Here is a 57,671-nt window from a genome sequence, read left to right as displayed (position 1 = left end):
AAAATAAATTATTAATTTAAAATATATGTAATATGCAAAATATAAAAACAGCAACTAAATTAAACCTATTCATTTGTGTTTTATTTAATAGAGTAGCAAAGAAAATTATTTTAATGTTATTTCTAACATTTCCTTTTATTAATGGTTTTTCACAAACACGTTTATGCTCTGAATTTGAAGCAGACCAACGTGCAGAAATTGAAAATCCGGATGCATTAAATGCTAAAAGCGAACTCGAATTATTCACAAAACAATTTTCTCAAAATAATCAAAAATCTGAAGCAGTCTATGTCATCCCGGTAGTGTTCCATGTTTTACACTACTACGGAGCAGAAAATATTTCAAAAGTTCAGATTTTAGATGCGATAAGAATATTGAATGAAGATTATAAAAAGTTAAATGCCGACACAGCAAATATTGTCTCAGCATTTCTAGGTATAGCTGCAAATTCAAATATTGAATTTCGATTAGCTCAGATTGATCCCAATGGAAATTGTACTGATGGTATTGTTAGAACCGTAACAAGTGAAACATATAATGCGAATGATGATTCAAAGCTACTTTCGCCTTCATGGCCTAGAAATAAATATTTAAATGTTTGGACAGCTAACAATTTAGAGTCTGGTGCAGCAGGTTATTCTTATTATCCATCAAGTGTTTCTGGAGCTTGGGGTGTAAATAAAGATGGAGTGATAATATTGGCAACCTACGTTGGCAGTATAGGAACAGGTAATTATAATTACTCTAGGGCACTAACTCATGAAGTTGGGCATTATTTGAATCTTGCACATACTTGGGGAAATAGTAATGAGCCTGGACTTGCTTCTAATTGCGGAATTGATGATGGTGTTTCCGATACTCCCAATACTATAGGTCATACAAGTTGTAATTTAACAGCAAACACTTGCGGAGAATTAGACAACGTGCAGAATTATATGGATTACAGCTATTGTAGCAATATGTACACAGAAGGGCAAAAGACCAGAATGAGGGCAGCTTTAAACAGTTCGGTAAGTGGGCGAAATAATTTATGGTCAGCTTCTAATTTAATTGCTACTGGTACAAATGATGGTTATATTTCACAAATATGTATTCCTGAACCGGATTTTAAATATAACAAATCACTTAGTTGCGACAATATTACAGTTCAATTCACTGATTTAACATGGAATGTTGATACTGGATATTCTTTGCAATGGTCGTTCCCGGGAGGAACTCCAGCTGTTTCGAGTGATATAAGCCCAATTGTTTCTTATGCTTCAGCAGGAAATTATAGTGCTACCTTAACCGCATCAAATACCAGTGGAAGCAACCAAATAACAAAGACAGATATTATACAAGTGCTGAATTCTACTGTAGGTGAAAACGTCCCTTGGATAGAAAGTTTTGAGGATAGTTCATTTCCGAATTATTTAGATACTACCAAAAGTTGGCTGATAAGAGGTAATAGCACATCTAATTGGGTAAGAACAAATATTGGTTATGATGGCATGGCTTCATTAAAGGTTAATAATGCAAGTAATGTGGCTGGTCAAACCTCCGAATTATATTCACCAAATATTTTATTTGCAGGAAATAATCCTAGTAATTTCTTTACTTATTGGGTTGCTTATGCTCAAAAAACTGCAACAGATAATGATAAATTACAGATTTACATTTCTTATAATTGCGGTTCTACTTGGTTACTAAGACAAACAAAATCTGGTGCAACATTATCTACTAATGGTGGTGCATTGGTTAGTTCTTTTACTCCAAGCACAACAGAATGGAGAATGGAAAATATTTATATCCCTACTTCATTTATGAATAAAGCAAATATTAGAGTTAAATTTGTTGTAACATCAGGTAGTGGTAATGGAATTTTCATTGATAATATAAATTTAGATCAATTAACAAATGTTGAAAATTTACCACTTTCTGCAACAAATAATTTAAATCTATATCCAAATCCAATAAATAATGAGTCTGTTTTGGTAATTGATTTAAACGAAACTTCAGAAGTAGAAATATCTATTACTAATATGCTAGGTCAAAAGATTGCTAATTATAAGAAAACATTTTTTAGCGGTCCATGTGACTTACCAGTTAAAGACATTTTAAAATCTGATATTACAAGTGGAGTATATTTTCTTTCGGTTACAATTAACGGAAAGGCTGAAACATTAAAACTGATAAAGCAATGAAAGCCATAAAAGCTATAGTAAAACCATTTAAGGTTGATGATATTCTGACTAAATTACAGGAGGTAGGTTGTTCTAATATCACTGTTTCGTGGGCAGAAGGAACAGGAACCTTTTCGGATGACGAGCAAATAAACTCTACCAGTTTCCTACTCACAAATTTTAAAGTTGCAATAATTGAAATTGTTTGTAATGATTCTGAAGTTGAAAAAATTGTCAGTATTATTTCCATCAAAGGACGAACTGGAAATTCAGGTGATGGAATTATATATGTTACCGATGTCCTAAAAGCTTATCGGGTTAAAACAGGTACTAATATTTAGTATGGTATTTAGCCATTTGTTGTACAGGTTATTAAATCTGTACGACAAATGGATGTTTGATAAATAAGCAATTATGTTTGCAATTAAATGGTACAGTAAATGAAAAAGTATAAGTTAAAAAACTTAGATTGTGCTTCTTGTGCTTCAAAAATTGAACACAGCATTGCCAAACTTGACGATGTGAAATTTGTCAATGTGAATTTTGCAAATTCTACCATGATTATTGATACCGATAATATTGAAAAGGTTAAAGCACAAATTCAGAAAATTGAACCGGAAGTTGAAGTCGAAGAAAATGAGAAAATAATAGTTGCAAAAAGTGAAATTGCTGAAAATAAATGGACTATTATTAAGGCTGTTTCAGGTCTGTTTATTTTAATTGCAGGAATGTTATTCGAAAAAGAATTACATAATACCCCTTTTCAGCTTGCTGAATTTTTGGTATTTGGAGCTGGTTATCTAATTGTAGGTTGGAAAGTCATTTCAACAGCTGTAAAAAATATCTTTAGAGGAAAGTTTTTTGATGAGCAGTTTTTAATGACAATTGCTACAGTTGGAGCTTTTGCAATAGACCAAATGCCAGAAGCAATGGCAGTAATGCTTTTTTATGTTGTGGGTGAATTATTTCAGGATATATCAGTAAATCGTTCAAGGAAATCAATAAAAGCATTGCTTGAAATAAAACCAGATTACGCAAATTTGTTGTTAAATGATGAAGCAATAAAAGTTTCTCCTGAGAGCGTAAAAGTTGGAGATATAATTATTGTTAAACCAGGAGAAAAAATTCCCCTCGATGGTGAAGTTATTGAGGGGAATTCATTTGTTGATACTGCTGCGTTAACTGGCGAAAGTGTACAACGTAAGTTTAAAGAAAAGGACACTGTTTTATCTGGGATGATAAATCAAACAGGTGTGCTTACTATCAAAGTAACAAAATTATTCAGTGAATCGTCCGTATCCAAAATTCTGGAGCTGGTAGAAAACGCATCATCTAAAAAAGCTGAAACCGAGAAATTTATTACCACTTTTGCTAAATATTATACTCCAGTAGTGGTGGTTGGTGCTTTGTTAATAGCCATTATTCCACCTTTGTTATTTAGCGGGCAAACATTCAGCGATTGGATCTATCGTGCATTGGTTGTCTTGGTTATTTCTTGCCCCTGTGCATTGGTTATAAGTATTCCGTTAGGATATTTCGGCGGAATTGGCAGTGCTTCAAGAAAAGGCATACTTGTTAAAGGCTCGAACTTTCTTGATGCGTTAACTCAGGTAAAAACAGTAGTCTTCGACAAAACAGGTACACTTACAAAGGGAGAGTTTAAAGTTGTAAATATTGTTACATCGAACGATTTTCCCAAAGAACAAATATTAGAATATGCTGCATATGCTGAAACCAACTCAAATCACCCTGTTGCTACGTCAATTTCTGATGCGTATGGAAAAGACAGAGATATCAAAAGAATAAAACATGTTGAAGAAATTTCAGGGCATGGCATAAAAGCAGTAATTGACGAAAAAACCGTACTTGCCGGAAATGATAAGTTAATGCATAAAGAAAACATTGAACACCCGGTATGTAATATCGAAGGAACTGTTGTTCATATTGCCATTGATAAGGTTTATGCCGGATATATAATTATTTCGGATACATTGAAAGATGATGCCATTGAAGCAATAGAAAATTTAAGAACAAAGAATATCCAAACGGTAATGCTTACAGGTGATAACAAATTTGCAGCAGCAGCCATTGCCAAAAAATTAAACATCGACAAATACTTTTATGAATTGTTACCCGAAGATAAGGTAAAACACATAGAAACTTTGATAGAAGAATGCAAAGGAGGAAAAGTGGCTTTTGTGGGTGACGGTATAAATGATGCCCCTGTCATTGCCCGTGCGGATATCGGAATAGCAATGGGTGCTCTTGGCTCTGATGCTGCAATAGAGACCGCAGATGTTGTGCTGATGACCGATTCTCCTTCAAAAGTTGCAATAGCTATTAATGTCGCAAAAAGAACAAGAAATATTGTCTGGCAGAATATTCTTTTTGCTATGGGTGTAAAGGCAATATTTATAATACTTGGAATATTCGGTATAGCCACTATGTGGGAAGCTGTTTTTGGCGATATGGGAGTGGCTTTGATAGCTGTTTTTAATGCTATAAGGATATTGAAAAAATAATTTCTCTCAAAAAAGAAATAAAAATTAACGATAATGAAACAGATTACAATAAACTTAATTTTTATTCTCACGATGAACTTTGTTTTTGGACAAGAAATTGACAGTTTTCCTGACAAAACAAAACAGGAAGTTAGTATATTAATACAAAAGTTAACGATTTACTAAATCTTATTTTTATGTTTGAAAAAATATATATAGCAACATTTCTCGCATGGTATTTTGTTATTGTGTTTATAGTTCCTTCAGTAAGAGTAAAGCTTAAAACAGGTATTAATCCTTATGTGTTTAAAAATACTGATTCTGCACATGACTTTCTTGGTAAAGTGTCAGCACCTATTACCTCGTTAATCTTTATAGTAGCATTAGTAAACATTATTTTTCCTGATGGAATAAAATACTTTGCACCTTTTTTCTGGCTCGAAATATCAATACTTAAATATGTTGGTTTTGTTCTTATGCACTTTGCATTGTTATGGATAGTAATTGCACAGATACAAATGAGTAACTCGTGGCGTGTAGGCATTAACCATTCGGAAAAAACGGAATTGAAAACAAACGGATTATTTTCAGTCTCAAGAAACCCGATTTTTTTAGGTATGCTTATTACTCTTGTCGGCATTTTCTTTATATTACCCAATGCTATTACATTACTTACTTTAGTAACTTCTGCATTATTATTTCAAGTACAGGTTAGACTTGAAGAAGAGTATTTATATAAAGTGCATGGAGAATCATATTTGGCATATTGTGGAAAAGTGAAAAGGTGGTTTTAGTGAAAATAATTTTATTGATATTTTATAAATAAACTCTAAAATTCTCAATTATGACAACTAAAATTTTATTGCTAACGATTGTAAATTTGTTCATATTTTTACAATCCAATGGACAGGATCAAGAATCGCTTACAAATAAAAGCGGTATTTATATGACTGCAACCGATTTTTTATCGGGTAAACTTACTTACGAAATAAACTGCCTTACTACGAAACAAAAGATTAAAACAACCAACTTTTTCAATACAAAAACAGTTAAAGTTACAAACCCTGACAGCACTATTAAACTATCTAAATCAAGTATTTGGGGCTTTCGCCTGTGCGATGGAAATGAATACAGGTTTTATCAGGGCAAAGAATATTTAATTATAGATAAAGGTGCAATTACTGTTTATCAAATTATCGAGAGATCAGGCACAAGTCCAAAAAGCAACCAGTCTGTATCCAAAACCAGATACTTTTTCAGCGAAGATGCAAACAGTTCTTTAAAAGAACTTACATTGAAGAATGTAGAGACTTCGATTACAAACAATAAAAAGTTTCATGATTTAATTGATTTATATTTCAAAACGGATGTGGATTTATTAATTTACGATGATTATTATAAAATGCTTCGTTTGAACCATATTTATAACGAAAGTCTTAAGTAAAATAAATTTTACTTTCTTTTGTATTGAGCCAAACGAGGATTTAAAACATTAAAAAAGAAGAGAAATTCTGTAATACTTAAGTTGTATTTAATTAAATGCAACCTTTCGATATATGTATATGTCTACAATAAAATAATAAAAACATAGTTATATTTGCTAACTAAATTCAGAGAATGTTTAAAGGGGTAATAAATATATCTTTAGCGATTCTGTTTCTTTTCACTTCAAGTGGAGTGATTTTAAATAAACACTATTGTTGTGATAAGTTTGTTTCGGCTTCATTATATTCAACTCCTAAATCATGTTGTGGCGGACATTGTAATAAATGTCATAACGAAACTACTGTATTTAAAATTACTGATAATTACCAAAACAGCAATTTAACTGTTGATTTAACTCAACAAATTAATGATATAATTGCTCCTGTTTCATTTTTTATCATTTCTTATATTGAGCCTTCTATTTTTAATAAATTTTTTTCTGATACATCATCACCTCCCGGAAGCAAAATCCCGTCATTGCTTCAAGTTTTCCGTTTATGATTTATACTGCTGATAAAACTTTGCTTTATTAATTCCTTATAAAGCGGTTTTACAATTTTCATTTTTTCTTATTGATTTCTATTTGTTAAATTTCTTTTATTGAATTGAATATTAGCTTATTCAATCTTTTTAAAAGAGATAATAAAATAATCATGAAAGTTTTTTTAGCAGTAATTATGTTTATTAGTTTCAATAATATCCTGAATAGTCAAATAATATTGACTGTAGATGACTTGCCAAAATCTGGCGATGTTCAAGTGAGTGCAAGAATTGATAGTCTTGAGGATTTAACGTTGAGTCCCGGCAATTCAGGTGCAAATATTATTTGGGATTTCAGTACGTTACATTATTTTGTAAGCTATCTTGATAATTCATTTGATTCTACTTCTTGGCTTCAAAGTTCGGCAACTCCTGAATCATATTCTTTTCCTTTAGCTGATTTAGCACAAACTACCAACTGTTATCTAAATCATAATTGGCAAACCCATGTTGTTACGTTAGTCTGTTATCATAATTATTTAATTAAAGATGCTTTAGGGCTTCATTTGTATGGAACAACATATCCACAGTCTCACCTGTTTCAACAATACCGAAATGTATTTCCCTTAATTAAGTTTGGCGATACATCAATCAGTTTTTCAAAAGAGGTTATACAAAATTCAATAGATTCTGTTTATGTAAGATTTGTCGCTGATACTTCCATTGCAGACGGATGGGGAACTGTAATAACACCGGTTGGCAGTTATGATGCTTTAAGAGTTTTTACGTCAGAAACTGTTTTTGATAGCTTATATGTAAATGGTTTAGGACAAGAAATTCAACACCAAGCAGGAAATTATTATTATCGTTGGTTCACAAAGGATATGGGCTATCCTGTATTTCAAATATCAAAAGGTATTTTAGAAAAACAGCAAGGTTATCAGGTAACTCATTTTGCAAAGTATTTAAGAAGAGATGTAAACGTGCCCGAAAATCTTATTACTGAGCAACAAATAACTGTGGTTCCAAATCCATTCTCAATTGAAGCTAAAATATCTTTAGGAAACAATGTTTCTGGTAAATATTCAATTGTCGTTTATGATATAACTTCTAAAGAGTGCCTGAGATTAACAAATGTTAATGGAGACGAATTAACAATTAACAAAGGAAACTTAAAAAATGGGTTGTATTATTTTCAACTAATCAATGAAAAGGGCAAAGTGAATAGTGGGAAATTTATTATTAATTAAAAACTTAAAAATAAAATAATGGCAAAATTTAAAATTTTAATCGTATTTACATTTATAATGTTAGCAAGCATTTATTCTAATGCAATTCCGGCTTTTTCAAGAAAATATAAAACAAGTTGTGTTACATGTCACACAATATATCCGCAACTAAATTCTTTTGGAGAAGCATTCAGAATAAATGGATATCAGTTTCCAAATGATGATGAAGAAAATACAAAAGAAGAAACTGTTCCAATGGGAGCGGAAGCGTATAAAAGAGTTTGGCCAAAGGCTGTGTGGCCTAATTTTATGCCAGGTTCAGCACCATTTGCATTAAGAGGAAGAACTGGTTTTCAGATAACCACTGTTGATAGTTCAATGACATCAGAATTTGGCAGACCAGCTATACAGCTGTTAGGTGCAGGAACTGTAGGAAAGGATATTTCGTTATTTGTTGGTGCACATTTATTTGAAAATGGAGCTACAGGAAGTGTAGACAGGCTTTATGTAAAGTTTGATAATCTTTTAACCAAATTTTTACCTGAAAAGTTTTTATATCTCCAGATAGGTCAATTTATACCAGAACTAGTTCCTTTCGCAACAAATCACAGAGGATTAACAGAATCAGCTTATGCATTTAATACTTATGATCCTTCAATGGGAAGCAGTTTTGTTGCTGGTCACGAACATTCTGCTGGAGGAGGTCATGGTTCAGGTCCATTTGGGTTAGAACAATTTCAATTAGGTGTAGAAGCTAGTGGCGTTGTTCATAAACGATTAAGATATGTGCTAGGTGTTGTAAATGGAAGTAGTACAAATGAAGATGTAAACTCTGATCGTGATTTTTATGGAAGACTGGCTTATAAAATTGGAGGTATTGCTTATGATGGCTCATTTAAGGATAGTATAAAAAATGGAATGGAATCCTCATTTGCGTTAGGTGTTTTTGGTTATAAAGGAATTGGAACAGATACTAGCGAAATGAACTTCAACTTTTACCGAATTGGAGGAGATTTAAATTTTAATTTCCGTAAATTGAATTTAGTTGGTGGTTACATTATGGGTGAGAGTTTTAATGATATGAATGAAAAGTATAATTTATTTTTTGGCGAGATTAATTATTCCTTTTATCCATGGATAATGGCGGTGTTGCGATATGAGCAGGCTAACCCAGGTATGAGCAAAACTGCAAGGCAAGTTGTGCCGCATTTAAGTATGTTAATTGTACCTAATGTTAAATTTAAAATTGAAACCAGGTTGAACCCGGATAAACTTGGTTTTGAAAATTTATTTCTGGGATTCGATTTTGCATTTTAACAATTCACAAATATAAATTTAAAACAAAAAAATCATGAAAAAATCAATTTCAACAGTGGGAATAGTTACAGTAGTTATTCTCTTTTTAGCTTATTCAAGTATGTCTTGTAGTAAAAAAAAGGAAGAAATGCATGAAACAGCAGTAACAATGACTTATTCACCAAATCCTGCATTAAAAGATTCTCTAATTACAGTTACATTTCTTGTAAAAGATTCCGATATGCCTACCAATGTTACGAATTACACATGCTCTTATAAGCTTTCGACTGCAACAAATTCAACTCCTTTAACTCTTACTCAGGGTGCTACTGGTACATATTCTGGAACATGTACTTTTAATTCAGTCGGAATGTATAATCTATCAATGATGTATATGCATGGTAGCGATAATATGTCAAAGGATTTTACTTTAACTGTTCAATAGTTAAGATTATGTATAAAAGATTTTTTTTTACAACTGCTATAGCTTTATTTATTTTTGGCTTCTGTGCTGCTCAGATTACGGGCAAAGTAGAGACAGAGTTAACTAAAACTAAGTATAAAGCAAATACTGTTGTATATATTGAAAAAGCAGAGGGTAATTTCAAACCCTCTGCTAAGCATGCTCAGATGGATCAGAAGAATTTAACTTTCATACCCCGTGTTTTGCCCATTATGGTTGGCTCTACTGTCGACTTTCTTAATAACGATGATGTGCTCCATAATGTATTTTGTCCTGATAAATGTTCGAAATTTGACCTTGGTTCCTATGGAAAAGGAGTTGTAAAATCTTATAAATATGATAAATTAGGATGTCAGTCTGTTATTCTGTGTAATGTTCATCCCGAAATGGAGGCTTACATTATTGTACTACAGAATCCATATTTTGCTGTGACTGATAAAGAAGGTAACTTTTCTATTAAAGGTGTACCAGCTGGAAAATATACAATACAGGTTTGGAATGAAAAACTGAAATCTGCTCCGCAACAAATTACAGTTCCTGCTAGTGGTAAACTTGTAGTTAATTTTAATATGGCAAAATAACATACTGATGAAGAAAAGTGTCTGTTTAAGAATTCAAATATTTACAAAATGAAAATTAAATTGATCGCAATTGTAATTATCATAACCATCGTGGGTGGTATTGTTGGTGTGCTTGTAAGTTTAATAGTTGCAAAACCTGAAAGACGAGATTTTTTGATTAAAGCAAGGCAATATTCGTATGAACCAGATAGGATTGAAGTTAATTATAATGATACCCTTCACATAAGACTTATTTCAATGGATGTGGTGCATGGGTTTTATCTAGAAAATTATGATATCGATGCTGAAATATCTCCTAATATTAAAAGTTTCAAAGTTCGTAAACCAAGCTTGGGCTATAACTGGAAAGATACTAGCGAAATAGTTGTAATAGCAAACCAAAGAGGTAAGTTTCGTTTTCGGTGTTCTCATACTTGTGGAAATATGCACCCATTTATGCAAGGTATCTTAATTGTTAAACCAAATATGATGTTATTTACTAGTATTGGAATTATTTTAGGTTTATTAATTGGACTCTTATTAATGTTTTACTTAAGAATCAGAAATAAATAATAATGTAAATGACAAATAAAAGTTTTGAAATAGGAAATAAAATAATTATTGAGAAAACTTCAAAAAGAATTGATCTTTTTGAGAAATTTCCTATTATAAAAAGAATTGTAAAGTCAAGATATTTTCAATTTACTTTAACTTTTGCAGGATTATTTGTTTTTTTTCTTGTAATTCTGGGTGGATTGATCGGAACCCCCATAGGAAACAGAAATATTGCAATTGTTTTGATCTGGATTTTTTGGTGGTTTATGTTAATATCAATTTTGGTCCCATTCTTTGGTAGATTATGGTGTGCCATGTGCCCACTTCCTTTTTTTGGTGACTTTTTTCAAAGATTTTCATTTATTAAAGTAAGAACTGGAAAGACTGGATATTTAAGAAACAAAATGTACGGTTTAAATAAAAAGTGGCCTAAGATTTTTAATAATATTTGGATTCCTAATTTTGCATTCTTAACACTATGCACGTTTAGTGCTTTTCTTGTAACCCGTCCATTTGTATCTGCTATTGTACTTGGAGGAATGTTATTGTTAGCTACATTTCTTGCGTTTGTATACCGTTTAAGGGCATTCTGTCGCCATGTTTGTCCGGTTAGCGGTTTTATTGGCCTTTATTCAAAAGCTTCAATGATTGAATTAAGATCAAAAGATGCAGAAATTTGCCTGAAATGTAAAGAAAAAGGATGCTTGCGTGGAAATGAAAAAGGTTGGGGATGTCCTTGGTCAGAATATATGGGAACAATGGACACTAGTAATTATTGTGGGCTTTGTATGGAGTGTGTAAAAACTTGTCCTAATGATAATATTGCATTAAATCTTAGACCCTTTGCATCTGAAAGAAATATTAAAGGTTTTGACGAATCGTGGAAGGCTTTTATTGATGTAGGAACTAGTCATGCATATTCTATGATATATTTGGGAGCTAGTGGCACCTTAAAAGATTGGGTTAATGCTGCAGAAAGTGGAGATTGGAAAGGGTTTTTAATATATGCGGGTTTATTATGGTTAATCTCAATTGTAATTGTTCCATTAATTTTCTATTTGCTTTCATTATTAATAAAAAAATTATCGCAAGTAAAAACAGTTTCCATAAAAGAAATATTTTTAGCATATTCTTATGTTTTAATCCCTCTTGGGTTGATGGCGTGGATTGCATTTAGTATTCCTTTGATTTTAATAAATGGCTCTTATGTTATTTCAATATTCTCTGATCCTTTTGGATGGGGCTGGGATTTATTCGGGACTTCAAATTTTCAATGGCAGCCATTTATTCCAGATTATATAGGGTATATACAAGTAGGGTTACTTTTAATTGGTTTAGGTTATGCAATTAATAGTGGATATTTTATTGGCCAAAATCTTTTTAAATCTGCAAAAGCTGCATTTCGTGGGTTAATACCTGTTGCTATTTTTTCTACAATTATTGCATTAGCATTTATTTTATTCTTTTTAAGTTAACAATTATTAAACAAAATGAAAAATAAAGTTGGTGAAATAATTACAAGAATATTTGTTGTGTTAGTTTTAGCTGTCACAACCTTTTTAATTTTTTATTTTGCGCCGTGGAAAAACAATTCAGGGAAGAGAATTATTTTTCTTACTGCTGTTGCAAAAAATGGTGTTTGGACTGAAGAAGAGGTTAATGGAGCAAATTATTGGACAAAAGATTTTAAACAAGCTGTAATAATATTAAAAAAAGGTGAAGAAGTCATATTTCGTTTTACAAGTATGGATGTTACACATTCATTTTATTGCCCTGAATTGAATATTGGGCCAGTTGAAGTTTGGCCGGGAAAAATGTATGAAATACCATTCAAAGCAAATAAAGTAGGTAGCTTCAGGTATTATTGTACAATAGTTTGTGGAAAATGCCATTTTTATATGCAAGGGAAAATAATTATACTGGAAGATAATATACTAATTACTGATAATATGATTAGTAAAATGAAAAATGATAGTCTTATTACAAAATGTTGTATGTTAAATGATACATTAACACTGCCTGAAAATATTATAGAAAAAGGAAAACAATTATTTGTTATTAAAAACTGTGTCACTTGCCATGGAAAGGAAGGAATAGGTGGAATTAAAAATTACAACTATGCAAAGCCTACTATTCCTGACCTAATAACACTTGGCACTAAACTTAAAATTCCTGATAAAGAGGCTGCTGATACAATTATTAAACTTTTAGAAATTAATGCAGATTTTTCAAAATTAAGCGATTACCCACCATTTAGAAATTATGATCGTTTTCTTGCACAATATACTTCGATTTATAATAAAATTTTAAACGGAGCTCCCATTGTTTTAAAAGCTGATTCAACTGGTCCAAAACCACCCTTATTTATGCCCTCCTGGGAAAACAATCTGTCAAAAGAAGAAATCAGATCAATTATTTCTTATTTAATCAGTAAAAATAATTGGGAAGATGAATAAAATTAAGTGTAATGCAAATGAATATAGTAAAATAAAGTATGTTATGGAAAAGAAAAAATCTTTTAGAAATTCAGCAGATTTAACAAAAATAATTATGTTTTACAGCATAATTATTGTATCTTTATTTATTAATATTGAAACATTTTAATCTAAATAATATCATGAAACAAATCTATCTATTTTTAATCTCAATGATTTTTGGAATTACGAGTTTTGGACAAACCGCAACAAATTTCACTTGTAATGATTGTAATGGAGGTTCACACGATCTTTTTACTGAACTTGATGCCGGAAAAGTTGTTGTTTTATGCTGGGTAATGCCATGTAGTACGTGTATTCCAAATTCAAAAACATCTTATAATGTTGTAAATAGTTATCAGTCTACAAATCCAGGTCGTGTATTTTTCTATATGGTAGATGACTACGCCAATACAGTATGCAGTTCATTGAATAGTTGGGCAAATACCAATGGGATGCCACAATCAGCATTTTCCCAAAGATTTGTAAATACTTCAATCAATATGACAAACTATGGAGCGGCTGGTATGCCTAAAATCGTAGTACTTGGTGGTTCATCTCACAGTGTTTTCTTTAATAGTACTGTAAATACTTTTAATTCATCAAATTTACAAACTGCTATTAATAATGCACTAAATACAACAGGTATTGAAAATCTAGGTTTTGACTTTAATAAAATGAGCCTATTCCCTATTCCTGCTGGTAATCAAACAACTTTATCAATTGATTTGAATGAAAAATCAAATGTTAAAGTTGAACTTTATAATTTTGTTGGTAAAAAAGTTTCTGAATTAAATAAAGATCAACTTAGTTCTGGGATTAATGAAATACAAATAAATACATCCGAATTAACAAATGGAATTTATTTTATTAAAATAAGTGTAGCTGATCGCAATAAATTAATGAAGTTAATTGTTTCACATTAACATAAATATTATGTTATAACATTATTAAGGATATGAAATATAATATTGTTTTTGTTGTATTAATTTTTGTTTTAAATGTATTTGAAACATATGCACAATGCTGTGGCGGTGGTGGTGGCAGTCCGATTGCTGGTGGATCTTCTCAGGGAGTATTGTCTGAAAATCAGATGGAAGTAAATTCTAATTTCCAATTAATTAGTACAACTAAATTTTTAACCGGAGATAAACCAGATACTAATTTTTTAGATAGCTATGATAGCAAATATATTTATACAAGATTAGCCTTTGGTTTATCAAAAAAGTTGACTATATCATTAGAAACCGGATACTGGATTAATAAAACACAAGTTGGTCTTCATAAAGTTGACACAAATTCATCTTCAGGAATTGGTGATTTGATTATTTTTCCTCGTTACGATATTTTAAAAATAACCAAAAATTCTAAAACAACTGAATTAACTGTCGGGCTTGGCTTCAAAGTACCTTTGGGATCATATAATGATTCAATTAAAAAGATTGAGCCATTTTCAGGTGAGCCTTATTATATTCCCAAAACATTGGCAGTACAGACTTCTTCAGGGGCACAAGATCTGATTTTTTATTTATTCTTATTTAGAGGAAATAGTATTAAAAAACTAAACTTCTTTACTAATGCCACATACATAAAGAAAGGATGGAATCCACTAGGAGAAAAAATAGGTGATTATGCCAGCATTGGGCTTTTTGCAAGTAAAACTTTATTTAAAAAACTAACAGTTACAATTCAGTTAAAAGGAGAATGGGTTGATCAAATGAAATTGAATAATAACATTCTCATGTATGCATATCCAAATTATAATCCAGATGCAACTGGGTTTAGAAAAGTATTTTTTGTGCCACAAATATCATATAATTATAAAGGGAAGTTAACTTTTTATTTAATGTCTGAACATCCATTGTATCAATATATGTTTAACACACAAATTAGTTCACAGCATCAATTTACATTTGGAATAACTTATAGATTTTACCCAGATAAATCAAAATGCGAAGAAAATGTAGAAAAATAAAAATAGTTAGTTTTAAACCTTTGTTAATTTAAAGAGTCTAATAAATAATGAACAAATATTTATAGTTGTATAGAAAACCAAATTAATGAGAATTTTTATAAACATATTAATTTCTTTCTTACTGATTTTATCTACAACTGGCATATACGTTTCTGAGCATTACTGTAACAATCATTTAGTTTCTGTTTCATTTTATTCAAATGCAAAAAAATGTTGTGATGGAGATTGTCCATTTTGTAAGAATGTAAATCATACATATAAAGTTAAGACTAAATTTGTTCAGTCTGATAATTTAAGCTTTAACCATAGTAATAATCCAATTTCTTTATTTGCTTTACCAACTGTTAATACTACTCTGTTAAGTAGTATTTCTGTTTTTCATATAGTTAAAACCAATCCGCCTCCTGGCAAGTCATTAACGACTGTTTGTTTGTCTAAATTAAGACTATGATTTTATCTGTCTGTTGTTAAATATACAACAGCTTTAACTCATTTTATCATTTTTAAATTTTTGAGTACTGTTTTATTTAGATATTAAATAATCACAGTCATTTTAAATAATAATTATATGAAAACTTCAATTAATATTAGTCTAAAAAATAATTTATTGAGAATTAGTTTGTTTACTTTATTCTCTATAGTAATGGTTTTTAATAGTGTTGCACAAACTCATTTATGCTCAGAGTATGAAGCAGATCGTCGTGCTGAAATAGAAAATCCAGATGCATTAAATGCTAAAAGTGAACTCGAATTATTTACAAAACAATTTTCTCAAAACCAGCATAAATCTGAAGTGACCTATGTTATTCCAGTAGTATTCCATGTTTTACATTACTACGGAGCAGAAAATATTTCAAAAGCTCAGATTTTAGATGCGATAAGAATAATGAATGAAGATTTTAAAAAATTAAATGCGGATACTTCAAATATAGTTCCTGCATTTCAAGGCATTGCTGCAAATAGTAATATAGAGTTCAGATTAGCTCAGATTGATCCTAATGGCAATTGTACTGAAGGTATTGTTAGAACCGTAACAAGTGAAACATATAATGCAAATGATGATTCTAAGCTTCTTTCGCCATCATGGCCAAGAAATAAATATTTGAATATTTGGACAGCTAACAATTTAGAGTCTGGTGCAGCAGGTTATTCTTATTATCCATCAAGTGTTTCTGGTACTTGGGGTGCTAATAAAGATGGAGTGATATTATTAGCAACTTATGTTGGAAGTATAGGAACCGGTAATAATGGTACTTCTAGAGCACTTACTCATGAAGTTGGACATTATTTGAATCTTGCTCATACATGGGGAAATAGCAATGAGCCTGGACTTGCATCTAATTGCGGAATTGATGATGGTGTTTCTGACACACCAAATACAATTGGACATACAAGTTGTAATTTAACTGCAAATACTTGTGGAGAATTAGACAACGTGCAAAACTACATGGATTATAGTTACTGTAGTAATATGTACACTGAAGGACAGAAAACCAGAATGAGAGCTACTTTAAACAGTTCTATCAGTGGAAGAAATAATTTATGGTCAGCCTCAAATTTAGTTGCTACTGGCACAAATGATAGTTATATTTCACAAGTATGTATTCCTGAACCTGATTTTAGGTATAACAAAACTCTTGGTTGCGATAATCTTACAGTTCAATTCACTGATCTGACATGGAATGTTGATACTGGATATTCTTTGCAATGGTCTTTCCCTGGCGGAACACCGTCTGTTTCAAATGATGTAAGTCCAATTATTTCTTATGCTTCTGCAGGAAATTATAGTGTCTCATTAACTGCTTCAAATACTAGTGGAAGCAACCAAATAACAAAGGCAAATATTATACAGGTTCAGAATTCTACAGTAGGTGAAAACATCCCTTGGGTAGAAAGTTTTGAGGATAGTTCATTTCCAAATTATTTAGACACAACAAAAAGTTGGCTAATAAGAGGTAATAGCACATCTAACTGGGTAAGAACAACTGTTGGATATGATGGATCGTCTTCATTAAAGGTTAATAATGCAAGCAATGTGGCTGGTCAAACCTCCGAATTATATTCACCAAATATTTTATTTGCAGGAAATAATCCTAGTAATTTCTTTACTTATTGGGTTGCTTATGCTCAAAAAACTGCAACAGATAATGATAAAATTCAGGTTTATGTTTCTTATAACTGTGGAAATTCATGGTATTTAAGGCAAACAAAATTTGGTGCTACACTTGCAACTAATGGTGGTGCTCTTGTTACTTCATTTACTCCTAACAGTTCGCAGTGGAGAATGGAAACTGTTAATCTGGGTTTGTTCATGACAAGACCAAATATCAGAGTAAAGTTTTTGGTAACATCAGGTAGTGGAAATAGTATTTATATAGATAATATTAATTTGGATCAGTTAACGAATGTCGAAAATTTAACACTTTCTGTTACAAATAATTTAAATTTATATCCAAATCCAATAAATAATGAGTCTGTTTTGGTATTTGATTTAAACAAAGCTTCAGATGTTGAAATATCTCTTTCAAATATGCTCGGTCAAAGGATTTCATCTTTTAAGAAGAATTATTTAAGTGGACCTTATGACATACCTGTTAGCAGTGTTTTAAAAACAGATATTCCAAGTGGTGTATATTTTCTTTCAGTAATAATTGATGGAAAGTCAGAAACTCTAAAACTGATAAAGGAATAAATTATTTGTAAATATTAATTATGAATAATATGAAGACAAAGTTGGTTATAACAATAATTAAAAATGGAATAGCATTATTTATGTTTTTAATTATTTCATTTAATAGTTTTTCTCAAAGTTGTCATAATGGGGGCTCTAATAACGGAAGTGATAAAGGCATAGTAAAAACAGTAAATTATAAAAAGAGTACTAAAAAAACTTATTATGTGTGTAAGAAACATCCAAATATTAAATACAATTCAAAAGGAAATTGCTCTGTTTGTAATAAAAAATTGAAAAAGAAATTTGAATATTGCTATGATTAAAAGTGAGTTTATTAACTAAAATTAAATAAAATGAAAACAAAATCAATCTTTCAAAAAAATGTTTTTAAATTTTTTCTGGCTTCTTTGTTATTGGTGTTTTATGTAAACTCCAATGCACAATGTTGCGGTGGCAGTAAATCTAAATCTTGTAACCATAGTTCTACCTCTGTGGGTAATTCTAATACTTCATCTATAAAAGAAGGTTCAATAACTGAAACATTTGGAGTAAATGGAAATTGTGGAATGTGCAAAACTGCTATTGAAGGAACTTTAATAAAACAAAAAGGAATTGCTTCATCTGATTGGAATCAATCTAGCAAGACACTAACTGTATCATTTGATGAAAAAATAATTAAAATCGAAAAAATTCATCAGATTATTGCTGATGCAGGTTATGATACTGATAAAATAAAAGCATCTGATAAAGCATACAATAAGCTCCCGGGTTGCTGTAAATATGATAGAAACTAACATTTATAATCTATAATCATGAAAACAAAAATGTTCTTATTCGTTGTAGCAATTGCCGCTACTGTAACTTTTATAAGTTGCACAAAGAGCAAAGATGACACTGGCAAACTTAATCCTGAACAGCAAATATTATTAGAAAAAATGCAGGTTTCATTTAATTCTGCTAAAGTTTATAATGATTCTTTAATGCATTGTAACATAACAAATCCACACTATTTGACATTGGTAAATCAGTACGATAGTTGTTACCATGCGAATGATTCATTGTTTGCTTATTGTCATGCTAATATGATGAATAATGGTGATGGTATGATGGGAAATAACAATAACATGATGGGTAATTCTGGCGGTATGATGGGAAATAATGGAGGAATGATGAATGGTAATAATATGTGTACTACCCAAAATAGCGAATTGAATAAGGTAATGTCTGATATGACACTCTTAAGGGAGTTTCACCTTAGTTATCATCCCAAATAATTGGTTATTTTTAAAATAATAATTACTTTACATGATTATTAAATAATAATATAGACTTGTTTAATATAAATCAAAATGCTTAAGTTTTTAATAAAATATTTTCTTGAAAACAGGCTTGTAACAATACTATTATTGCTAATTTTTATAGTATGGGGCTTAGTTAGTTCTCCATTTAATTTTAATATTGGTTTTTTGCCACGAGATCCTATATCTGTGGATGCAATACCTGACATTGGCGATAATCAGCAAATTGTAGCAACTGAATGGATGGGACGTTCTCCACGTGATATTGAAGACCAGATTTCTTATCCGCTTACTTCTTCTTTGTTAGGAATCCCGGGTGTAAAGACAATCAGAAGCACTTCAATGTTTGGAATGTCTTTTATTTATATCATTTTTAAAGATAATGTAGAGTTTTACTGGAGCCGATCACGTATTCTTGAAAAACTTAATTCACTTCCATCGGGTACTTTACCTGTCGGAGTTCAACCTACGCTTGGACCTGATGCAACAGCTCTTGGGCAGATATATTGGTACACGCTTGAGGGAAGAGATACAAAAACCGGAAAACCTTCAGGTGGCTGGGATCCACAGGAATTAAGAACCATACAGGATTATTATGTAAAATATTCTTTGGCATCGGCAGAGGGAGTTTCAGAAGTTGCTTCAATTGGTGGTTATGTAAAAGAGTATCAGGTTGACATTAACCCCGATGCAATGAAATCATTTGGCGTTACTGTGATGGATGTTATGGAAGCCGTAAAGAAGAGCAATCTTGATATTGGTGCAGAAACAATAGAACTTAACAAAATAGAATATGTCATCAGAGGATTAGGATACATTAAAAATCTTGACGATTTAAGAACAGCTGTGATAACAGTCAGGGATAATGTTCCTATAAGAATTGGTGATGTTGCAAAAGTTTCTTTTGGTCCTGCTACACGTCGTGGTGGATTGGATAAAAGTGGAGCAGAAGCAGCAGGTGCTGTTATTGTTGCAAGGTATGGTTCAAATCCAATGGAAGTAATTAACAACGTTAAAGAGAAAATAAAGGAGATCGCACCGGGTTTGCCATCAAAGACTTTAGCAGATGGTTCTGTTTCAAAAGTAACTGTAGTTCCATTTTATGATCGTACCGAATTAATTAAAGAAACAATAGGTACGTTAGAATCTGCATTGTCTCACGAAATATTAATAAGTGTTCTGGTAATAATTATTTTGCTTTTTAATTTACGAGCTTCAATAATTGTTTCAGTTTTATTGCCCATTGCGGTTCTAATGACATTTATTGCAATGAAATTGTTTAATGTTGAAGCTAACATTGTAGCACTTTCGGGAATTGCTATAGCCATAGGAGTAATGGTAGATATGGGAATTGTGGATGTTGAAAATGTTATGAGGCATTTGGAGATGCCAGGAAATCATAACCTAAAGGGAAAATCGTTAATAAAACTGATTTATGATGCCAATATTGAAGTAAGAGCTGCTGTAACAGTTGCACTTGCTACAACAATAGTCAGTTTCATTCCTGTTTTTACTATGGAAGCCGCTGAAGGAAAATTATTCCATCCATTAGCTTTTACAAAAACATTTGCATTGCTTTCTTCTTTTATTCTTGGGATAGTTGTTTTACCCACATTTGCGTATTTTTTATATTCATTCCGTTTTGATCTGAGAAAATTTAATCGTGTATGGAACTTTTGTTTAATCATCTTGGGATTATTGCTGATAATTTTCTGGCATACATGGACTGCTGCTGCATTTATTTTGATTGGTGTAAATAATTTATTTGAATACAAATGGCCTGAGAACAAAAAGAAATGGACTAATTTTATTAATATAACGATTACTTCGCTAATTGTAATATATTTTCTAGCATACGAATGGCTGCCTCTTGGAGCACATAACTCAATAGTTGTAAATTATTTATTTGTTATGGGAATTGTGATGCTTATTTTAGCTCCATTGTTAATTGTTATACACTATTACGAACGAATACTTAACTGGTGTTTAAATAATAGATTGAAATTCTTTTTAATTCCGGTTTTTACTGTATTGTTTGGTGTTGTTGTATGGTTAGGATTCAATAAAAGTTTTGGATTTATTTCTACAGGATTTGAAAAAGTTGGATGGAATATTAACCAAACTTCTTTCTGGCAATCTGCTGAAAAAACTTTTCCCGGTTTAGGTAAAGAATTTATGCCGGCACTGGACGAAGGATCTTACCTTTTAATGCCAACTAGTATGCCTCATACTGGTATTGAAAAGAATATTGAATATATAAAACAACTTGACAAAAGATTAAACACTATTCCAGAAGTTGATGTTGCTGTTGGAAAATGGGGAAGGGTAAATTCAGCACTAGATCCTGCTCCAGTGCAGATGTTTGAAAATACAATTAATTATAAACCTGAATATGTTCTTGATAAAGATGGACATAAAAAACGTTTTAAGGTTGATGATAATTATAATTATGTCTTAACAAATGGCAAATTATTTAATCCAGATAAAGACGGATTTGGTAAAATTGACACTTCTCTTTTAATTCAGGATGAGGATGGCGAATATTTAAGGCAATGGCGTAAAGAAATAAAATCGCCAAATGATATATGGAATGAAATAGTAAAAGTAACAAATCTTCCGGGTTTGACTTCTGCTCCCAAATTACAACCCATCCAAACACGATTGGTGATGCTCTCCACGGGTATGCGTGCTCCAATGGGATTAAAAGTTTATGGACCAAGTCTTGAAACAATTGAAAAAGCCGGACTTCAGTTTGAGAAAATATTAAAAGAAATTCCTGATATTCAAGCCTCATCAGTATTTTATGATAGAGCAGTGGGAGCACCGTATCTTGAAATTAAATTAAATCGTGAAGCAATTGCAAGATATGGAATGAAGGTGAGTGATGTGCAAGATGTTTTGCAATCTGCTATTGGCGGAATGTCATTAACAACAACTGTTGAAGGTAGGGAACGTTTTGGTGTAAGAGTGCGTTATGCCCGAGAATTAAGAACTTCACCCGAAGATTTAAAAAGTATTTTAGTCCCTTCCATGTCAGGAATACAAGTTCCTCTGGGTGAACTTGCAGAAATTAATTATACACGTGGTCCGCAAATGATCCGTAGTGAAAATACTTTTTTAAACGGCTATGTTATTTTTGATAAACAATCAGATATTGCAGAAGTTGATGTTGTAGAAAAGGCAGATGCTTTTATTAAATCAAAAATTAGTTCTGGTGAATTAGTTTTACCTCTTGGTGTATCGTATAAATTTGCCGGGAATTATGAGCAGGAGTTACGTGCTTCAAAGCGACTTTCAATAGTAATTCCGATAAGTCTGATGATAGTGTTTTTACTTTTGTTTTTTCAATTTAAAACAGTTACTGCTTCTTCGATTCACTTTTCCGGTGTTTTTGTCGCTTTTGCAGGAGGTTTTATAATGATTTGGTTATATTCTCAACCATGGTTTTTAAATTTTTCTTTATCCGGTGTTAATATGAGAGATTTATTTCAAATACATCCGATAAATTTAAGTGTTGCTGTTTGGGTTGGATTTATTGCTCTTTTTGGGATTGCAACAAATGATGGTGTAATTATGGGTACTTATATTCATCAGGTTTTTGAGCATAATAAACCAGATACAGTGCAAGCTGTTAGGCAAGCTGTAGTAGAAGCTGGAAGGAAAAGAGTTCGCCCAGCATTAATGACTGCTGCCTGTGCTATTATTGCATTGTTGCCAGTGCTAACATCGTCAGGTAAAGGAGCGGATATTATGATTCCAATGGCAATCCCAACTTTTGGTGGAATGATAATTCAGATGATGACAATTTTTGTTGTACCTGTGTTGCAATGTGTATGGCGTGAAAGTGCAATTAAAAGACAAATCAAAAAAGAAAAACAAATGATAACTGATATTTAATAAATTATATGAACAAGTCTCTTAAAATATTATTTTCTTTAATATTCATTTTGTTTCAACAATATTCTGAAGCACAAATCAATGATTCTCTTTCTTCTTATTTGAAAATAGCAGTTGAAAACAATACAGGTTTAAAAGCAGAATTTTTAAAATATTCTGCCTCACTTGAGAAAGTTAACCAGTCAGGGTCTTTGCCAGATCCGCAATTGGATTTTGCTTATTACATTAATTCTATGGAGCAGATTTCAGGAAAACAAATTGCCGACATCAAACTCATGCAGATGTTTCCTTGGTTTGGTGCATTAAAAGCTGCGAAAGACGAAGCATCGCAAATGGCATATTCCAGTTTTCAAAATTTTCTCAGTTTTAGAAACGAATTGTTTTTTAATATTAAAACCAATTATTATAGTTTGTATCAAACTAAAAAGGAGATTGAAATAACAGAAAAGAATATTAAAATCTTAAAAACTATTGAGCAGCTTGTTTTAATTAAATACCAGACTAATTCAGGCAGTAGTTCCATAAGTACAGGGGTTGCTATGAATGCAGGTTCTGGTAGCCAGAGTTCGGGTAATTCATCAATGGGAAGCATGGGAAATTCCACTCAGCAGGGAGTAAATAATTCTTCAGGTAGCTCGACTTCTTCTATGCCTTCAACTGGTTCATCCATGTCATCTGGTGGGCAAAATCAAATGGTTAATTTGTTCCGAATTCAAATGGAAATAAACTCACTTGAGAATAATCTTGCTTTATTAAATGATAGATTAAACACTGATAAAATTAGTTTTAACAGATATCTTAACAGATTGCCGAATAGTGAAGTGTTTATTAACGATTCATTAAATGAACAGAAATTGCCCTTGAATATAATCTCTATGACTGACAGTATTTCAAATAACCCAATGGTAAAAATGTATTTGTCCGATTCAGCCGCTTATAATACCAGAATGAAAATGATAAAGAGAATGAGTTACCCAATGGTAGGTATTGGTGTAAATTATTCAATTATTAAGAAAATAGAGAACAGTACGAATATGATGAATGGTCAGGATATGATTATGCCAATGCTTACAGTTACTTTACCAATTTATCGCAAGAAATATAATTCAATGCAGCGTGAAGCTCAGTATTTACGTGATGCTGCAACATACTCATCAGCTAATGTGAAAAATGATATTTATGTTTCATTCCAGCAGGCATTGCAAAATTTAAATGATGCAGAACGAAGAATTTTACTTTACTCAAAACAAACTACATTGGCAAATAAAAGTTTGGAATTAATAATCACTTCTTTCTCTGTAAATGGTTCCGATTTCGAAGAAATACTGAGAATGGAGCAACAGTTACTCGATTTTGAATTTAAGAAAATAGAAGCCATAACAAATAAAAATACAATTATTGCTCAATTGTTATTTTTAACCGGAAATTAAGAATATTATGAAAATGAAAGCAAAAACAATATTATCGAACACTTATTTCAGAAGCTCATTGCTTTTGATTTTTGGGCTTTTTTTAGGCTGGTTGTTTTTTTATCATTCAGATAAGAACTCAACTAAAGAAGAAGTGAAAAAAGAAGAAAAATCGATTGTCTGGACATGTTCTATGCATCCTCAGATTAGGATGGATCATAAAGGGTTATGCCCGATTTGTGCAATGGATTTGATTCCTCTGGAACAGAATGTAAGCGAGATTAACGATAGTGCAATTGTTATGACTGAAGAAGCATTAAAACTTGCTGAAGTACAAACAGTAGTTGTTTCAAAGCAACAACCGATAAAAGAAGTACATTTATATGGAAAAATTCAGGCAGATGAAACATCAGTTCAATCAATACCGGCACATGTTTCCGGAAGAATTGAAAGACTGTTTGTAAAATACACAGGTGAAAAGATTAACAAGGGTCAGGTAATTGCAAGTATATATTCGCCCGAATTAATAAATGCCCAGAAAGAGTTATTGGAAGCAATTAAAATGAAGGATGTTCAGCCTTTACTTCTTGAAGCTGCTAGAGAAAAATTAAGTCAGTTTAAGCTCTCTGGTAAGCAAATTGAAGATATTGAGAAAAACGGTAAGCTAAAATCATTGGTTGATGTTATAGCTAATGCCTCAGGAGTTGTAATTACTAAAAAAGTAAATTCAGGTGATTATGTTCAAATAGGTACACCCTTGTATGAGGTTGCAGATTTAAGCTCTGTTTGGGCACAATTTGATGCTTATGAAAGTGATTTGTCTTGGCTAAAGGTTGGCTCTCAAATAACATATACTTTACTTGCTTTGCCTGGAAAAGAATTTAAAGGGAATATTACATTTATTGATCCGGTGATTGATCCTCAAACAAGGATCGCAAAAGTAAGAGTTGAATTAAATAATTCTAAAGGTGATTTTAAACCCGAAATGTTAGCTACTGGTATTGTTAAAGCTAAATTACCAAATTCTGGAAACAGTATTGTGGTTCCTCAATCTGCTGTGTTATGGACAGGAAAAAGATCGTTGGTATATGTAAAAATTCCAAATACTACCGAACCAACATTTATTATGCGTAATGTTACTCTTGGGAATTATCTGCAAAACAGTTATGAAATTATTGATGGTTTAAATGAAGGAGAAGAAATTGTAACAAATGGTACATTTAGTATTGATGCAGCTGCTCAATTGGCTGGAAAATCAAGTATGATGAATGCCGAAAGTGGAAATTCATCTGCTATGCAGGGAATGGATATGAGCGAAAGTTCAAATTCTGTAAATAATAATAAAGAAGAAATGAATGGCATGAAAATGGATGCAAATTCAGAGACTTCAACATTTAAAGTAAATGGCTTATGCGAAATGTGTAAAGACAGAATAGAATCTACTGCAAAGAAAATATCCGGAGTTAATTCAGCCGATTGGAAAACAGAAACTAAGATGCTTAAATTAACTTTTGATAAAAGCAAAACCAGTCTGGTTAATATTCAGAAAGCTATTGCTGCAGTTGGTCACGATAACGGAAAGTACAAAGCACCTGATGAAGTATATAATGGTCTTCCAGAGTGTTGTAAATATAGAACCAAGTAATTTTTATTAATATCAATTAAAATAAATTCAGTATGAAAACAAAAATGTTAAGTTTAGTATGTATGTTCCTGATTGGAACAATGACAGTTCTTGCTCAGGCTAAAACTGAGAAATTTAAAGTATATGGTAACTGTGGAATGTGTCAGACCAGAATCGAAAAAGCTGCAAAATCTGTAGTGGGTGTTTCTAAAGCAAAATGGAATAGCGATGATAAGATTTTAACGGTAACTTATGATATTGCTAAAACAAAAGTTATAGCCATTCATAAAGCAGTTGCAAAAGTTGGACATGATACAGATTTAGAAAAAGCTGACGCAATAGTGTATTCTAAATTACACGGATGCTGCCAGTATGATAGACCAACTAAGTAGGTAAATCGAAAATTCTTTTAATTGCGGATAATTTATTTTGTCCGCTAATATGTTATTTTTGAATTAATAAAAAATAATAAACTTGAACTATATGATAAATAAATTTCTCTCTATAGTATTTATGTTTATATCTGGATATTCATTTGCTCAATGTTCTGGATTAAGCAATACTGTTAATATAATTCAAGCTCCTATTGGTAGTCTTGTACCTGATGTTGTTATGGATAATAATGGCATATTGCATATGGTTTATGCTAAAAATCAAAATGCATATTATGTTAGATCAATTGATAATGGGACAACATTTTCTGTTCCTGTTAAGGTTAATTTAACTGGTAGTGTAGAATATAAAATGGGAGAGAGGGGTCCTAAGATTTCTGTAGGCAATGATGGCGTAATTCATGTTGCATGGATGGATCTTTGGTCATCAGGAGTTAATACATATGCTCGTTATACCAGAAGTACGGATGATGGTTTATCGTTTGAAGCTCCGAAAGCTGTATCCATAACAACAGGAATTGATGGAGTAACTCTTGCAGCAGATGGAAATAATAATGTAGTTGTATTTTGGCATATTATGGTGCCAGTTCAAACAACAATACCTGAAGCTACGTGGCTTCATATGTCAAGGTCTGTAAATAATGGTGTTAGTTTTATAACCGATACTAATGTCGTAATTAATAATCACAGCGGACTTGCATGTACAATGTGTATGACAAGGGCAAGGTTTGGGATTGACGGTAAAGTTTATCTTTTATTCAGATCAGCAGAAAATAATATCCGTGATTTTTATGTCCTGAAAGGTTATGCAACCCAAAATAATTTCACGGCAATAAGAGTGAATTCAGACAACTGGAATATAAATTACTGTCCAATGGTTGGTCCTGAATTGGAAATTAGTAATAGTGGACTTCAGTATTGTGCTTTCATGAGTGATAGTCATGTTTATTGGTCTGTATCGGATTCAAGCATTAGCAATTTCACACAGCATGTTGCAACACCGTTAAGTGAAACAGATGAAATTTATCCAACTGCAATTGCAAATAATTCTGGTAAGGTATTATTTGTTTGGCAAGTGGGTCCAATGTCTATTTCTGATAGCGCTACCGTTAAGTGTGCACTTTACAATTCAGATGGATCTTATACTGGTCAGGAGTGCACCATTGGAAGAACATTTTCAGGAACGAAAGCAACTGCATTTGTCGGAACAGATGATAATTTTTATGTAGTTCTAAATACAAATAACTTGGCTAATAGCATTATTGATAATAAGTTGTCAGATATTTCCATTTTGTCAAATCCTAATGAAGATTTGGTAAATATTACGGGAATTAAATGTAAAACAAGAATTAGTATTTATAATATGTTTGGCCAAATTGTTCAAGATGAAGAAGTATTAGGTAATACAATTATTAGTACAACTGAATTTATAAACGGGATTTATATAATTGAAGCAATCAGCTCTGAAAATAGTGAATGTAAAAAGCTATTGATTACAAAATTTAGGTAGTGTGAAGAATTTTTACTTGGTTACTACATCTATACTTTTTCATTTGCTGCAAATGGGTTAATTTGTATAACAAGTAAGAATAGAGTATGTACTCCATATTGCTTACAAATCTAAATTAGACATTTTTTCATATTTTGATAGGAAACTATACCTATCCTGCTTTCAAATTCTGATTAGTTTGATTAATATTCAACTGTAGTATTTTATTCTCTCCAGCGGGGTCGGTATGCAAGTCAGCATAATATTTAAGTTTTTCACCCAATTTCTTCTGATCTTCTTCTGACATATGGTCAAACAATCCGGCAAATTCCTTTAATACAGAAGGTAGCTCTGGTTTATTATTTTTTTTGGCAATAAAATATCCGGCAATAAGACCAATACCACCCGATATGACCGGTAAAAAAGGCTTAATCTGCTCCCAGAACGGCTTAGGCTCGCTTTCCTTGCGATCTTCTTGGATTTTTTTGGATTTACTTTTAGCAATACTAAGTTCCTCTTTCAACTGCTGAATTTTTTCATCTTTGTGTTTTGATTCATTTTGCAGAAGTTTCAGTTCAATGATGGATTCAGTCCCTTCAAGGGTTTTTTGTTGAAGTTTTTCTCTTTCATCCAGCACCTTACTTTTTAAGTCAAGAATTTCCATTTTTTCATTAAAAATTTCTTTTTCCTGCTCCTTTATTTCTCTTTCCTTTTCCAGTAAGGATTTATTCTTAAAAGAAAGCTGTTCTTCCCACTTCCTGAGCCTCTTTTCAGTATTTATTAGCGCATTATCTTTTGCTGAGTCTGTGTGTTCAGAATTCTGTACACTTTTTTGTACAGACTGCACATCAGAATGTACATTTTCGTTTTCTTCAAGTTTTATAGTACATAAATCCATAATAATGGCAGCGAGAGCAGGCTTTTTACCTGTTTTTATTCTGCGTTTCTCCTGTTCGGCCTGTAGTCTTTCATATAAGTCCTGTGGCACTTCAAGACGGATTCCGGTTGTATTAGCTATATTATTCATAATTTTTATATAATTTTGAGCAAATTAATTGTGAAACTGATTATAGGATTGACTTAAGCTTATAGATAGCTTGTAAATCCTGTAAGAATAGGTTCGAATTGAGTGCCGTGAGGTTCACCACTTGGGACAGTTCTGATTTTAAACAGAACTGTCCTTTTTTATTTCTTCCAAAAGGCTTATTAATGTTTAGCATCAGGAGAGGAGGGCAACTATGTTAATTTTAGGGGTTCGATCATTTTCTCCATAAATTTATATTTTTCTTGGGTAGATCGAATCTGTTTTCTGAGAATGCTTATATAGTGCAGTATTTGAGAAATGTAACTGTAAGTTTGAATAAAGGAAAAAATGTAAATAAATTGTTCGTATATGTCTTTATTTAGTGGTTATTCAATCTAGATATTTTTTAGATAATTCTTTAACAGAATTAAAAAAAAACAGTTTTTGAAAAAACAAATTGAAAAATTAATTATTTATATATTTTACTCCAATTACTAAAATATCATCAGTTTGTTCACACTTTCCCTTCCACTCAATTATTTTCTTGTTTAATACTTCTTTTTGTTCACACATTGGTAATTTATTAACTTCTGTTATAAATTCTCTGAATTTTTTGGTTTTTAATTTTTCATTTTTTTGTCCACCAAATTGTGATGCATATCCATCTGAAAACAAATAAAAAGAATCACCGATATTTAGTTGATATTCATTAAGTGTAAATGGTATATTATCATTTGGGTGAATTCCGACCGGCATTCTATCACCTTTAATTTCAATAAAAGAAGAATCGGCATCTTCGCTTTCTTTAAAAATCCAGATAGGATTATTTGCTCCGGAAAACTGTATTAGTCCGTTTTTTTCATTTAATGAAACACATGAAATATCCATACCATCCTGGGTTTCATAATTATTTTTAGTTTGCTGTAATGCAAATTTAATTTGATCACGCAAATTATTTAATATAATATCTGTTTTTACTATCCTTTCTTTTAATATAATTTCATTTAAAAAACTTACTCCAAGCATACTCATAAAAGCACCAGGTACTCCGTGTCCAGTACAATCTGCAGCAATTATAAAAATAGTATCCTGAATTTTCTGAATATAGAAAAAATCACCACTTACAATATCACGAGGTTTAAATAAAATAAAATTCTCGGGAAGCCATTTGTCTATAAATTTTGATGTTTGCAAAATTGCAGTTTGTATTTTCCGAGCATAAACAATACTTGCAGTGATTTCATTATTTATTTCTTCTACTTTTTGTTTTTGCTTTGTGATTTCATTGTTAGAATATTCTAGTTGGTCATTCTGAGTTTTTATTTCTTCGTTTTGTTGTTCAATAGTAGCAGTTCTTTCTCTTACTTTTTGTTCAAGACTTTCATAAAATGATTTTAAATTTTTAGCCATATAATTAAAACCATTTGCTAAATTCTCAAATTCATCTCTAGAATTAATCAAAATCTGTGTGTCGAACTGCTGTTCACTCATTTGATTAATCCCTTTATTCAGTCGTTTAATTTTTCTTATAACAAATTTCTCTAAAATAAATGGCAAAACAAGTAACACAATTAAAATTGATAGAACAGATATAATAATTGATACCCAAGTAACTGTTTTTTCGAGAGTTTTGAGTTCATTTTCATACATGTCAACAAAGACAAGTCCTACTGGCACATTGTTGGAATCTTTTATAACACCGTACGCTGAAATACATTTACCATAAATAGTATTTACTAATGAAGAATCTATATAATCTTCACCACTATCAATAATTCGTTTATATTTCTTAATGTTTTCCGGTATGTCCTGTAGTAAATCTCCAGGAATACTATATGGTCCTCCTGCAAAAGAGATAGAAGTTAGAAGTTTTAAATTATTATTACCTTGAGTGTATATATGTGTTATGTTACGAGAAAGAGAATCAAGAGTAATAGAATCTACCTTAACTTTAAATGGATTATGGCTAATTATTTCAGCATATTTATATTCATTAAAATATATAATATTTCCACTAACACTAATTTGAATTTCAAAACTATCAGTACTAATTTTCAGCTTATTTATATATTCTTTTCCATTATAAAAATAAAAAGGTTGAGAAGTTGAATCAAAATGAATTTCAAAAGCAAAATCATCTGTTTCTACCCAAAAAATATTTTCCTTAGAGATATCACCATCTACACAGTAATAAAATTTGTCCTCCTTTTTGTTATAATTTGCAGTATACAGATAGGTAATTGAACTATCACGATCTTTCATTTTTTTTAGAAAATGAAACATATGTTGATATTCTCTTGAACGAGTATCACAAAGAGAATCCATATTTTTATGTATATCGCCATCAATGCCACCTGCAATTGATTTTGCAAAAGTAAGTTTGTTCTCTTTATAACTTGAAAAAAATATTTTATAAGTCGCATCATAAATAAAATAAGTTAGAAGTCCTATTACTGCTATGTTAAAGCCTATTACAAAAAAGAAAAGCTTCCACCGGACAGAAATTTTCATTTTAATTATTTTATTTAAATTTTAGAAACAAATATATAAAAGATAATTTATTGTAATATGTTCTGATATAATTACATTAATTTTTATAAAAAAGAAAGAGGCTAATAAATACATAGCCTCTTCCTAACATTTCCAGTAAAAATTATTTTACAATCTGAATTTTGAACACATTAGATTCTGTTTTAGTATATAATTTCACAAAATAAATTCCGGAATTTAAATTTTCTAAATTCATTAAATGAACAAGGCTACTTATTTTATTCTCATTATACACTACTTTACCAGTAATATCTGTAATTAATATACTCTCTATTTCGTAAGTTGATTTAATGTTGATTAAGCCATTTGAAGGATTTGGATAAATACTCACAATGTTATCGTATTTATTCTCAACAATACCAACAGTGTTGTCTATAACAAATACTGCCTCAACTGATACGTCACCAGTAATAGTTAAATTAATAGGATTATTTGTTGTTTCTAAGCTATTAACAATCCATTTTTGGAAAACCATTCCAGGGTTTGGAGTTGCTAATAATGAAATTGTTGAACCATGTGCAAAATAATGTGTTCCTGCAGGAGGATTTGTGATTCCATTACCAGTTACACTTATTGTTACAGTATCCTGTGGAGTTGATGTAGCAGTAAAATATGCTTGTGCTGTTACATCAGAAATAATTGTTAAGTCTACATTTTGTGTAAAATATTCCACTGTATTTATTACCCATTTTTCAAAAGCAAAACCTGGTGCCGGTGATGCATATAAATGTAATACAGAACCATCGTGACAAATATGGATTCCTTCTGAAGGATATGTTGTTCCATTTCCCTGAGCAACAGCAACGCTTAACGAATGAGTTTCTACAAAATTTGCAATTGCTGTAGTATTTTGTGTAATTGTTATAACAGTATCAAAATCTGTTATAGTTTGTCCATTGATTACCCAACTAACAAATGCGTTGTTTAGGTCTGGAATCGCAGTAAGATTAACTGTACTTCCCTGGTTATAAACATATGATCCAACCGGAGGTATAGATGTGCCATTTCCTACATTAGAAATTTGCAGTGTAAATTGTGGAGAGATTGTTGGAATAAAATAAGCAGTAGTGGTAATATCAGTACTCATTGTTACCTGAATAGCCTGAGTTGTAAATTCATCTGTTCCAACTATCCATTTTTGAAACACATAACCTGAAGCAGGAGATGCAAATAAAATAACATTTGAACCTTCCTGATATGGATGAGTTCCAACAGATACATTAGTAGTTCCAGAACCGTTAACCGCAACTGTAAGTATATTGTTATGGTAGAAATGAGCATTTAGATAAACATCCGATGAAATCTGATCGTCGCAAGATGATTTTAGTGTAAACTTCAATCCGCTATAGGTTGATGCAATTGGACCTTTGCTAGCTGTTATTGTAGCATTTACACTACCCCCAGGAGCGATTGTATAAGGGTAAGGGACATTACCTACAACCGGGCTTCCTCCAATAGTTAATATTGCACCATCAGGATTACTGGTATGATCAAAAATTAAATCATATGTCATTGTTTCATTGCTTTGGCTAGTATTACTTAATTGCAAAACAAATACAGCTTGCTGAGTTTCTTCAACAGTTTGAGAGTATGTATTAGAAATTAACTGTACCCCCTCGCGTGGTAAAGTACCTTCTTCCCATGGGCAGCTTGAACGACCTGCAACTAATTTAAAAGTGGGCACTCCATACACTTTATCTCTTTTTATATCAACTGTATAACTATCACCTAAATCATCATCTGAAAGCACATACCCAACTGTTGTAGTTTGAGTTGAATCTGTAGAAACGATACTTCCCCAAGTAGATCTTCCGGAAACTGCAACTCCACCATAAAGACCAATTCCAGCAATAGAAGCCCCAATATCAACAGCAACCCCATAATTAATATAAAAATTAAAATCGAAAGAGTTAGATTCTGTTCTTGATGTTTCAACCGAATGATCATAAACTACACCTCCACTAAAAGTTCTATTCTCTATAAAATCAGCATTAGTAATATTATAATGATTACTATCAACTACCTGTTGCCAAACATTTAATTGATTACTAAAAAAAGCAGCCGAATCAAGTACGTTAATACTGGTGTAATGATCTGCAATACTCTGTAATTCAGGAATAATAACATCAGTTATATGAGATTCGGTATACATAAAGGTTGTTGAAATACCATCGGGTTGCATCATCAGTGTATTAGATATATCAATTTTACATGAATCAAAATCGTATAAAACAACATCAGAAACAGCATATAACATATTTATAGCACCTCCTATATAAACATCACCTGCTCCACCAATAATATCTACATTTCCAGAAGTCTGAAACATATCTGTTGTGGTTGATGTTATAACAGAAGCATCGGAAGTTAAACCGCCTGCACCCGTTCCAAATGATCCAGTAATATCTAATTGATTTGAAACTTCAACACTAACTTCTGCAACAAGTCCTACGGAGGTAGATATAGAAGGTCCTAACTGAGCTCTTATATATGTATCAACACTTCCTTCCTGTAAAAAGCTTGTGGAAAATGAATTTGAAATACTTGTATTCTGTGATAGATAGCTATAACTATTATCTCCGGGAGGATTATGTAAAATATGAAATGGCATTTGTGGTGTTGTTGTTGTAAATGTTTGCGAACGTGGTCTATGTCCAATAACAATTACATCAGAGTATATTGTGTCTGTTTGATTATCCCTGCAAAGTATTACCTGAATAAATTTCTTGTAAGGTGCAATAATATTTGGAGTACCTGGTGTCATTACATAATGTATGGTATCACCTTGATGATAATATAAGGTATCATGATTTACACTAACTCCAAGAGAAGAAATATTTTCCGAAATAGCAATATAACCGTCACCTGCGGGACAATTTGTACCATTAAATGATTCAAATGCATTAAAAACCAGATCGTATTGTGCATTCTGTTGCATTACAGGAAGAATTTCTCCTGAACATGTATGATAATCACTTAGCCCTGTCATTTGTAAAACAGGTAAAAGCCTGTAGACAAAATCCATAGTAGCAGTGTCATTATGGAAGTAAGGTTGATTTGACGAAGTTAAATCGATCATTCGAGGAGTAGAGAAATAAGCAAGTCCGTTTACTGAGGATAGAATTGTTTCATTAAATGAGGTAAATTCGACTACTGAAATCTTAATATTTCTGGCAGGTAAATTAATTGAATAAAATCCATTAACATCTGTCAATGTTGAATCGACAAAACAACCTGCTTCCTCTGATTCAAACCTAAGTTTGGCAACTCCAATATAACTATTACAACTTGCTGAAAAATATCCTTCTAGTGTATAATTTGTTATATCATCAAAATCAACATTGGTTACGTCTGCCGTAACACTCACTACACTGTCTATTGAATTAAATGTATGATTCTCAAGAAAAGGTTTAATAGTGTATGTTCCACCAATTGCAATTGTTAAATTGTATTCTCCATCAGCATTTGTAGTTACAGCAGTAGTATCGTTATTAAGAATTAATCGAACCCCGCTCATTGGACAAGTACCTTGACTAATAGTTCCTGAAACAATAAATGACGACAAATCAGTAAAATTAGCAGTAGCTGCAGCACCAGAATTTAATGTTACAATTGTTTGTGTTGGGCTAAATGTTCGACCTGCCAAAGTTGGCGTAACAGTAAAAGATGCACCCTGAAAATAATAAATATTCGGAATCTCATAATGTCCGTTTGCATCAGTTATTGAAGTATAAGTAGTGGTGGTATCAGATGGAAGAGCCGATCCCTGTAATTTAACAACAATTAGCACATTTGGAACACCAACACCAGTGGGGTTACTACCAGTGCTAGGTGTTTTAACATCTCCAACTATTCTTCCATTTGGCAGAGTTTTACCAAGGGCGTATTTATAAAACTCATTTGCTGTGCCTGGATTTACCTTAAGCTTATACAGATACGTATAACCAGCAATTAATCCACCAGAAAGAAGATCTTCATGAGATATATATGTGTTAAATGTACTACTATAAATTAAGCCAAAACCTGGAGTTGGTGGCACATTTGATCTATCAATAGCATATCCACTAGGCGAGTTTGTTCCACTAAAATTGTTCCATGTTAGAGTAATTTTGTTAGCTAAATTAGTTGTGGCTTGCAGGTTAAGGTTAAATGTAGAGCCTTGATCACCAGTAACCGCAGGAAGTTGAACTCCATTTGCAACTGCTCTAACCGTATAGGTTTTAGTCATTCCTTGTGAAAGCCCTGTGTGAGAATAATTAAGTTGTGTGCCTGGTACATTAGCTAGAAGAGTGGTACCATTTTCATAAACATTATATGATAAACTATTGTAACAAATTGTAGATATTCTAGACCATGTAATATCTATTTTGTCGCTGAATTTATTGTCGGTTGCCTGTACGTTATTAATAGGCTGATTTGAAGGAATTGTTACCGAAATCGTACTTGAAGTTACAGTATAATCACAAAAAGCACCTATATGTCGTATAGTTGCATAAATTGAAAGCACTGTTCCCGGAGCATAATTTGAGATATTGAAGTAATTGTATCCATAAATTCCATCAGGACTATTCCATGAACCATAATATGATTCGGTTCCGTTTATATAAATCCTAACATCATTATAATATTTTGTTAAACAAGCGTTGTCATCGCCACCCCAAGCAACTTTTAATTTATTGCAACCATTATCTACAAAAAAACCTGCATCAATACCAAATTGAGCATTTGCTTTTATATTAATCGATAAAAAAACAAACAAAAAAACAGGTAACAGTAAGAATTTTGAATTAATGCAATCTTGAATTTTCTTTTTCATATATTAAGGTATTTAGATATTTCATTCACAAAACTATATATTATAAATTTTATAAAATCAATAAATACCTTATAAAAACCTTAACAAAACAATTATAATTGAATAATAAATTTATAAAGGTTTTCTGAAGTAGATAATCCCAGTTTTTTTCTTAATCGTGACCTGGCAACCTGAATAGATTCTATTGAATTTTGTGTTAATGCTGACATTTCTTTTGAAGAAAACCCAAGCTTAACGTATGATAATATTTTGCAGTCTGTTGGTGATAAGCTTGGGAATTTTTTTGAGAGTAATTTTAAATAATCTTGATTTATTTCTTCATATCGGTTTTGAAAATCTTTCCAATTTATTAGCTTTAATGATGAAGTTATCTCGGCAATTAGTTCACTCAACTTTTCATCTTTTGTATTATTAATACAGTTTTTGATTAATTTAAGTTCGCTTAATATTTTACTGTGAAAAATACTAAGTTGTTTTAACATTAATGCGTTTGTTGTCAATTCTTTTTTTCGTTTATTAAGCAAATCGTCAAGATCTTCTATTAATTTGTCTTTTATAGAATTAAGATGAAATAATTCTTCATTCTTAGCATTAATTAACTCCTCTATTTCTTTTTGCACAGTGATATCTCTTACATTTACAACAACAGCATTTAATGCGGGATTGCTAAGGTGGTTCTGACCAACTGCCTCCATCCAAATATATGGCTTAGTTTTATGAATATGTTTGTATTGAATTTTAATAACTTTGTCTGGGTTTTGCAAAACATCACCCCAAGCCTGCATTACTTTAGGTAGGTCTTCAGGAATGATTACTTTTGAAAACGGACCAAGTAGTTCCTCTATAGAGTATCCAGTTGTTTTTTCAGCTGCATTGTTTAGGAAAACTTGATTTCCTTCAGCATCAATAAGACAAATAGAATCATTTGAGTTTTGAATAAGTAATTGAAATAATTGTTTGCTTGACAAAAGTTCAAATTCTATTTCATTTTTTCTAAGATTTAACTCTGCTTTATCCGAATCAGAATCTATTTTTTTCATTTTAAGTTTTCATTTTTTTGTAAATATATATAAATTCCTTTTTCGATATTATCAGACCGTTGCAAAATTCCTTTACGTCCATTGCTAACTCAGTTAAGCGATTTATGCGTTTTTAATAAGATTATTTGGCTCCTCACTATGATGAAGATTGCTTTAAGCTTGAAATGACTAACGGCTTTTTAAAGATAATGAACGGATTGAGTAGCGTGTGGTTAACTATGAAGTTAAATTCTAGGAAAAACATTGCATATTTAATAATTGAGCTATACTCGAAAAACTGGAGAAAAAATTAAAAGCAAATCATTAAATGATTCTTGCTTTACTTTCAGAATTAGTAACAGAGTAGATCTCTTAATTTGAATCCCTTCTGTTTTACTTTTTTGTACATAAGTTAATGTTTTGCTATGTAGCTAATTATCTATTCATTGTTGAAAGAAAACAATATTTAGTTTAGGCACCCATGATGAGAATTATTTCAATTTTACTTATAATTGCAGAAAATATGGGTTTTAATTTTTTTTGAATAATATATTAAAGATGAATTTATTTCTTACTGGTGCTACAGGATTTCTTGGAGGAGAGTTATTGATCACATTATCTAAGCGCACTGATATAAAAAAGATTTATTGTCTTGTAAGGGCAAAAAGTGAGGAAGAAGCGAATAAAAGGCTTAAACATGTATTTGATCTTCATAATGATTTGTATCAACCTGAAAGAATTATACCAATTATAGCCAATCTATTAGATGATGATTTAAAATCTAAGCTTTTTGCAATAAAAGAATTAGAAGATATAAACCTAATAGTTCATTCCGCAGCAAACACCTCATTTTCAAAAAATTGTGACGATCAGGTAAAAAAAGTAAATATTGACGGATTAGAGCATGTTTTAAACTGGGCAAAAGAACTTAAAAATTTAACTACATTCTGTTATATTGGAACTGCAACAATTTGCGGTAAGGATAATAAAGATAAAATTATTAAAGAAGAAGAATCACCAAATACCTTAGCTCATCATTTGGTTACATATACTTATACCAAAATGAAAGGTGAGATGATGTTAAGTAAATATTTACCTGAAGAAAAAATATTAGTTGTTCGCCCTTCCATTATTATGGGTGATAGTGTTAATGCAATTCCAAGATCATCTGTAATTCTTTGGACTCTGGCTGCATTCAACTATTTGAGATTAATTCCGGTAAACAAATTTTCGAAAATTGATATTATTCCTGTTGATTATGCAGCAAATGCAATAACAGAATTGTTGTTTGTAAAAAACAGATCGTATAGTGTTTATCATGTTTCGGCAGGAGTTGATTCTGCTACTAACAGTGAATTATGTTGTCAGAAAATTGAATCTTATTTCCCAAATAAGCCATCTCATGAATTTGTTCAGAGGAAACTTGCAAATAATATGAGATTTTGGGCAAAAGGTAGAAATGAAGATATAGGTGATTTAGCTAATTTTCCAAAACATTTGGACTATTGGGAATCTATTTTAACAGAAAAAGGCAGGCTTAGAATTCTTTTTGCCGGCTTAGAACCATATTTTGATTTTATTGAATTAGGTCAGGTTTTCGATAATACCCGACTTTTAAAAGATATTACATTACCCAAGCCAAAACCTGCTCACGAATATATTATAAATAATATTGAATTTCTAGAGTCAATTGATATTTACGAGGGGGCTATTGATCCTTGATTCCGCTTTTTAATCATCCTGAGTGATTGTAATGAGCATGAAGAAGGACTCGAAGGATGATATGTAAATTCACACTTCTGGTACATCAGAGTGACAACTATACTTTTAAATAGTTTTTCCTTGCCACACAAAGCACGAAAAATGTTTTGTGAAATCTTCTTTAGTGTTTTCGAAAATCCCATATACAGCTGAACCGCTTCCTGTCATTGAAGCATAAACAGCACCAAGTTTATACATTTTATCTTTTAGCTCTTTTATTTCTGGATAAACTGAGAAAACAACAGTTTCAAAATCATTTTTGATAATATTTTTCCAATATGTTATAGTATTTGAATTTAAAAGTGATTTAAGGTCTCGTCTGTTAGATTCGGGAATTGAATTTTTATATGCCCAAGCGGTATTAATGTGGATGCCAGGATGAGCTATAACTATTCTATAATTTGTTAGGTCTATTTTAAATTCTTCTAATATTTCACCTCTGCCATAAGCCATGCAAGGCTTATTGTCAATAAAAAATGAACAATCACTACCGATTGTTGCAGCATAATCTTTTAATTTATTTTCAGAAATATCAAGATTAAAAAATTTGTTGAGAGATTTTAATAAAAAAGCTGCATCGGCAGATCCACCGCCTAATCCGGCACCTGTTGGAATTGCTTTGTGCAAATGCATTGAAACAGGAGGTAGGGGGTATCCTTCTTTTAAAAGTTTGTATGCTTTTGTGCAAAGATTATTGTCTGAATTAACATCAAGCACAATACCTGAACATGTGAATGAAAATTCTTCTGCTTTAATAAACTCAAGTGAATCGCACAAACCAACAGGAATCATTAATGTCTCAATATCATGAAATCCGTCATCTCTTTTTCTCAAAATATTAAGACCGAGATTAATTTTAGCATTAGGGAAAAAAATCATAACAAATAATTATGAGATTTTCATTGTTTCTTTACCGAAATGTATTCCTGCAACAATAATATCATCGAGTTGAGGGTTATCACCACACCATTCAATAATAGTTTTATCAAGTATTCTACCTTGTTCTTTCATTGGTTGAGTGGTAATTTTAATCAACAACTCTTTAAGTGATTTATATTTAAATTTCTTTCCGTGTGGTCCTCCAAACTGATCTGCATAACCATCAGAAAACATGTAAATAGAATCACCTGCCGAAAATGGTATTTTTTCGCAACTAAAAGGTTGTTTGTTTATGTGAACACCGATAGGCATTTTGTCGCCCTTATACTCAGTAAGGAAGTTGTTACGAATAAAATATAGAGGATTGTTAGCACCTGAGAATTCAAGTTCTTTCTTTTCCCAGTCAACAATTATCAAGCAAATATCCATTCCATCTTTAGACTGTCCATCCTGACCTGTTTGTCTTAAAGATAAAATTACGTTTTCACGAAGTTGGTTAAGTAGTTCATTTGAGCTGATAATTGGGTGCATACCTATAACTTCATCAAGAAAAGCAATACCTAGCATACTCATAAAAGCACCAGGTACACCATGACCGGTACAGTCTGCAATTGCAAGATAAGTTCTGTTTTCTCTGTGAGAAATCCAGTAAAAGTCACCGCTAACAATATCTCGTGGTTTATAAAGTAAAAATGATTCGGGGAAATATTTTGCTATTTCTGCTCTTGTTGGTAACAATGCTTCCTGAATATTTTTGGCATAATTAATACTGTCAGTAATATCTTTATTTTTTTGCTCTACAATTTCTTTTTGTTTTACAACCTCAGTAGTCCTTTCTCTAACTGTTTTTTCCAGTCTTATTTTATCTTTTCTAAGTGCAGCTTCTCTGTATTTTATAAAAAGGAATATTAATATTATTATAACAAAAATTGCAGGAATAATAAACCACATTGATAAATACCATGGAGGATTGATCTCAAATGAATAAGTAATAGGTGTTTCATTCCAAACTCCATCGTTATTACATGCTTTTACTTTAAAAGTATATTTACCAGGAGGAAGTGCTGGGAAGTTTGCGTAATTTATTGACATAGCAGGAGACCATGAAGTGTCAATTCCTTCCATCATATATTTGTATAAAACTTTTTCTGGTATGGATAAGCTGTTAGCAGCGAAATTAAAGGTAATGTTGTTAATGTCGTAAGGTAACACAATATTAATAGGTAAACCTGATTTAGCATCAATACCATTAGAATATTTTGACCAGTCTTCTTTATTAAAATCGTATAAAATACTTGTAATATACGTATCTGGTTTTCTAATATTTAAAATATCTTTTTCAGGATCATACATTGTAACACCGTCCACAGTTCCAAACCAAATTCTGCCAATACTGTCTAAATAGCAAGCGTTTCGGTTGCACTCAAGACCCATAAACCCTTCAAGTTTTCCGTAATGTTTTAATTCTATTTTTTTATTTGAATTATAGGCTTTTAAATTTAATCTGTCTAATCCCTGGTTGGTGCCGATAAAAAGGTAATCGCCTGTTTTGTCAATAATTATCAAATAAATATTATTTGAAGTTAATCCTTTTGATTTATCGATTTTTTCAAAAGTTTTATTGTTGTAGCAATATATTCCTTCTTTTGATGCAATCCAATAGTTATTTTGTTTGTCTTGTGTTACAGAATTTATCTGACCTTCAATAAAATTATCTTTTTCTGTAAAATGTTTTAAAGTTATTCCATTATATACATATAATCCTTCCTGAGTACTAATCCAATAACTGTTGTTATTATCCTGAAAAATATTATAAACTGAAATTTTACTTAACTTATTAATTTCTGAATTGTTTTCTATTATTGTTGTATCTGAAAAAACTACAATTCCGCTTCCCATTGTTCCGCACCAGATATTGCCATTGTTATCTAGAGTTAAACAATTAAATGATTTGTTAGGGAGTTTCTTATTAATAGTTACGCCATAAAACTTTTTGTCGGCAGTATCATTGGTAATGTGAATAAATGAACTGTCATTTATATTAAAAATACTTAATCCACTCCAGGTACCAAACCATGTACGGTTATTTTTATCCTTAACAATAGAAAGGACATTACTTCCGATTAATGCTTTTCTTACTTCTTTTAAAATCTGTTGTTTATTTCTTTTTCGAATCTCATTATCCTTTATAGAACTTTCAGTCCTGAATGTTCCAAAATTGTAAAAGTTTTTGCCTAGGGGTTCATTGGCTCTATAATTAGAAACTCCTCCACCAAGGCAACCAATCCAAAGTTCTTCTTTTTGGTAACCTTTATATATCGAAAATACATTGTTATTATGTAATTTACTTGATGTGTTCCAGTTTCTAAAGGCTGTTGGTGGAATTAAAATTAGTCCGTTTTCTGTTCCAACCCATAAATTTTTCTCGTAATCTTTAATTATTACTCTGATTGAATTAAACTTGAGATTTTGTTTTGGCAAACAGGTAGGAAATGCATTATTTGAATTATAACAGTATTCAAATAACCATCCACGATAAGTTGATAATGTTATACTATTATCATTATTTATTAATGAACTGGTGAAGCTTTCTGATGTGAATAATGTTAGAATTGTATCTTTTAATAAAATATTTAATCCTTGTAATGTTCCAATAAGTAAATTGTTTTTATTATCCTGATTAATTGTAAATATTGTATTGCTTGATAGCCCATTATTCTTTGTCAGATTAACAACATTATTTCCGTTTATTTTAAATATCCCATTTAATTTTGTTCCAAGCCATAAATTAAACGTATTATCTTCAAATATTGTATAAATTGTAGATTGAGAGATTTCTGAAGATATATTTAATGCAGTTACTTTGTTATCTTTAATTGATGCAATTCCCTTACTTGTTCCAGCCCAGATTGTGCCGTTATGATCCTGAAATACTTTCCATACAGAATTATCAGGAAGACCATTTTCTGTTGTATAATTTGTTATTATTTTACCTGAAATTTTAGAAAGACCCTTATCGGTTCCTGCCCATATATCTCCATTTTTATCCTGAATAATTGAATATACTGTATTCCCTGCTAAGCTATCATCTTTGGTTATGTTTTTAAATTTTACACCATTATAAACATTTATTCCGCCACCAACTGTTCCAATCCAGATATTGCCTTTTTTATCCTGACAAAGTGAAAAAACCTGAGATTGAGCAAGTCCATCCTGAACTGTAAAAACACGACTGTAAATATTTTGAGAATATGAATAATAAGAAGTAAATATAAATATAGTTAGTAATGTAAATGATAAATAAGAAAACTGCTTTTTCATTCTTTTTAATATATGGTTTAAAAGTATAAAATATTTTACAAAAAAAGAATGAAAGCAAAAAAAAAGGGGCTAGTGCCCCTTTAATATTTTAATACCATGTTGACCGGTAATCTTTAATGTCTGCTAATTTTTTGAGAGCTTCAAATGCCTGATAATCTACTCTTGATTGAACTTCGTTTGATAATTGCATTTTAGCCATTTTTTCATCAACTGGTTGCTGACCTTTTGATTTGTTACTTACTACTAGCATGAAAACTCCATTATTACCTTTTACTGGGTTTGAAATTTTACCTTTATCTAGATAACATGATGTTGCAACTACATTTGGCTCAATTCCAACGCCTGGTAATGAGAATGAATTAAAATTAAGAGCAGTAGCATCCTGAGGCATTAGGTTTAATTTCTGAGCAATTGCATCAATTGAACCTGCTGAAGCAGCAGCTTTAAATTCAGCTGTGAATTTCTCTGCTTTTTTGTCTTTTTTTACTAAAGTAGTTAACTGATCTTTAATTTGATCTTTAGGAGCAATACCTTTTTCGCGAACTTCTGATAGATAAGCTACAACAAATTTGTCCTGATATTCGAAAGGTGTAGAAACTTCAGCTTTATTTGCTTTATATGCCCACCTGATAATATCTCTTGGAGTTTCTAAACCAGCAATTTGTCTGTCATTCTCGCGTAAATTACTTGCTAGTTTTTTAGTTAAATTTTCTTTTGTAATAGCAGCTTCGAATTTTTCTTTTGTAGAATTTACACCAGCAAATTGATAAACTTTTGTTTTAATTGTCTGGTATGTTTCTGAACTAGGTTCTATTTGCCAGTCAATAAATGCAATTTCTGCTTTATTGCTTTCTGCACTTTTTTCTATTATTTTAATAATGTGAAAACCAAATTGTGTTTCGGCAATTACTATATCACCTTTCTTACCATTAAATGATGCGTCTTCGAAAGGTTTTACCATCATTCCGGGTTTAAACCATTTTAAGTCACCACCTTGTTGTGCAGATCCTTTGTCGTCTGAATATTGCATTGCAAGAGCAGCAAAGTCGCCACCTTTTTCAATTACAGATTTTAAGCTGTCAGCCATTACTTTAGCCTGTTCTTTAGTTCTTTTTTCATTTGGTCCTATAAGTATATGGCTAGCATTTACTGAGTCGGCAATATTTTTAAATGACATTAAACGTGCAACTCTGTAAACATTATTTTCAATATATGGTCCATATACAAAACCAGGTTCAGCTGCAAAAATAATACTGTCAGCTGGAGGAAGAAGTGAAGTTTTTGAATAAAGTTTTTCAGCGTAAGGCACATCTGAATTTCTATTAACAAAATCAGGTATTTCTGTAATAGTTTGAAATTCAGTTTTTATTTCTTCCATTTTTGTTCTGATTTTCTCAATATCTTGTGCTGAAGGTAATACATCAAAAACTACATATTCAATATCTCTTGAAGCTTCTTGTTCAAAAAGATATTTATGTTCGTTATAATACTTTTCAATTTCTTCATCTTTAACAGTTATTGAAGAGTCAGAAACTTCACCGTACTTTTTCATTGCAAAGCGTATATCAACAAGATTAGAAGCATCTTCGGCATATTGTTTTGCTTCTGCTGAAGTTGTATATAACCCTTTTTTAACAAGTGAATAATATTTGTTTAATAAACGAGAATGCTCTAATTGTTTTTCAAAAGCAACCCAGCTTAATCGTGCTGCACCTGTTTCGTCCTTATCCATATTTGCTAAAAACTGTTTAACAAGGTTTGGATCAAATTGGCCAGTTTGCTCATTTTTAAAAATTGGAATTTGTAATACTTGTGGATCTATATTGTTTCCAACTACCATATCTTGTAATTCTGTAGCATTAACAGTAATTCCCAATTCGCCTAAATTATTAGCCAATACAAAGTCAGTAATTATTGATTCCCATGCCTGATCACGAATACTCTGTGTGGTTTCTTCGTCAGGAGTTGTTTCTGTTCTAGTATTTCTTTGATAATTTGCTATCAGTTCATTAACTCTTTCTTCGTATAGTTGAATCGGAACTGCTTCGCCAGCAACTTCAGCAACATCAGTTTTATTGCCCGAATTAAAAAGTGTGTTATTTGAAACAAGATCACTTAAAATAAAAGATAGAAGTGCAAGCCCGATAACTATTGATATTAGTAAACCTGCACGATTTCTGATTGTTTGTAATGTAGCCATTTTTATTAAATAATTTCCAATTTATTTTAGGGCACGAATATATAAAAAAAATACAACTTATGATGTAATTATTCTTGTACAATTTTTAATTGCACTAATTCAATTCGTGTGTTTGTAACTCTCAAAATTTTAAATGAATAATGACCAATAATTATTGTTTCGTTAATTTTGGGAATATTTTCATGGTTATAAAGAATATAACCAGCAATAGTTTCGTATTCATCTGTATCCGGAAAATTCAGTTCATACTTTTCGTTCAGATAGTCAATTTCCAATCTACCTGAAAGTAGATATTCAAAATCGTTAATTTTTTTATCTTCAAGATCATCGGTATCATGTTCATCTTTTATTTCACCAAAAATTTCTTCCATAATATCTTCAATAGTAACCATACCTGATGTTCCTCCAAATTCATCAACAACAACTGCTACACTTCTTTTTTGTTGAATAAATGTTGCCAATAATTTATTAGCAGGCATAGTTTCCGGTACAATAAGTACTTCGTGAACAATCTCATTAAGGCTTTTTGGTTTTAAAAATAGTTCCGATGAGTGAACATATCCAATTATTGTATCTATATTATTTTTATAAACTAGAATTTTTGAATAACCTGTTTCGATGAAAATATTTTTAAGATTTTCTATAGTGTCATTTGTTTCTATTGCTATTATTTCTGTTCTTGGGACAATGCATTCTCTAAGTTTTATTTTGCTAAAATCAAGAGCATTCTGAAAAATTTTAAGTTCGTATTCATCATCGTCAATACCATTTTTATTTTGCATTCTCTCATTTATGTAATTGTCGATATCAACCTTTCCAAATACTATATTATTATTTTTTTTAATATTAGCCTTAAAAACTCTTTTAAGTATTATGTTTGAAAAGTTTATAGTTGCCCAACTAAGAGGGTAAAAAAGAAAATAAAAAATAGATACAGGTATTGCAAAAATATTTAAAAATAGATTTGAATTTAATCTGAAAATTGTTTTGGGTAAGAATTCGGCAAAAAATAGAATTATAAATGTTGATATAAGCGTTTGTAATATTAAAATTCCGGATTCTGAATCTGTAAAATGTGATATTGGATCAGTAAGGATTTTTGCCATAAAAATACCATAAACAACTAATGCTATATTGTTGCCAATAAGCATTGTGGCAATATATTTTTTAGGATGAGTAATAAATAACGAAATAATATTTGAACTTTTAAAGCCTTGTTTCTTTTCAAGTTCTATTTGCAATCTGTTAGAAGAAAGGAATGCGATTTCCATTCCCGAGAAAAATGCTGAAAAAATAAGAGTTATAAATATAATTATAAGAATAGCACTCATTTTTTAGTGTTGTTATGGTCTGAGAATTTTCGCATTGCGCGCCGGAGCATGTACATAAATGCAGAGATAGCTGCAATAATAAAAAATACTGCACTTTCTTTAAAACCAGTTGTTACTACTTTATATGATCCTGTTACTGCTCCGAAAATTGTAAGTGCAAGCCATACATATTCCAATATTACTGTCCCTTTTTTATTCATCTTTTACATTTATTGTTCCTTTACCTTTTTTAAGAGTCCATTTATTAAAAGTCTCATCGGCTTCAAAACTATTGCCAGTAATAATTCCATCTGAAGTAGTTACCCTGCAAAAGCTATTGGAATAAATTATATGTTTGTTTTCATCCCAGAAAAGTTGTTCGGTATTAAGCATTTCACCTTTAATGTTTTGTGTTACAACATTAGTTTTGGCTTCCCATATTTTTTTACTTTCCCAGTGTTTTCCATATTCTGCAGTAATACTTGATTCAACTATTGGGTAATCTTTAAAAGTTTCTATTTTAAATCCTTTTTTAAACTCAAGAAAAGTATCTTTTTCTGATAAATAATAAGCAGATTCTTTTGCAAAACCTTTTAAAACTATTTTTCCTGAATCGGTTCTTAAAATTTCTACATCTTTTGCAAAAATCATTGGCTTAGCTGATAAATCAACTATTGCATTTACGGTTTCTAAATCATTGGTACATGATTGCAATAAAGTTACTCCAAAAACCAGAACCGCAAAAAATACTATTATTTTAGATTTTAAAATTTTCAATTAAAGAATTATTTATTTAATACTTTATTAATTGAATCTTCTCTTTACAAACCAGATATCGTAAAGGCTTAAGTTTACTGTTACCTGAAAATAGTTCTCTTTTATTAGGCTGTTTGCTGTTGTTCCTCTTTGTCCAACTTCTAATGCAACATTAATTATTGTAGGAAGCTTTTTTCTTAATCCAGATACCTCGCCCTTGTCTGGTTTTCTTAATGGTAAGCCAAACCCTAAACTGAAACCATAGTCAGTTATATTTGTATTTCTTAGATTTAAATACGATTTAGTATAATGTACACCTAATCTGTAGTGTATCATTTTTAAATAATTGTTTTGACGAAATGGGTCTGGGTTTATTTGAGTTCCAAATGCTAATGTGTGACTGTCAGAAAGAGAGTCGTTTATATTAAAGAATCGGGCAGCTGACCATTGTTGCCATCTGTAATCCAGAGCAAAAGTAACTCTGTCTTTGCTAATATAAGCAAAACCTACACCTACATTCATTGGAAAGCGTATAGCACCTTTTTTATTTACCTGGTTTTCGATAGTGTCAATCTTTACAGTTCCGCCAATATTTAAATACTTTGTTACCATTGAGGTATTTTTAGCATTCATGTCATTTTGGTTATCAAAGGTAAATCCGGCAATAATTGTGTATTTGTTTTTTCTTTCTGTTCTTGTAATTTCCTGATGGTTATAAATGTATTGTGCTCCAAATCTGAATCCTAAATCATTTATAATGATTTTATCTGAGGTGTACATGTCAAATACATTTGCTTCATCTGGAAAAACAGATGAAGTATGTCTTTCTAATGCGCCAAAATAATATGAGGTATTAAATCCTACAGATAGGCTTTTAGTGTTATAAAATGTTAATTTTTTATTTTCTTCCAGAATTCTTGTGAGAGTATCTGATTTTGTAAATAATCTAAATGCATTTCCAATATAAAATTGGTTTATTCCACCGTTACCCCTATAGGTGTTTTCAAGGTTTAAAGTATCGATTGTTTTAATATCAGAAATGTCATAACCTACATTGCTGTATGGAGATAATCCAATACTACTTGCCCACCATTTAGTAACCGGAAAACCTGCAGAAAAGTGGCTTAAATCAATATTGTTAACTTTATTACTCACAGCATCAGATTTGTAAGTTGTGAATCTTCCGGTAACTGATATGTCAAATATAAATGAAAGTGTATCGAAAGCAGTATATGATGCTGGATTAATGCTGTTTATTGCATGGTTTGAGCGTAAGGCAATTCCTGTTCCTCCCATTGCAAGCCCTGGTTGAAATGAATTTCCGGCTAAATCTCCAATACCAAACCTTGAATAAGGTGAGCTTGAAAAACTTTGTGCACCTGCTTTAATTCCAAGCATAGCACATAAAATGATAATAATACTAAATGTTTTTTTCATTAATTTCTAAAATTCGATGTAAGCCTAATGCAACAAGATTTGGTTGTACAAAGATGGGTTTTTTTAAGTTTCTTTCAAAAAAAATGGAATCACCACCTGTAATTATAACTTTTAAGTTATTATATTTTTTCTCTAAATTATTTATGTATCCTTCTGTTTCATATAGTATTCCGTATTGGACGCCAGCATGTATCGAATTTATTGTATTATTTCCGGGATAGTTAATTTCATTTAAATAACTTAATTCAGGAAGTCTTTTTGTAAAATGAGCAAGTGCTTTATATCTTGTTGTTAAACCTGGTGAAATTGCTCCCCCTAAATATTCATTTTTATTATTTAGTAAGTCAAAAGTAATTGCTGTACCTGCATCAATTATTAAGCAATTATTATTCGGAAATAATGTAAACGCACCTATTGCTGCACAAAGTCTATCTAAGCCCAGAGTTTCTGGTGATAAATATGAATTTTTTATTGGAATTTTGGTTTGGTGAGAAAATACAATAAAATTGTTAACAGTTTGATATAATGAAATAAGTGATTCTGGAATAAAATCTTTAACAGAGCAAACAATAATAGAATTAATATTATTATCTGAAATTTCTTTTGCAGTTAACTCCAATATATCCTGATTGCTGGTAACAATATGTGAATCAATAATATTATTGTTTGCAAATCTAGAAATCTTGGTATTAGAATTTCCTATATCTATGGTTAAATTCATTTGAAATGTAATTCTAATCTAAATAATTTAAATATTCATCATCAAATAATAAATTTAAAAGTAATTATAAACTCGTTAAATATTATTTTCTTGTAAATTTGTATTTTTATTGTAAAGTGCATTTTCAATTTGGGAGTAAAATTAAATAATTTTCAGATTTATTTAAGAATTAGCAGATGAAGGGAAAGAAAATAATTATCGTTGAGGACGATAAGATGTTGTTAACGGTTTTTTCACTGTTCGTAAATGAATTAGGGCACGATGTTCTTGGTGCATATACTGATGCGTCAGATGCAATAAAAAAATGCGGGGAAACCAGACCTGATGTAGTACTAATGGATATAAATCTTCCGGGAAGTATTGATGGGATTACTGCTGCTGAAAAAATTTATCATGAATATGATGTTCCGATTATTTATGTGTCAAGTTATACTGATGAAACAACTGTAAGTAAGGCACTAAAATCATCAACTTATGGTTACCTTGTTAAACCGATTGATAAAGTTACGCTTGGAATTACAATTGATTTGGTTTTTTCAAAACATAAGAATGATCATCATGCAAGGGTTAGTGAAAATCTTATTGATCATATTAATGATGGTATTTTTACAATTTCACTAAATGGGAAAATAACTTATTGCAATAAAGGTGCTGAATCAATTTTTGGATTAAAAAGAGAAAAAATAAATGGACTAAATTTTCATGATCTTTTTAAAGGAAATGGGGATATTACTTCAAATATATTAGAAAAAACATTAGAAACTGAAAGATTAGAAACTGAAATTTCTTTTGTTTCAAATGAAGGAGAAATAAAGCATGCTTTTCTATCATTGTCTGTTCTTAATGATGAAATTGATGAAGTATTTGGTTTAGTTTGTTATTGTAAAGATATTACTTCAAAAATGAAGGCCGAAGAATCGGCTAAAAACTATATAGCAAATTTAAAAGCAATTTTTAATGGTGCTACCGAGGCTATTTATTTGGTTGATAAAGAATTGCAATTGATAGAGCTGAATAAATTAGCACAACGTTATCAGATTAAAACTTTTAATAAAGAAGTTGTTGCAGGTGATTCAATCTTTGATGTGTTTTATTTTTTGTCACATGATGATTTGGATAATTTATTTAAATCTGCATTAGAAGGTGTTTCACATTTTCTTGAAAGATCTGCGTTAATTGGAAAAGAATACAGGTATTTAAAAATAACAATTTACCCGGTAGTTTATCAGGAAAATAATAATATTGATAGATTTTGTATTTCAATATTAGATATTACCGAGAACAAAAAGATTGAAAAAGATTTAGAAGAAACAAAAAATGAATTAAAACCTTTATTTGATAGTAGTATCCAGCGATTTTATTTAAGCGATCTTAATTATAAGGTAGTGACATTTAATAAAGCTGCACGCGATGTTATTATGAAGGAATTTAGTAGGGTAATACAACGCGGTGATAATGTGTTAGATTTTGTTCCAGGTGAAGAAAGGCAGAAAAATTTTATTCAGAAGTTTGAAGAAGCAAAAAAGGGCCATAGTATTGTATATAAGGAAATGATAGTAATTAGGGAAATGGAAGTATGGAATGAAACCCATCTCGATCCGGTTATGAATCATAGAGGAGAAATTTATCGTGTACTTATTTGGACTCTTGATGTTTCTGAACGTGAAAAGAACTTAAACGAACTTAAAGAAACTCAAGAACGTTATGCCCTGGTTGCTAAAGGTGGAAATGATGGTATTTGGGATTGGGATATTTTAGAAAATACAGTTTATCTTTCACCACGGTGGAAAAACTTACTTGGATATGAAGATTATGAATTAAAAAATGAGTTTGGTGTTCGGGATGGATTTATACATAAAGATGATTATGACCACGCAAAAAAATGTTTGGATGATTATCTTGATGGAAAAACACAGTATTATGAAAACGAACTCAGATTAAAACATAAAAACGGGCACTTTGTTTGGGTAATTGAAAGGGGTGTTTTAATGCATGATGAAAATGGCAAACCAATTCGTTTGGCAGGTTCAATAACCGATATTTCACGCCTTAAAAAAGTTGATGAAGAAATTCATACAACTAACAAAATTTTGCTTGATGAGCGAAATATGTTTCTGCAAGGGTCTGTTGTTATTGCAAGAGTTAAGGCAACAGATACATCAAAGGTAGCATATATCTCAGAGAATGTTAAACATATTCTGGGATATACACCTCATGAATTCTTAACAGGTATTGTTACATATGATTCATTGATTCATCCTGATGACAATGTATTTCATATAAAAGAAAGAAAAGAAGCATTAGCAAGAAATGCTTCTCATATAGAGTATTCGCCTTACAGAATGATGCGTAAAGATGGCAGTTATTTGTGGGTTAAAGATTTTGCAAGTAACATCAGAGATGAAGATAATGTTATTACTGATATTTTAGGCTATTTTATTGATATAACAGAACAAAAAAATACAGAAAGAATTCTTTTAGAAAGTCAGAAAAAATATTTCTCGATGTTTAAAGAGGGGAGTGATGCTATTATTATTGTGGATAAGGACAATGTTTTTGAGTGTAATGAGAAATCAGAAAATCTGTTTGGATATTCCCGTGAAGAATTAGTTGGGATGAATGTTATTGCTCTTATGCCCGAAAGTCAGCCTAATGGAATGTTGTCAGTTGAAAAAAGAAAAAAGAAAATAGCTGAGGCATACAATGGCGAAAAAAGTACATATTACTGGCAATATAAAAAGAAAGATGGTTCTGTATTCGATGCTGAAGTAAGTTTAACTGTACTTACTTTAAATGAAAAACAATACATGCATGCCAGTATCAGAGATATTTCTGAACGTAAAAATATTGAAAGAAATCTTCGCGAGAGTGAACAAAAATACAAAGCATTATTGGATGCTATTCCTGACTTGTTATTTATAGTTGATAGAAATGGTTTATATTCATATTTTAAACCGGATATTTATCACGAATTGGAAGTGCCCGTTGAAAGTGTTATTGGTAAACGTTTAGAAGATTTTTTTACTGGAAAGATGTTAGAAAAAGTTCGCGATTGTATTATTGACTCTCTTGATAATTCAAAAGTGCAGGTTGTAGATTACGAGCTTAATTCTCCTATGGGAATGCGTTCGTTTGAAGCAAGAATCTCTCCAATTGATAAAGACCATATTTTGATGCTGGTAAGGGATAAGATTCAGAGCGGGGAATATGCTAATAAGTAACGTTTCGGTTATTTGTTACATTTTGAATAAAACTTTCCAGTATTTGATTTGCTTTTTCAATACTGCTTACCTTATCAAAATTCAAAGACAACTTATCGTTAGTTTCTTTTAATCCGGAAGCACTTTTTGATGTATGAATATATTGCAAAATGTTACTAAAAAACGGTGAGCTATAATATGGTGAAGATTTATCGGTAATAAAGTAACAAATAAAACGGTTTTGTTTTAATATTATTTTTTCAAAACCGAGTTGCTTTGCTTTCCAGCGAAGCCTTAATACATCAAATAATCCTAAAACTTCTTTAGGTAGTTTCCCAAACCTGTCAGTTAACGAATCAGAAAAAAGTTGAAGTTGTTTTTCGTTTTCAATATTATCAAGTTCACGATATAACTTAATTTTTTCTGACATGTTCTCAACATATTTTTCCGGAATAAAAAGTTCCATATCTGTTTCTACAACGCAATCGTGAGAGTACTCTTTGTTAACAGAAGACAGATCGGCTGTTTTTGGTGCAGGTGTTATATTCTGAAATTCGCTTTCGTGTAGTTCTAACATTGCTTCCTGAAGAATTTTTTGATATGCATCAAATCCAATGTCAGCAATAAAACCGCTTTGTTCCCCCCCTAGTAAATTTCCTGCACCACGAATATCCAAATCCTGAAGTGCAATGTTAAAGCCGCTTCCCAATTCGCTAAATTCTTCAATTGCCCTTAATCTTCTTTTTGAATCAGTGGGTAAGGTGTCAATTGGTGGAGCCATAATATAACAGAATGCTTTTCTGTTTGAGCGACCAACCCTGCCACGTAACTGATGCAAGTCGCTTAAGCCGAACATGTGCCCGTTGTTAATTATAATTGTGTTTGCATTCGGAATATCTAAACCGTTTTCTACAATTGTTGTTGATATTAAAACATCATTGTTCCCATTAATAAAATTAAGCATCAATTTTTCCAGTTCTGCCGGTTTCATTTGTCCGTGACCGACTGCGGTTCTTGCATGCGGACATATTCTTTTTATTAAAAGTTCTACTTCCTGAATGTTTTGTACGTGATTGTGTACAAAAAATACTTGTCCATTGCGGTTAAGTTCATAATTTATTGCATCACGAATCAGGTCTTCGTTAAAAATGTGTACTTCCGTAACAACAGGCTGACGGTTTGGTGGTGGAGTGTTTATAATTGACAAGTCCCTTGCGCCCATTAATGAAAACTGTAGTGTGCGAGGTATTGGTGTAGCAGTTAAAGTTAATGTGTCAACATCTATTCTTATTGAACGTAATTTTTCTTTTGCAGCAACACCAAACTTTTGTTCTTCGTCAATAATTAAAAGTCCAAGATCTTTAAATTGTACTTCTTTGTTTAGTAATTTATGTGTGCCAATAACAATATCTATTTTACCTGCAGATATTTCTTTAAATATCTCTTTTTGTTCGGCAGCAGTTTTAAACCTGCTTAGGAATTCAATTTTACAAGGGAAATCTTTTAATCTGTCAGAAAAAGTATAATAATGCTGAAGTGCCAAAATTGTTGTAGGAACTAACACTGCAACTTGTTTACTATCTGTTACAGCTTTAAAAGCTGCACGAATAGCAACTTCTGTTTTTCCAAATCCTACATCACCACAAATTAATCTGTCCATCGGAACAGCTTGTTCCATATCAGCTTTTAAGGCATTAGTAGCTTTTTCCTGATCTGGTGTATCTTCATAAATAAATGAAGCTTCTAATTCTTTTTGTAAATAAGTGTCGGGAGTAAATGCAAAACCTTTTTGTTGTAATCTTTTTGCATAAAGGTCTATAAGATCTCGTGCAATATCTTTTACTTTATTTTTTGTCTGTTGTTTTAATCGTGTCCAAGCACCAGTACCAAGTTTATTAAGCTTTGGAACATCGCCATCTTTACTTTTATATTTTGAGATTTTATGCAGTGAGTGTAAATTAACAAAAAGTATGTCTTTGTCTTTGTATACTAATCTTATTTGTTCCTGCCATTTTCCATTAAGATTTACTTTTTCTAAACCACCAAATACTCCAATCCCATGGTCAATATGTACAATGTAATCGCCGGGATGCAGATTGTAAAATTCGTTAAGAGTAATGGTTTCGCTTTTCAAAAAATCATCTCGTAACTTGTATTTATGGTATTTTCCAAAGATCTGATGGTCTGTATAACAACATACTTGAAGATCGTTATCAATAAATCCTTCATGAATATTAAGCGACCTTGTTTCAAAAAGTCCAGGAATACCCATATCGTCAAAAATTGCATTAAGCCGCTCAATCTGGTGTGGGTTATCCGATAAAATATACACTTTGTATTCTTTAGATTTTCTGTCTATTAAATCAGAACCTAATAAATCAAAGTTTTTATTAAATGAGGGTTGTGAAGCAGTACTGAATTGCAAAATCTGATCATGCTTTTTTATGCAACTTACTCCGGTTTCGAAAATTGTGAAATTTGTTGTATTGTCAAATAATTCCTGAGCAGTTCCAAGTAATTCGGAATTATTAGAATTAAATAGTTCAATTTGTTTTTCAAATAAACCTGAATCTTTTAAAAATACTATGGGTTCATTTTTGAAGAATGAAAATAATGTAGAATTTGCTGAGATTCCGTCTTTCTGATTGAAATCTGGTACAATTGCAAACTTTTCAAATTCTTTTATGCTTAATTGATTTTCGATATTAAAACTGCGTATGTTGTTAACTTCATCGCCAATGAAATCAATACGGTAAGGGTTTTCGTCTGAAAAAGAAAAAATGTCTATAATGCTTCCCCTAAATGCATACTGACCGGGTTTGTATACGAAGTCTGCGCGTTCAAAATCATAGCTTACTAAAACTTCTTCAATAAATGAAGATGAGACTTTTTCACCCTTATGTAGTATTAAAGTATTATCACTAAGATTTTCACTGCTTATAACTTTTTCAGAAATAGCTTCGGGATATGTAACAATTAACAATGAATTACTGGCAGAAGAAACTTTTTCTAAAACACCGGTTCGTATAACAGAATTTGCAGTATTTAAATCGTTGATATTATATTTTTTTCTGAATGAAGATGGAAAAAAAAGAACATTTTGTTCGTTAAGAATACTGAATATATCTGAATAAAAATTTGCAGCTTCTTCTTTTTCAGGAAGAATACAAACAATGTTTTTATTCGCATTTTGAAATACTGATGCAATGAAAAACGCCTGTGATGAACCACTCAGACCTTTTAATAAAGAATTACTAGGTTCTGATTTGTTAACAGAATCAAGTGCTTTATTAAAACTATGGTGGCGAGTGTATAAATCAAGCATAAATAAGAATAGCGAAATATTTATGCAAAGTTAATATTTTGAGAATGAAATTGAATATATGCTTAAGTAGATTATTGTGAATGCAAATATTTATGTAATTAGACTATCTTTACATTGTAAATATATAACTGTTATTTTGTGAGTTGAAAAATGAAAGAAATTCAGAAAAATAATCTGATATTTTTAGTCTCTCTTGTTATTCTTATTTTCCCGTATATATATCTTAGTTTTTATGCAAATCCGGCAGCAGATGATTTTACTTATGCTCACAAAGAAAAAGCTTTAGATTTTTTTAGTACACTAATTAATGAATATTTAAACTGGAATGGCAGATATACTTCAAATGTTTTTGTTTTAATAAACCCTATTGCTTTTAATTCGTTTTTGTTTTATAAACTGATCCCTGTTTTTATTATAGTCTTGACTTTTCTTTCATACCTTTTATTTGTAAAAACATTATTAAGTGATATTGTAAGTAACATTATTAGTTACATTATTTCATTGTTGCTTACTTTGTTGTTTATTTATCAGATGCCAATTATTTCGGAAGGTATTTATTGGTATACAGGTGCTGTAACATATCAGCTGGGAAATATTTTTGCACTTATATTAATTTGTTTATTATGGCAATTTGTTAAAAGGAAATTTATATTTGGGAACAGTATCATTCATTTAATGATATTAACTCTAATTTTAATTTCTGCAATAGGCTTTAATGAAGTGTTAATGTTGTTAATATTGTTCTTTTCATTTGTCTTTTTGTTTATTCAATTTAAAAATAAATTAGAAAATAAGAATCTTGCAATTTATATTTCTATAATAGCATTAATATTTTCATTAATGGTATACTTAGCGCCTGGTAACTCAATAAGGGAAAGCAATTTTTCCAATATTCATAATCTATATCATTCTGTTATTTATTCTATTGCTCAAACCGGAAGATTCTTTGTTATCTGGTTATCTTCAGTTCCGCTTTTGTTACTGTCATTTTTATTTTTCTTTTTAAATAAAACCCTTTCCAGCAGATTAAAAATATTTTCAGTTTCTTTTTATTTATCTCCTGTTTATTCTACGTTAATCCTATTTTTTATTTTATTTATAAGTGTTTTTCCGGCTTATTGGTCAACAGGAATGTTAGGACAACACCGTACACTAAATGTTGCTTATTATTTTTTCATTTTATTTTGGTTCATAAACCTTAATGTATGGTTTAATTATTTTGAAAATAGATTAAGAAATATTCGAAGTCCAAATAAAAAAGTAAATATTTTTGTTATTTGTATTATTCTTGGCTTTCTTGCCTTTAGTAGAAATGGTTATAGTTCACTTACTGATATGATTTATGGAAAAGCAAGTTCGTTTAACAAACAGATGAATGAAAGGTATGAT

At 31.0% G+C, this 57,671-nt stretch carries 43 protein-coding genes (2 of these 43 cut by a window edge); 30 read left to right on the top strand and 13 right to left on the bottom strand.

Annotated features, from left to right (window positions below; genetic code table 11):
- The 27 genes from HY951_01175 to HY951_01045 form a co-directional block, all read left to right on the top strand.
- Window positions 1-2 carry a 2-nt sliver of an efflux RND transporter periplasmic adaptor subunit gene (locus tag HY951_01175; GenBank protein MBI5538642.1) on the top strand. 1,177 nt of this gene lie to the left of the window's left edge, so only 2 of the gene's 1,179 nt are visible here; the start codon falls outside the window, past its left edge; the stop codon is cut by the window's left edge — 2 of its three bases fall inside, at window positions 1-2.
- A gap of 30 nt (window positions 3-32) precedes the next feature.
- Window positions 33-2,183 carry a T9SS type A sorting domain-containing protein gene (locus HY951_01170; protein MBI5538641.1) on the top strand — a complete coding sequence of 717 codons (2,151 nt, stop codon included), beginning with the start codon at window positions 33-35 and terminating at the stop codon, window positions 2,181-2,183.
- Window positions 2,180-2,503 carry a P-II family nitrogen regulator gene (locus HY951_01165; GenBank protein MBI5538640.1) on the top strand — a complete coding sequence of 108 codons (324 nt, stop codon included), beginning with the start codon at window positions 2,180-2,182 and terminating at the stop codon, window positions 2,501-2,503. Before HY951_01170 ends, HY951_01165 begins: the two co-directional genes overlap by 4 nt.
- Window positions 2,504-2,602: 99 nt before the next feature.
- Window positions 2,603-4,684, top strand: coding sequence for a cadmium-translocating P-type ATPase (gene cadA / locus HY951_01160; protein MBI5538639.1), 2,082 nt, complete (start codon window positions 2,603-2,605; stop codon window positions 4,682-4,684).
- A 176-nt stretch (window positions 4,685-4,860) separates the two neighbouring features.
- A complete protein-coding gene (locus HY951_01155) occupies window positions 4,861-5,457 on the top strand; it encodes an isoprenylcysteine carboxylmethyltransferase family protein (protein ID MBI5538638.1) in 597 nt (198 codons plus the stop codon).
- A 50-nt stretch (window positions 5,458-5,507) separates the two neighbouring features.
- Window positions 5,508-6,107, top strand: a complete 600-nt coding sequence (locus tag HY951_01150) for a hypothetical protein (GenBank protein MBI5538637.1) — start codon at window positions 5,508-5,510, stop codon at window positions 6,105-6,107.
- A 173-nt stretch (window positions 6,108-6,280) separates the two neighbouring features.
- A complete protein-coding gene (locus HY951_01145; GenBank protein ID MBI5538636.1) occupies window positions 6,281-6,649 on the top strand; it encodes a hypothetical protein in 369 nt (122 codons plus the stop codon).
- Between the two features lie 152 nt (window positions 6,650-6,801).
- Complete coding sequence (locus tag HY951_01140) at window positions 6,802-7,878, top strand: T9SS type A sorting domain-containing protein (protein MBI5538635.1); 1,077 nt, start codon at window positions 6,802-6,804, stop codon at window positions 7,876-7,878.
- 18 nt (window positions 7,879-7,896) lie between these two features.
- Window positions 7,897-9,174 (top strand): hypothetical protein, encoded by a 1,278-nt coding sequence (locus tag HY951_01135; protein ID MBI5538634.1) that lies wholly within the window; start codon window positions 7,897-7,899, stop codon window positions 9,172-9,174.
- Window positions 9,175-9,208: 34 nt separating this feature from the next.
- Window positions 9,209-9,598 carry a hypothetical protein gene (locus tag HY951_01130; GenBank protein ID MBI5538633.1) on the top strand — a complete coding sequence of 130 codons (390 nt, stop codon included), beginning with the start codon at window positions 9,209-9,211 and terminating at the stop codon, window positions 9,596-9,598.
- An 8-nt stretch (window positions 9,599-9,606) separates the two neighbouring features.
- Window positions 9,607-10,197 (top strand): carboxypeptidase regulatory-like domain-containing protein, encoded by a 591-nt coding sequence (locus HY951_01125; protein MBI5538632.1) that lies wholly within the window; start codon window positions 9,607-9,609, stop codon window positions 10,195-10,197.
- A 48-nt stretch (window positions 10,198-10,245) separates the two neighbouring features.
- Window positions 10,246-10,749, top strand: a complete 504-nt coding sequence (locus HY951_01120) for a hypothetical protein (GenBank protein MBI5538631.1) — start codon at window positions 10,246-10,248, stop codon at window positions 10,747-10,749.
- A gap of 8 nt (window positions 10,750-10,757) precedes the next feature.
- Entirely contained in the window at window positions 10,758-12,206 is a 1,449-nt protein-coding gene (locus HY951_01115) for a 4Fe-4S binding protein (GenBank protein MBI5538630.1), read from the top strand.
- Between the two features lie 15 nt (window positions 12,207-12,221).
- The gene (locus HY951_01110) at window positions 12,222-13,187 is read left to right on the top strand and encodes a c-type cytochrome (GenBank protein MBI5538629.1); all 966 of its coding nucleotides are present in this window, start codon (window positions 12,222-12,224) and stop codon (window positions 13,185-13,187) included.
- The gene (locus tag HY951_01105; GenBank protein MBI5538628.1) at window positions 13,180-13,335 is read left to right on the top strand and encodes a hypothetical protein; all 156 of its coding nucleotides are present in this window, start codon (window positions 13,180-13,182) and stop codon (window positions 13,333-13,335) included. Before HY951_01110 ends, HY951_01105 begins: the two co-directional genes overlap by 8 nt.
- Window positions 13,336-13,348: 13 nt before the next feature.
- On the top strand, window positions 13,349-14,131 hold the full coding sequence (locus HY951_01100) for a T9SS type A sorting domain-containing protein (GenBank protein ID MBI5538627.1): 783 nt from the start codon (window positions 13,349-13,351) through the stop codon (window positions 14,129-14,131).
- A 32-nt stretch (window positions 14,132-14,163) separates the two neighbouring features.
- Complete coding sequence (locus tag HY951_01095) at window positions 14,164-15,180, top strand: hypothetical protein (protein MBI5538626.1); 1,017 nt, start codon at window positions 14,164-14,166, stop codon at window positions 15,178-15,180.
- An 85-nt stretch (window positions 15,181-15,265) separates the two neighbouring features.
- Window positions 15,266-15,631: a hypothetical protein gene (locus HY951_01090; protein ID MBI5538625.1), complete on the top strand. Its 366-nt coding sequence runs from the start codon at window positions 15,266-15,268 to the stop codon at window positions 15,629-15,631.
- A gap of 117 nt (window positions 15,632-15,748) precedes the next feature.
- Complete coding sequence (locus HY951_01085; GenBank protein MBI5538624.1) at window positions 15,749-17,872, top strand: T9SS type A sorting domain-containing protein; 2,124 nt, start codon at window positions 15,749-15,751, stop codon at window positions 17,870-17,872.
- 29 nt (window positions 17,873-17,901) lie between these two features.
- Window positions 17,902-18,177, top strand: coding sequence for a hypothetical protein (locus HY951_01080; GenBank protein ID MBI5538623.1), 276 nt, complete (start codon window positions 17,902-17,904; stop codon window positions 18,175-18,177).
- A gap of 30 nt (window positions 18,178-18,207) precedes the next feature.
- A complete protein-coding gene (locus tag HY951_01075) occupies window positions 18,208-18,648 on the top strand; it encodes a heavy-metal-associated domain-containing protein (protein ID MBI5538622.1) in 441 nt (146 codons plus the stop codon).
- Window positions 18,649-18,666: 18 nt separating this feature from the next.
- A complete protein-coding gene (locus HY951_01070) occupies window positions 18,667-19,128 on the top strand; it encodes a hypothetical protein (GenBank protein MBI5538621.1) in 462 nt (153 codons plus the stop codon).
- 75 nt (window positions 19,129-19,203) lie between these two features.
- Window positions 19,204-23,049, top strand: coding sequence for an efflux RND transporter permease subunit (locus HY951_01065; GenBank protein MBI5538620.1), 3,846 nt, complete (start codon window positions 19,204-19,206; stop codon window positions 23,047-23,049).
- 8 nt (window positions 23,050-23,057) lie between these two features.
- Window positions 23,058-24,479: a TolC family protein gene (locus HY951_01060; protein ID MBI5538619.1), complete on the top strand. Its 1,422-nt coding sequence runs from the start codon at window positions 23,058-23,060 to the stop codon at window positions 24,477-24,479.
- 7 nt (window positions 24,480-24,486) lie between these two features.
- The gene (locus tag HY951_01055) at window positions 24,487-26,103 is read left to right on the top strand and encodes an efflux RND transporter periplasmic adaptor subunit (protein ID MBI5538618.1); all 1,617 of its coding nucleotides are present in this window, start codon (window positions 24,487-24,489) and stop codon (window positions 26,101-26,103) included.
- A 32-nt stretch (window positions 26,104-26,135) separates the two neighbouring features.
- Window positions 26,136-26,474, top strand: coding sequence for a cation transporter (locus HY951_01050; protein ID MBI5538617.1), 339 nt, complete (start codon window positions 26,136-26,138; stop codon window positions 26,472-26,474).
- 91 nt (window positions 26,475-26,565) lie between these two features.
- The gene (locus tag HY951_01045) at window positions 26,566-27,984 is read left to right on the top strand and encodes a T9SS type A sorting domain-containing protein (protein ID MBI5538616.1); all 1,419 of its coding nucleotides are present in this window, start codon (window positions 26,566-26,568) and stop codon (window positions 27,982-27,984) included.
- Between the two features lie 151 nt (window positions 27,985-28,135).
- Here the strand turns inward: HY951_01045 and HY951_01040 are convergent, their stop codons facing one another.
- The 4 genes from HY951_01040 to HY951_01025 form a co-directional block, all read right to left on the bottom strand.
- The gene (locus HY951_01040; protein ID MBI5538615.1) at window positions 28,136-28,990 is read right to left on the bottom strand and encodes a hypothetical protein; all 855 of its coding nucleotides are present in this window, start codon (window positions 28,988-28,990) and stop codon (window positions 28,136-28,138) included.
- A gap of 462 nt (window positions 28,991-29,452) precedes the next feature.
- The gene (locus HY951_01035; GenBank protein ID MBI5538614.1) at window positions 29,453-31,498 is read right to left on the bottom strand and encodes a SpoIIE family protein phosphatase; all 2,046 of its coding nucleotides are present in this window, start codon (window positions 31,496-31,498) and stop codon (window positions 29,453-29,455) included.
- 142 nt (window positions 31,499-31,640) lie between these two features.
- Window positions 31,641-36,353 carry a T9SS type A sorting domain-containing protein gene (locus HY951_01030; GenBank protein ID MBI5538613.1) on the bottom strand — a complete coding sequence of 1,571 codons (4,713 nt, stop codon included), beginning with the start codon at window positions 36,351-36,353 and terminating at the stop codon, window positions 31,641-31,643.
- 92 nt (window positions 36,354-36,445) lie between these two features.
- Entirely contained in the window at window positions 36,446-37,393 is a 948-nt protein-coding gene (locus tag HY951_01025; protein MBI5538612.1) for a PAS domain S-box protein, read from the bottom strand.
- A 537-nt stretch (window positions 37,394-37,930) separates the two neighbouring features.
- Between HY951_01025 and HY951_01020 the strand changes: the two genes are divergently transcribed.
- Entirely contained in the window at window positions 37,931-39,094 is a 1,164-nt protein-coding gene (locus HY951_01020) for an SDR family oxidoreductase (GenBank protein ID MBI5538611.1), read from the top strand.
- A 105-nt stretch (window positions 39,095-39,199) separates the two neighbouring features.
- On the opposite strand, the gene HY951_01015 is transcribed toward HY951_01020, so the two are convergent.
- The 8 genes from HY951_01015 to HY951_00980 form a co-directional block, all read right to left on the bottom strand.
- Window positions 39,200-40,012 (bottom strand): 4-(cytidine 5'-diphospho)-2-C-methyl-D-erythritol kinase, encoded by an 813-nt coding sequence (locus tag HY951_01015; protein MBI5538610.1) that lies wholly within the window; start codon window positions 40,010-40,012, stop codon window positions 39,200-39,202.
- 9 nt (window positions 40,013-40,021) lie between these two features.
- Window positions 40,022-43,333, bottom strand: a complete 3,312-nt coding sequence (locus HY951_01010; GenBank protein MBI5538609.1) for a SpoIIE family protein phosphatase — start codon at window positions 43,331-43,333, stop codon at window positions 40,022-40,024.
- A gap of 88 nt (window positions 43,334-43,421) precedes the next feature.
- A complete protein-coding gene (locus tag HY951_01005; GenBank protein ID MBI5538608.1) occupies window positions 43,422-45,533 on the bottom strand; it encodes a SurA N-terminal domain-containing protein in 2,112 nt (703 codons plus the stop codon).
- A 68-nt stretch (window positions 45,534-45,601) separates the two neighbouring features.
- Window positions 45,602-46,864 (bottom strand): HlyC/CorC family transporter, encoded by a 1,263-nt coding sequence (locus tag HY951_01000; protein MBI5538607.1) that lies wholly within the window; start codon window positions 46,862-46,864, stop codon window positions 45,602-45,604.
- The gene (locus HY951_00995; protein MBI5538606.1) at window positions 46,861-47,064 is read right to left on the bottom strand and encodes a hypothetical protein; all 204 of its coding nucleotides are present in this window, start codon (window positions 47,062-47,064) and stop codon (window positions 46,861-46,863) included. The genes HY951_01000 and HY951_00995 overlap by 4 nt, the downstream gene beginning before the upstream one ends.
- Window positions 47,057-47,620, bottom strand: a complete 564-nt coding sequence (lptC, locus tag HY951_00990; GenBank protein ID MBI5538605.1) for an LPS export ABC transporter periplasmic protein LptC — start codon at window positions 47,618-47,620, stop codon at window positions 47,057-47,059. Before lptC ends, HY951_00995 begins: the two co-directional genes overlap by 8 nt.
- 27 nt (window positions 47,621-47,647) lie before the next feature.
- Window positions 47,648-49,036, bottom strand: coding sequence for a hypothetical protein (locus HY951_00985; protein MBI5538604.1), 1,389 nt, complete (start codon window positions 49,034-49,036; stop codon window positions 47,648-47,650).
- Window positions 49,020-49,757, bottom strand: coding sequence for a type III pantothenate kinase (locus HY951_00980; GenBank protein MBI5538603.1), 738 nt, complete (start codon window positions 49,755-49,757; stop codon window positions 49,020-49,022). The genes HY951_00985 and HY951_00980 overlap by 17 nt, the downstream gene beginning before the upstream one ends.
- A gap of 176 nt (window positions 49,758-49,933) precedes the next feature.
- On the opposite strand from HY951_00980, the gene HY951_00975 reads away from it, so the two are divergent.
- Window positions 49,934-52,978, top strand: coding sequence for a PAS domain S-box protein (locus HY951_00975; GenBank protein MBI5538602.1), 3,045 nt, complete (start codon window positions 49,934-49,936; stop codon window positions 52,976-52,978).
- On the opposite strand, the gene mfd is transcribed toward HY951_00975, so the two are convergent.
- Window positions 52,968-56,282: a transcription-repair coupling factor gene (gene mfd / locus HY951_00970; GenBank protein MBI5538601.1), complete on the bottom strand. Its 3,315-nt coding sequence runs from the start codon at window positions 56,280-56,282 to the stop codon at window positions 52,968-52,970. The two genes, HY951_00975 and mfd, sit on opposite strands and share 11 nt — an antisense overlap.
- A gap of 150 nt (window positions 56,283-56,432) precedes the next feature.
- Here mfd and HY951_00965 point away from each other — a divergent pair, with 150 nt between their 5' ends.
- Window positions 56,433-57,671 carry the 5' portion of a hypothetical protein gene (locus HY951_00965; protein MBI5538600.1) on the top strand. The gene runs 159 nt beyond the window's last position, so only the first 1,239 of its 1,398 coding nucleotides appear in the window; it begins with the start codon at window positions 56,433-56,435; its stop codon lies off the right edge, out of view.

The sequence above is a fragment of the Bacteroidia bacterium genome (genome assembly GCA_016218155.1).
Taxonomy (GTDB): domain Bacteria; phylum Bacteroidota; class Bacteroidia; order Bacteroidales; family GWA2-32-17; genus GWA2-32-17.
The sequence above is the reverse complement of the archived record's forward strand: the minus strand, read 5'-3'. Positions and strand labels throughout refer to the sequence as shown.

Bases quoted from the DNA above. Each gene is read 5' to 3' on its own strand.
- HY951_01135 (MBI5538634.1), top strand. From the start codon at position 7,897: ATGGCAAAATTTAAAATTTTAATCGTATTTACATTTATAATGTTAGCA.
- HY951_01125 (MBI5538632.1), top strand. From the start codon at position 9,607: ATGTATAAAAGATTTTTTTTTACAACTGCTATAGCTTTATTTATTTTT.
- HY951_01000 (MBI5538607.1), bottom strand. From the start codon at position 46,864: ATGAGTGCTATTCTTATAATTATATTTATAACTCTTATTTTTTCAGCA.
- HY951_01020 (MBI5538611.1), top strand. From the start codon at position 37,931: ATGAATTTATTTCTTACTGGTGCTACAGGATTTCTTGGAGGAGAGTTA.
- HY951_01065 (MBI5538620.1), top strand. From the start codon at position 19,204: ATGCTTAAGTTTTTAATAAAATATTTTCTTGAAAACAGGCTTGTAACA.
- HY951_00985 (MBI5538604.1), bottom strand. From the start codon at position 49,036: ATGAAAAAAACATTTAGTATTATTATCATTTTATGTGCTATGCTTGGA.
- HY951_01100 (MBI5538627.1), top strand. From the start codon at position 13,349: ATGAAACAAATCTATCTATTTTTAATCTCAATGATTTTTGGAATTACG.
- HY951_01025 (MBI5538612.1), bottom strand. From the start codon at position 37,393: ATGAAAAAAATAGATTCTGATTCGGATAAAGCAGAGTTAAATCTTAGA.
- HY951_01075 (MBI5538622.1), top strand. From the start codon at position 18,208: ATGAAAACAAAATCAATCTTTCAAAAAAATGTTTTTAAATTTTTTCTG.
- HY951_01115 (MBI5538630.1), top strand. From the start codon at position 10,758: ATGACAAATAAAAGTTTTGAAATAGGAAATAAAATAATTATTGAGAAA.
- HY951_01145 (MBI5538636.1), top strand. From the start codon at position 6,281: ATGTTTAAAGGGGTAATAAATATATCTTTAGCGATTCTGTTTCTTTTC.
- HY951_01170 (MBI5538641.1), top strand. From the start codon at position 33: ATGCAAAATATAAAAACAGCAACTAAATTAAACCTATTCATTTGTGTT.
- HY951_01120 (MBI5538631.1), top strand. From the start codon at position 10,246: ATGAAAATTAAATTGATCGCAATTGTAATTATCATAACCATCGTGGGT.
- HY951_01035 (MBI5538614.1), bottom strand. From the start codon at position 31,498: ATGAAAATTTCTGTCCGGTGGAAGCTTTTCTTTTTTGTAATAGGCTTT.
- HY951_00980 (MBI5538603.1), bottom strand. From the start codon at position 49,757: ATGAATTTAACCATAGATATAGGAAATTCTAATACCAAGATTTCTAGA.
- HY951_01085 (MBI5538624.1), top strand. From the start codon at position 15,749: ATGAAAACTTCAATTAATATTAGTCTAAAAAATAATTTATTGAGAATT.
- HY951_01130 (MBI5538633.1), top strand. From the start codon at position 9,209: ATGAAAAAATCAATTTCAACAGTGGGAATAGTTACAGTAGTTATTCTC.
- HY951_01105 (MBI5538628.1), top strand. From the start codon at position 13,180: ATGAATAAAATTAAGTGTAATGCAAATGAATATAGTAAAATAAAGTAT.
- HY951_01090 (MBI5538625.1), top strand. From the start codon at position 15,266: ATGAGAATTTTTATAAACATATTAATTTCTTTCTTACTGATTTTATCT.
- HY951_01080 (MBI5538623.1), top strand. From the start codon at position 17,902: ATGAAGACAAAGTTGGTTATAACAATAATTAAAAATGGAATAGCATTA.
- HY951_01095 (MBI5538626.1), top strand. From the start codon at position 14,164: ATGAAATATAATATTGTTTTTGTTGTATTAATTTTTGTTTTAAATGTA.
- cadA (MBI5538639.1), top strand. From the start codon at position 2,603: ATGAAAAAGTATAAGTTAAAAAACTTAGATTGTGCTTCTTGTGCTTCA.
- HY951_01055 (MBI5538618.1), top strand. From the start codon at position 24,487: ATGAAAATGAAAGCAAAAACAATATTATCGAACACTTATTTCAGAAGC.
- mfd (MBI5538601.1), bottom strand. From the start codon at position 56,282: ATGCTTGATTTATACACTCGCCACCATAGTTTTAATAAAGCACTTGAT.
- HY951_01165 (MBI5538640.1), top strand. From the start codon at position 2,180: ATGAAAGCCATAAAAGCTATAGTAAAACCATTTAAGGTTGATGATATT.
- HY951_01070 (MBI5538621.1), top strand. From the start codon at position 18,667: ATGAAAACAAAAATGTTCTTATTCGTTGTAGCAATTGCCGCTACTGTA.
- HY951_01040 (MBI5538615.1), bottom strand. From the start codon at position 28,990: ATGAATAATATAGCTAATACAACCGGAATCCGTCTTGAAGTGCCACAG.
- HY951_01050 (MBI5538617.1), top strand. From the start codon at position 26,136: ATGAAAACAAAAATGTTAAGTTTAGTATGTATGTTCCTGATTGGAACA.
- HY951_00995 (MBI5538606.1), bottom strand. From the start codon at position 47,064: ATGAATAAAAAAGGGACAGTAATATTGGAATATGTATGGCTTGCACTT.
- HY951_01045 (MBI5538616.1), top strand. From the start codon at position 26,566: ATGATAAATAAATTTCTCTCTATAGTATTTATGTTTATATCTGGATAT.
- HY951_01150 (MBI5538637.1), top strand. From the start codon at position 5,508: ATGACAACTAAAATTTTATTGCTAACGATTGTAAATTTGTTCATATTT.
- HY951_01030 (MBI5538613.1), bottom strand. From the start codon at position 36,353: ATGAAAAAGAAAATTCAAGATTGCATTAATTCAAAATTCTTACTGTTA.
- HY951_01005 (MBI5538608.1), bottom strand. From the start codon at position 45,533: ATGGCTACATTACAAACAATCAGAAATCGTGCAGGTTTACTAATATCA.
- HY951_01110 (MBI5538629.1), top strand. From the start codon at position 12,222: ATGAAAAATAAAGTTGGTGAAATAATTACAAGAATATTTGTTGTGTTA.
- HY951_00975 (MBI5538602.1), top strand. From the start codon at position 49,934: ATGAAGGGAAAGAAAATAATTATCGTTGAGGACGATAAGATGTTGTTA.
- HY951_01015 (MBI5538610.1), bottom strand. From the start codon at position 40,012: ATGATTTTTTTCCCTAATGCTAAAATTAATCTCGGTCTTAATATTTTG.
- HY951_01010 (MBI5538609.1), bottom strand. From the start codon at position 43,333: ATGAAAAAGCAGTTTTCTTATTTATCATTTACATTACTAACTATATTT.
- HY951_01060 (MBI5538619.1), top strand. From the start codon at position 23,058: ATGAACAAGTCTCTTAAAATATTATTTTCTTTAATATTCATTTTGTTT.
- HY951_01155 (MBI5538638.1), top strand. From the start codon at position 4,861: ATGTTTGAAAAAATATATATAGCAACATTTCTCGCATGGTATTTTGTT.
- HY951_01140 (MBI5538635.1), top strand. From the start codon at position 6,802: ATGAAAGTTTTTTTAGCAGTAATTATGTTTATTAGTTTCAATAATATC.